Annotated in this window: 50 protein-coding genes and 2 pseudogenes (1 of these 52 running past the window's edge); 18 read left to right on the top strand and 34 right to left on the bottom strand. The window is 63.1% G+C overall.

What is annotated here, in order from left to right; translation table 11 throughout:
• The coding region (locus CQ14_RS36690; protein WP_199805712.1) for a hypothetical protein at positions 1-279 on the bottom strand (279 nt) is incomplete at its 3' end.
• 234 nt (positions 280-513) lie between these two features.
• Here CQ14_RS36690 and CQ14_RS36695 point away from each other — a divergent pair.
• Positions 514-699: a hypothetical protein gene (locus tag CQ14_RS36695; RefSeq protein WP_057862625.1), complete on the top strand. Its 186-nt coding sequence runs from the start codon at positions 514-516 to the stop codon at positions 697-699.
• Between the two features lie 166 nt (positions 700-865).
• Complete coding sequence (locus tag CQ14_RS36700) at positions 866-1,636, top strand: SDR family NAD(P)-dependent oxidoreductase (RefSeq protein ID WP_057862626.1); 771 nt, start codon at positions 866-868, stop codon at positions 1,634-1,636.
• Between the two features lie 92 nt (positions 1,637-1,728).
• Here the strand turns inward: CQ14_RS36700 and CQ14_RS36705 are convergent, their stop codons facing one another.
• Positions 1,729-2,493, bottom strand: coding sequence for an outer membrane protein (locus tag CQ14_RS36705; RefSeq protein WP_057862627.1), 765 nt, complete (start codon positions 2,491-2,493; stop codon positions 1,729-1,731).
• A gap of 606 nt (positions 2,494-3,099) precedes the next feature.
• On the opposite strand from CQ14_RS36705, the gene CQ14_RS36710 reads away from it, so the two are divergent.
• Positions 3,100-3,828: an outer membrane protein gene (locus CQ14_RS36710; RefSeq protein WP_057862628.1), complete on the top strand. Its 729-nt coding sequence runs from the start codon at positions 3,100-3,102 to the stop codon at positions 3,826-3,828.
• A gap of 77 nt (positions 3,829-3,905) precedes the next feature.
• Here the strand turns inward: CQ14_RS36710 and CQ14_RS36715 are convergent, their stop codons facing one another.
• The 9 genes from CQ14_RS36715 to CQ14_RS36755 form a co-directional block, all read right to left on the bottom strand.
• Positions 3,906-5,114 (bottom strand): FAD-dependent oxidoreductase, encoded by a 1,209-nt coding sequence (locus CQ14_RS36715; RefSeq protein WP_082650194.1) that lies wholly within the window; start codon positions 5,112-5,114, stop codon positions 3,906-3,908.
• A 140-nt stretch (positions 5,115-5,254) separates the two neighbouring features.
• A complete protein-coding gene (locus tag CQ14_RS36720; RefSeq protein ID WP_347337182.1) occupies positions 5,255-6,031 on the bottom strand; it encodes an outer membrane protein in 777 nt (258 codons plus the stop codon).
• A gap of 238 nt (positions 6,032-6,269) precedes the next feature.
• Positions 6,270-7,142, bottom strand: a complete 873-nt coding sequence (locus CQ14_RS36725; RefSeq protein WP_057862630.1) for an ABC transporter permease — start codon at positions 7,140-7,142, stop codon at positions 6,270-6,272.
• On the bottom strand, positions 7,139-7,972 hold the full coding sequence (locus tag CQ14_RS36730) for an ABC transporter ATP-binding protein (RefSeq protein WP_057862631.1): 834 nt from the start codon (positions 7,970-7,972) through the stop codon (positions 7,139-7,141). The genes CQ14_RS36725 and CQ14_RS36730 overlap by 4 nt, the downstream gene beginning before the upstream one ends.
• Positions 7,969-9,015: an ABC transporter substrate-binding protein gene (locus tag CQ14_RS36735; protein WP_057862632.1), complete on the bottom strand. Its 1,047-nt coding sequence runs from the start codon at positions 9,013-9,015 to the stop codon at positions 7,969-7,971. The genes CQ14_RS36730 and CQ14_RS36735 overlap by 4 nt, the downstream gene beginning before the upstream one ends.
• On the bottom strand, positions 9,015-10,154 hold the full coding sequence (gene leuB, locus CQ14_RS36740; protein WP_057862633.1) for a 3-isopropylmalate dehydrogenase: 1,140 nt from the start codon (positions 10,152-10,154) through the stop codon (positions 9,015-9,017). Before leuB ends, CQ14_RS36735 begins: the two co-directional genes overlap by 1 nt.
• Complete coding sequence (gene leuD / locus CQ14_RS36745; protein ID WP_057862634.1) at positions 10,151-10,798, bottom strand: 3-isopropylmalate dehydratase small subunit; 648 nt, start codon at positions 10,796-10,798, stop codon at positions 10,151-10,153. Before leuD ends, leuB begins: the two co-directional genes overlap by 4 nt.
• A 1-nt stretch (position 10,799) precedes the next feature.
• Positions 10,800-12,209, bottom strand: a complete 1,410-nt coding sequence (leuC, locus tag CQ14_RS36750) for a 3-isopropylmalate dehydratase large subunit (RefSeq protein WP_057862635.1) — start codon at positions 12,207-12,209, stop codon at positions 10,800-10,802.
• Positions 12,210-12,603: 394 nt separating this feature from the next.
• Positions 12,604-14,139, bottom strand: coding sequence for a bifunctional AfsR/SARP family transcriptional regulator/alpha/beta hydrolase (locus CQ14_RS36755; RefSeq protein WP_057862636.1), 1,536 nt, complete (start codon positions 14,137-14,139; stop codon positions 12,604-12,606).
• Positions 14,140-14,236: 97 nt separating this feature from the next.
• Between CQ14_RS36755 and mddA the strand changes: the two genes are divergently transcribed.
• Together mddA and CQ14_RS36765 are read left to right on the top strand one after the other, a co-directional pair.
• Positions 14,237-15,001, top strand: a complete 765-nt coding sequence (mddA, locus tag CQ14_RS36760) for a methanethiol S-methyltransferase (protein ID WP_057862637.1) — start codon at positions 14,237-14,239, stop codon at positions 14,999-15,001.
• A gap of 1 nt (position 15,002) precedes the next feature.
• Complete coding sequence (locus CQ14_RS36765; protein WP_057862638.1) at positions 15,003-16,016, top strand: NADPH:quinone oxidoreductase family protein; 1,014 nt, start codon at positions 15,003-15,005, stop codon at positions 16,014-16,016.
• Here CQ14_RS36765 and CQ14_RS36770 read toward each other — a convergent pair.
• Together CQ14_RS36770 and CQ14_RS36775 are read right to left on the bottom strand one after the other, a co-directional pair.
• Entirely contained in the window at positions 16,013-17,296 is a 1,284-nt protein-coding gene (locus tag CQ14_RS36770; RefSeq protein ID WP_063800472.1) for an O-antigen ligase family protein, read from the bottom strand. The genes CQ14_RS36765 and CQ14_RS36770 overlap by 4 nt on opposite strands.
• A gap of 415 nt (positions 17,297-17,711) precedes the next feature.
• Positions 17,712-19,211, bottom strand: coding sequence for a caspase family protein (locus CQ14_RS36775; protein WP_057862640.1), 1,500 nt, complete (start codon positions 19,209-19,211; stop codon positions 17,712-17,714).
• 383 nt (positions 19,212-19,594) lie between these two features.
• Between CQ14_RS36775 and CQ14_RS36780 the strand changes: the two genes are divergently transcribed.
• Both CQ14_RS36780 and CQ14_RS36785 read left to right on the top strand, forming a co-directional pair.
• Positions 19,595-21,079 carry a DEAD/DEAH box helicase gene (locus CQ14_RS36780; protein ID WP_057862641.1) on the top strand — a complete coding sequence of 495 codons (1,485 nt, stop codon included), beginning with the start codon at positions 19,595-19,597 and terminating at the stop codon, positions 21,077-21,079.
• 128 nt (positions 21,080-21,207) lie between these two features.
• Entirely contained in the window at positions 21,208-22,275 is a 1,068-nt protein-coding gene (locus CQ14_RS36785; protein WP_057862642.1) for a GGDEF domain-containing protein, read from the top strand.
• 35 nt (positions 22,276-22,310) lie between these two features.
• Here CQ14_RS36785 and CQ14_RS36790 read toward each other — a convergent pair whose 3' ends face one another.
• From CQ14_RS36790 to CQ14_RS36835, 10 genes are all read right to left on the bottom strand, one after another.
• Positions 22,311-22,778: a TfoX/Sxy family protein gene (locus CQ14_RS36790; RefSeq protein WP_057862643.1), complete on the bottom strand. Its 468-nt coding sequence runs from the start codon at positions 22,776-22,778 to the stop codon at positions 22,311-22,313.
• 27 nt (positions 22,779-22,805) lie between these two features.
• Positions 22,806-23,192 (bottom strand): HesB/IscA family protein, encoded by a 387-nt coding sequence (locus CQ14_RS36795; RefSeq protein WP_057862670.1) that lies wholly within the window; start codon positions 23,190-23,192, stop codon positions 22,806-22,808.
• 123 nt (positions 23,193-23,315) lie between these two features.
• A complete protein-coding gene (locus CQ14_RS36800; protein ID WP_057862644.1) occupies positions 23,316-23,729 on the bottom strand; it encodes a VOC family protein in 414 nt (137 codons plus the stop codon).
• 9 nt (positions 23,730-23,738) lie between these two features.
• Complete coding sequence (locus tag CQ14_RS36805) at positions 23,739-24,110, bottom strand: SUF system Fe-S cluster assembly protein (protein WP_057862645.1); 372 nt, start codon at positions 24,108-24,110, stop codon at positions 23,739-23,741.
• Positions 24,107-25,354 (bottom strand): cysteine desulfurase, encoded by a 1,248-nt coding sequence (locus CQ14_RS36810; RefSeq protein ID WP_057862646.1) that lies wholly within the window; start codon positions 25,352-25,354, stop codon positions 24,107-24,109. Before CQ14_RS36810 ends, CQ14_RS36805 begins: the two co-directional genes overlap by 4 nt.
• Entirely contained in the window at positions 25,351-26,676 is a 1,326-nt protein-coding gene (gene sufD, locus CQ14_RS36815; RefSeq protein WP_057862647.1) for a Fe-S cluster assembly protein SufD, read from the bottom strand. The genes CQ14_RS36810 and sufD overlap by 4 nt, the downstream gene beginning before the upstream one ends.
• Before the next feature lie 17 nt (positions 26,677-26,693).
• Positions 26,694-27,449 carry a Fe-S cluster assembly ATPase SufC gene (sufC, locus tag CQ14_RS36820; RefSeq protein WP_057862648.1) on the bottom strand — a complete coding sequence of 252 codons (756 nt, stop codon included), beginning with the start codon at positions 27,447-27,449 and terminating at the stop codon, positions 26,694-26,696.
• Between the two features lie 16 nt (positions 27,450-27,465).
• Positions 27,466-27,669, bottom strand: coding sequence for a hypothetical protein (locus CQ14_RS36825; protein ID WP_057835498.1), 204 nt, complete (start codon positions 27,667-27,669; stop codon positions 27,466-27,468).
• Between the two features lie 5 nt (positions 27,670-27,674).
• Positions 27,675-29,171, bottom strand: coding sequence for a Fe-S cluster assembly protein SufB (gene sufB, locus CQ14_RS36830; RefSeq protein ID WP_057862649.1), 1,497 nt, complete (start codon positions 29,169-29,171; stop codon positions 27,675-27,677).
• 84 nt (positions 29,172-29,255) lie between these two features.
• Positions 29,256-30,410 (bottom strand): cysteine desulfurase family protein, encoded by a 1,155-nt coding sequence (locus CQ14_RS36835; protein WP_057862650.1) that lies wholly within the window; start codon positions 30,408-30,410, stop codon positions 29,256-29,258.
• 264 nt (positions 30,411-30,674) lie between these two features.
• On the opposite strand from CQ14_RS36835, the gene CQ14_RS36840 reads away from it, so the two are divergent.
• Positions 30,675-31,322 (top strand): alpha/beta hydrolase, encoded by a 648-nt coding sequence (locus tag CQ14_RS36840; RefSeq protein WP_025589847.1) that lies wholly within the window; start codon positions 30,675-30,677, stop codon positions 31,320-31,322.
• Between the two features lie 368 nt (positions 31,323-31,690).
• Here CQ14_RS36840 and CQ14_RS36845 read toward each other — a convergent pair whose 3' ends face one another.
• The 3 genes from CQ14_RS36845 to CQ14_RS36855 all read right to left on the bottom strand — a co-directional run bounded on the left by CQ14_RS36845 (position 31,691) and on the right by CQ14_RS36855 (position 33,927).
• Complete coding sequence (locus tag CQ14_RS36845; RefSeq protein ID WP_057862651.1) at positions 31,691-32,020, bottom strand: DMT family transporter; 330 nt, start codon at positions 32,018-32,020, stop codon at positions 31,691-31,693.
• A gap of 7 nt (positions 32,021-32,027) precedes the next feature.
• Positions 32,028-32,708 carry a glutathione S-transferase family protein gene (locus CQ14_RS36850; RefSeq protein WP_057862652.1) on the bottom strand — a complete coding sequence of 227 codons (681 nt, stop codon included), beginning with the start codon at positions 32,706-32,708 and terminating at the stop codon, positions 32,028-32,030.
• Positions 32,709-32,826: 118 nt separating this feature from the next.
• Positions 32,827-33,927 carry an anhydro-N-acetylmuramic acid kinase gene (locus tag CQ14_RS36855; RefSeq protein ID WP_057862653.1) on the bottom strand — a complete coding sequence of 367 codons (1,101 nt, stop codon included), beginning with the start codon at positions 33,925-33,927 and terminating at the stop codon, positions 32,827-32,829.
• Between the two features lie 177 nt (positions 33,928-34,104).
• Here CQ14_RS36855 and tyrS point away from each other — a divergent pair, with 177 nt between their 5' ends.
• From tyrS to CQ14_RS47310, 3 genes and pseudogenes are all read left to right on the top strand, one after another.
• Positions 34,105-35,358 carry a tyrosine--tRNA ligase gene (tyrS, locus tag CQ14_RS36860; protein ID WP_057862654.1) on the top strand — a complete coding sequence of 418 codons (1,254 nt, stop codon included), beginning with the start codon at positions 34,105-34,107 and terminating at the stop codon, positions 35,356-35,358.
• 72 nt (positions 35,359-35,430) lie between these two features.
• Positions 35,431-36,454, top strand: a pseudogene (locus CQ14_RS36865) (MFS transporter); the annotation flags it as partial.
• Between the two features lies 1 nt (position 36,455).
• Positions 36,456-36,671: pseudogene (locus tag CQ14_RS47310) on the top strand (MFS transporter); the annotation flags it as partial.
• On the opposite strand, the gene CQ14_RS36870 reads toward CQ14_RS47310, so the two are convergent.
• Positions 36,661-37,587, bottom strand: coding sequence for a LysR family transcriptional regulator (locus CQ14_RS36870; protein ID WP_057862655.1), 927 nt, complete (start codon positions 37,585-37,587; stop codon positions 36,661-36,663). The pseudogene CQ14_RS47310 and the gene CQ14_RS36870 sit on opposite strands and share 11 nt — an antisense overlap.
• 101 nt (positions 37,588-37,688) lie before the next feature.
• Here CQ14_RS36870 and bla point away from each other — a divergent pair, with 101 nt between their 5' ends.
• Positions 37,689-38,582 (top strand): class A beta-lactamase, encoded by an 894-nt coding sequence (gene bla / locus CQ14_RS36875; RefSeq protein ID WP_057862656.1) that lies wholly within the window; start codon positions 37,689-37,691, stop codon positions 38,580-38,582.
• Positions 38,583-38,665: 83 nt separating this feature from the next.
• Here bla and CQ14_RS36880 read toward each other — a convergent pair whose 3' ends face one another.
• Positions 38,666-42,331 (bottom strand): YhdP family protein, encoded by a 3,666-nt coding sequence (locus CQ14_RS36880; RefSeq protein WP_057862657.1) that lies wholly within the window; start codon positions 42,329-42,331, stop codon positions 38,666-38,668.
• A 216-nt stretch (positions 42,332-42,547) separates the two neighbouring features.
• On the opposite strand from CQ14_RS36880, the gene CQ14_RS42955 reads away from it, so the two are divergent.
• The 3 genes from CQ14_RS42955 to CQ14_RS36900 all read left to right on the top strand — a co-directional run bounded on the left by CQ14_RS42955 (position 42,548) and on the right by CQ14_RS36900 (position 45,448).
• A complete protein-coding gene (locus CQ14_RS42955; RefSeq protein ID WP_082650196.1) occupies positions 42,548-43,309 on the top strand; it encodes a peroxiredoxin in 762 nt (253 codons plus the stop codon).
• Between the two features lie 102 nt (positions 43,310-43,411).
• The gene (locus CQ14_RS36895) at positions 43,412-44,767 is read left to right on the top strand and encodes a M23 family metallopeptidase (RefSeq protein ID WP_199805714.1); all 1,356 of its coding nucleotides are present in this window, start codon (positions 43,412-43,414) and stop codon (positions 44,765-44,767) included.
• A 231-nt stretch (positions 44,768-44,998) separates the two neighbouring features.
• Complete coding sequence (locus CQ14_RS36900) at positions 44,999-45,448, top strand: SRPBCC family protein (protein WP_057862661.1); 450 nt, start codon at positions 44,999-45,001, stop codon at positions 45,446-45,448.
• Between the two features lie 58 nt (positions 45,449-45,506).
• Here CQ14_RS36900 and CQ14_RS36905 read toward each other — a convergent pair whose 3' ends face one another.
• Complete coding sequence (locus CQ14_RS36905) at positions 45,507-46,730, bottom strand: ABC transporter substrate-binding protein (protein ID WP_057862662.1); 1,224 nt, start codon at positions 46,728-46,730, stop codon at positions 45,507-45,509.
• Positions 46,731-47,006: 276 nt separating this feature from the next.
• On the opposite strand from CQ14_RS36905, the gene CQ14_RS36910 reads away from it, so the two are divergent.
• The 3 genes from CQ14_RS36910 to CQ14_RS36920 form a co-directional block, all read left to right on the top strand.
• A partial coding sequence (locus CQ14_RS36910) for a carbamoyltransferase N-terminal domain-containing protein (protein ID WP_245320807.1) occupies positions 47,007-48,720 on the top strand: 1,714 nt, incomplete at its 3' end.
• Between the two features lie 79 nt (positions 48,721-48,799).
• Positions 48,800-49,093 carry a carbamoyltransferase C-terminal domain-containing protein gene (locus CQ14_RS45045; protein ID WP_057862664.1) on the top strand — a complete coding sequence of 98 codons (294 nt, stop codon included), beginning with the start codon at positions 48,800-48,802 and terminating at the stop codon, positions 49,091-49,093.
• 174 nt (positions 49,094-49,267) lie between these two features.
• Positions 49,268-50,299, top strand: a complete 1,032-nt coding sequence (locus tag CQ14_RS36920; RefSeq protein ID WP_057862665.1) for a methyltransferase — start codon at positions 49,268-49,270, stop codon at positions 50,297-50,299.
• 34 nt (positions 50,300-50,333) lie between these two features.
• Here CQ14_RS36920 and CQ14_RS36925 read toward each other — a convergent pair whose 3' ends face one another.
• The 5 genes from CQ14_RS36925 to CQ14_RS36945 all read right to left on the bottom strand — a co-directional run.
• Positions 50,334-51,239, bottom strand: coding sequence for a DMT family transporter (locus CQ14_RS36925; RefSeq protein ID WP_057862666.1), 906 nt, complete (start codon positions 51,237-51,239; stop codon positions 50,334-50,336).
• Between the two features lie 76 nt (positions 51,240-51,315).
• Positions 51,316-52,185, bottom strand: a complete 870-nt coding sequence (locus tag CQ14_RS36930; RefSeq protein ID WP_057862667.1) for an NAD(P)-dependent oxidoreductase — start codon at positions 52,183-52,185, stop codon at positions 51,316-51,318.
• Between the two features lie 3 nt (positions 52,186-52,188).
• A protein-coding gene (gene prfB / locus CQ14_RS36935) for a peptide chain release factor 2 (RefSeq protein WP_156435816.1) occupies positions 52,189-53,320 on the bottom strand; the annotation gives its coding sequence in 2 pieces (ribosomal slippage) (positions 52,189-53,250 and positions 53,252-53,320; 1,131 coding nt in all).
• Positions 53,321-53,409: 89 nt separating this feature from the next.
• A partial coding sequence (locus CQ14_RS36940) for a penicillin-binding protein 1A (RefSeq protein ID WP_245320802.1) occupies positions 53,410-55,834 on the bottom strand: 2,425 nt, incomplete at its 5' end.
• A 347-nt stretch (positions 55,835-56,181) separates the two neighbouring features.
• Positions 56,182-57,671, bottom strand: part of the annotated coding region (locus tag CQ14_RS36945) for a penicillin-binding protein 1A (RefSeq protein WP_245320805.1) (this coding region is incomplete at its 5' end). 899 nt of the annotated region lie beyond the right edge of the window; 1,490 of its 2,389 annotated nt are in view.

Genomic DNA, 57,671 nt, shown 5'->3' on the forward strand with positions numbered 1-57,671 from the left:
CGGCAGCGCGGCGTTGGCCGCCGCGCGGGAGCGCGTCGGCTGAAACGCTTTCGCGGCCCGTGCCGCGCCCCAGGCGATCCGTACGCTGTCGAGCGGCGCGAAGCCGAACTGCGTTCGCGACAGCTCGTAGAGATCGTAGAACAGCGCGCCACAGCGCTTCTGGTAATAGTCGCGCCACATCGCCGTCTCCAGCCGGGCGATCTCAGCCGGCTCGAAGCGGCGCAGATCCGCGTTCCTCGGCCACAACGCATAGACGCCCAGGACCAATGCTGGGGGCAAGCGCGAGCGTGAGAATGACGGTTCGGCGGTTCATGATGTCCCTTGAGATCGCGCCGCGACTTCCGGCCTTGCGGAGCCGGCCGGCTTTCTATTCGATCGGAAGCTACGGCCGCCAGCGGCAACGGTTTCCTGCGGCGGTCCATGAGGATGCACGATCAGAACGTACGATAGACCTCGCGGCGCGTAGCGACCGCGACAGCAATCGTGGAGAACGGCCATTCAGGGAGAACAGTCATGGCCAGATCGCTTTCGATCATCGGCTTTCTGGCGCTTGCCATCGGCCTTCTGTGGATCGGTCAGGGCACCGGCGTGATTCCGTGGCCGGCATCGAGCTTCATGATCAATCAACTGCAATGGGCCGGCTATGGCGCGGTGCTCGGCGCCGTCGGCCTGCTCCTGATCTGGCAAGGCAACCGCTAGATTTGGTGCCGCATGTGTGCTTCTCGCCGTCATGGCCGGGCTTGTCCCGGCCATCCACGTCTTTAAACATCGGCGGCAAGGAAGACGTGGATGCCCGGGACATAGGCAAGCGGAAGCCGTCCCCTCGGACGGCTATGCCCGGGCATGACAAGGAAGGGAGTAGGCAATGACAACAAAACTCTTCGACCTCACCGGCAAGGTAGCCATCGTCACCGGTGGCAATGGCGGCATCGGGCTCGGCATGGCCCGCGGCCTCGCACAGGCGGGCGCAGCGATCGCCATCGTCGGCCGCAACGAGGCCAAGTCGGCCGACGCGGTCGCGGAGCTGGCGCAGAGCGGCGCCAGGGCGATTGCGGTTGCAGCCGACGTCACCGACAAGGCAGCGGTCGCCGCGATGGCCGAGCGTGTCGTGCGCGAGCTCGGCCGGATCGATATCCTCGTCAACAATGCCGGCATCAACATTCGCAAGCCGCCGCATGCGCTCGACATTGCCGAGTGGAACAGCGTGATCCAAACCAACCTCACCAGCGCCTTCCTGTGCTCGCAGGCGGTCTATCCCGCGATGAAGGCGGCGGGCGGCGGCAAGATCATCAATATCGGCTCGATGATGTCGATCTTCGGCGCCAGCTTCACGCCGGCCTATGCCGCGAGCAAGGGCGGCATCGTGCAGTTCACGCGGTCCTGTGCCTGCGCCTGGGCGGCGGACAACATCCAGGCCAACGCCGTGCTGCCGGGCTGGATCGACACCGATCTCACCAAGCGTGCCCGCCAGGAGATCGACGGCCTGCACGATCGCGTGCTGGCGCGCACACCTGCGGCACGCTGGGGCGCGATCGGCGACTTTGCCGGCATCGCCGTGTTCCTCGCCTCGCCCGCCTCGGATTTCCTCACGGGCACGGCCATTCCCGTCGATGGCGGATATTCGATCATGGGATAGCCAGATAACGGAGAAAGTCAGGCTCCCTTGCCCGCATACAGAAAAGCCCCGGCTGGAAGCCGGGGCTTTTTGTCTCAATATCTGTACCTAGGTCAGTACTTGGCGACGACGGGATTGCCGAACTTGTAGCTCACGCGACCGAGCACCGACCAGTCGTCGAAGCGCGTGCTGTGATTGGAGTTGCTGGCGAGCACGGCGTTGGTCGCAAGGGATCTGTTGAATGAAAGACCCCCGCAGCAGTGGCCGAAATCATAATAGTTGCCTTCAACGCCGACGATCCAGTTGGGCGCCACCATCCATTCGACACCGCCACCGACGGTCCAGCCAGTTTTGCTTTCGCTGCGCTCATTGTAGTCAGCCAGATCCTGGATGCGGGTGCGGAGCTCCGTGAATGCCACGCCGCCCTTGACGTAGAACAGCCACGCACCGCTGGTGACGCCGAGCCTCGGCGTGACGGTCGCGATCCATTCCTGCTTGGTACGGAAAGTATCGCTGGCCGGGAAGAACGGGCTGATCGCCCTGCCCGTCAGATCGGTGTACGAGATCGACCCTTCGAGACCGAATACGAAGTTGCTGGCTTGCCAGTTGTAGCCGGCGTGGCCGCCACCCATGAAGCCATTGGCGTTGAAGCCGAAGCTGTCTCCTACCGCGTTATTGTAGTGACCGATGGTTGCAAAATCGAAACGGGGATCGCTCGAGGCGTAGCCGGCATGAAGACCGACATAAAACCCGCTCCAGTCATAGGCCACCACGGCCGGTGCCGGCGCCTTGGTGTAGGGCCGCGCGGCGAGATCGGCGGCAGACGCGCTCATGGCGCTGGCGGCAAGAATGGAAGCCGCGAGTACAAGCTTCTTCATGTTTTCTTCCTCTAACGAACTTACCAGTGACATCGAAAGTCTGAAAAGCTGACCAGTTCTAATCGGGTTCCTGCCCTTTGGCTGTCACCCGATCACCACAAGCCGCGCGCAATGCACGGCGTTCGACATATGGAAGAAGACTCTTGAATGTCTCTGTGGCCGGATGACCACGTTGCCGAGCTACTGGGTTCGAAAAGAAAAAAGCCCCGGCGAGCAGACGGGGCTTCCTCGTCCCGATTCGTCGGCAGGCACGGCTATGGACGAGGGGCCGGCCCCAAGCACACAGGGTGTTTCCTCGCTCACCGCGTTGACGACCGGTAACATGCTATGGCAAGCGTCTCGGCCCATTAGAGTTATTTAAGCATCACTCGTAATCAGCTTGGATGAGGATCGCCCTCCACGCGTCGTCCGGGCGGGAAAATCATCGAAATTCCGGCGTTTTGCCCCCTTCTCAACCGAATATCGGCCGCCATTCGGCGATGGCTTGGTACCAACGTGTCGAAGGTCTGCGACTGTGGCGTGCAGGTGACAGCCTTGGTGCCACTCCTGAGATATGTACGACAGCATACGTTGGTTCACGTTACTTGTCTGGAACTGGGGAAAATTATGAAAAAATTCGCTATCGCTGCTGCTGCCTTGGTCGTCGGCACTGTCAGCGCCTCGGCCGCGGATCTGGCCGCCCGTCCGTACACCAAGGCTCCGGTGCCCGTTGCGGCCGTCTACAACTGGACCGGCTTCTACATCGGTGGACAGGTCGGTTACGCCTGGGGCGACAACCGCACCACCGAGTTCGTCACCGCAACGGGCCTGCCCACCGGCTTCACCCGGGGCTTCAACGCTGATGGCTTCGTTGGCGGCGCTCACATCGGCTACAACTGGCAGTTCGGTCAGTTCGTCTTCGGTCTCGAAGGCGACGTTGAAGGCGCCGACATCAAGGGCGGTTATCGCCTGGCAAACCTCAACGGCACGGACTTCCGGATCGATACCCAAGCCTCGATCCGCGGCCGCCTCGGTGTGGCCTTCAACAACTCGCTGCTCTACGTGACCGGTGGTGCGGCCTGGGCGGATATGGACCACACCTACGTGTTCGCGAACACCCTGTTTGAAACCGTCTCCACCACCCGCACCGGCTGGACCGTGGGCGCAGGCTGGGAATACGGCTTCACTCCGAACTGGTCGGCCCGCCTCGAGTATCGCTACACCGATTTCGGCAGCTTCCGGAACGCCTCCACCTTCTCGTTCCCGGGCTTCACGTATGAACACGATCCGGTGTTCCACACGGTGCGTGGCGGTATCAGCTATCGCTTCGGCGGTCCGGTCGTCGCCAAGTACTGATCCGGCGACCTGATACCCTTCAACAGCTCAAAGCCCCGGCATCGTCCGGGGCTTTTTGTTGCTTGATCGGACGCCAACTAGCCGCCCGGCGACTGCACATGCTCGGGCCGCACCCCCAGGCCCACAAACCGCGCCGTGATGCCCTGCAACCAGGGCAGCGCGGTGACCAGCCGCATCACGAAGGGAACCTTCAGCAGCTGGTTCCCCGGCTTCAGCGCCGCGTTGACGATGTTGTTCTGCACGACCACCTGCATGCGCTGCGTCATCCGCACCGGAAACGCGCGGCGCCGGCGCACCGCGTCGAGTTCCTCCTCCGATGGACAGCCGCTCACCAGCTTCGATGCCAGCAGGTTGGCGGTCGCGACCGCATCCTGCACCGCGAGGTTGACGCCGACGCCGCCGATCGGCGACATCGCGTGCGCAGCGTCGCCGATGCACAACAGCCCTGGCCGCGTCCAGCGCGGCAACCGGTTGACCGCGACGGTCAGCAGCTTCACGTCATCCCAGCTCTTCACCTCGGCAAGCCCGGATTTGAGGATCGGCGCCATCCGCCCGACCTCGTCGAGCAGCGCGGGCAGTCCCCTCGCCTTCACCGCATCATGCTGCCCCTTGGGAATGACGAACGCGCATTGCCAATAGTCGCCGCGGTCGAAGGTCACCATCATCTTGCCGGGCTCGACCCGCGCGAACAGGTTCTCGCTTTCGTTCTCGCGCTTGCCGGCGCGAAACCACAACACGTCCATCGGCGCGCCGATTTCCTCGACCGCAAGGCCCGCGCGCTCACGCAGCAGTGAATGGCGGCCGTCGCAGGCAATGGTGAGATCCGCCTCGATATCGATCACGCCATCCGGCGTCCTCGCCCTGACGCCCGTGATGCGCTCGCCGTCACGAAGCAGATCGACCGCTTCGGCCGACATCATCACCTTGAGCGACGCGAACCGCTTGCCGCTCTCGCGCAGGAAGTTGAGAAAGTCCCACTGCGGCATGAAGGCGATGAAAGGATATTTGACGTGGAGCCGGCTCAGATCGGCGATCCGCACCTGCTCTCCTCCGAACATGCCTTCCATCTTCTGCAGGCGCTGATGCGGCAGCTTCAGGAAGCCGTCGATCAGCCCAAGCTCGTCCATCAGCTGCAGTGTAGATGGATGCACGGTGTCGCCGCGAAAATCGCGGAAGAAGTCGGCATGCTTTTCCAGCACCACCACATCGATGCCGGCGCGTCCGAGCAAATAGCCAAGCATCATGCCCGCGGGCCCACCACCGACGATGCAGCAACGTACTTTCATCGAGCGCCCTCACCGTGTCAGAATCATCCTAGCGGATTTGGGCGGCATCGTGCAGTTCACGCGCTCCTGCGCCTGCGCGTGGGCCGGCAAACGAAAAAGCCCCGGCCGAAGCCGGGGCTTTTGAATATCGGTATTCCGAGTCAGTACGTCGGGAACGGCGGAGCGCCGAATTTGTAGCTCACGCGGGCAACCGCGGACTGAATATCGCGGGGCCTTGCATCGAACGAATAGACGAGCGGGGCTGCCGCTCCGGCGAGCTGATAGCTCTTGGTCTGGAACGCCGAATAGTCATATTCGAGGCCGACAATCCAGTTCTGGGTAAGTCCGTATTCCCAGCCCGCACCGACGGTCCAGCCGTCGTGCCACCGGGTCGCAGAACCCGAACCCACAACTGCCGGAACGGTATCAGACACCGCCAGGCGATTGTTGACGCCGGCATAGCCGGCCTTCACGTAGAACAAATTATTCGTCACGGCGTAGCCGAACCGTCCGGTAATGGTCGCCATCCAGTTGATCCGCCAGCTGAACACATCGTCCCTGGCCCCGAACACGGTGTTGGCAAGGGTACCGCTGTTGGCCAAGCCGGAAGCCGTGCCTTCGAGGCCGAACACGTAGTTGCCGGCCTGCCAGTTGTAACCCATCTGGCCACCGCCAAAAACGCCGGATCCGCGCTGGCCGAAACCCTGGCCTGGAATGAGATCGCCGAAACCGCTGTTGTTCGCAGTATTCGTCCAATTCTGGTTGGTCCAGGACCCGCCCAAATGGCCGCCGACATAAAAGCCGCTCCAGTTGTAAATGGAAGCGACGTAGGCCGGCGCCTTGGCAAAGGGCAGCGTCCCAAAGTCGGCAGCAGAAGCCGCGCCGGCTCCCAACGCCGAAGTGAATGCCAATGCGGCCATGAATTTTGAGTCGAACACGATTGCACCCCCGAATTTTCCCCGGAAGCACAACAGCACGAGAATGTTCACCAACCCGTCAAGGAACATGATTGACGAAATGCTTACCACCCATTCATTGCAGAGCGGCAGACACTCAATCGCATCCGCCGCTTCAAGAATCCGGCGTGGCAGGCGTGGGCAGTTGCTCGCCCGGCCCACCGCCGACGATGCAGCAGCGCACCTTCATCGTTCACCCTCGCATCGGCAGATGCCAAGCTTACTCGACCATATTGTGTTGCTGCCAGCGCAGCAGATGCGCCTGCAACCGCCAGATCACGGCCGAAAGCGCCACCCCCACCAGCATCAACACGATCACCGCGACCATCATCCCCGAGGCTTCCGCCCGTGCCTCGGACTCGATGATGAGCCGGCCGATCCCGCGCTCCGCGCCGATGAATTCGCCAACGATGACGCCGATCAATGCAAAGGAGATCGCCGGCGAGAGCGAGGCAAATACCCAGGCCATGGTCGAGGGGATCACGACGGTGCGGGTGATCTGCCATTCGCTCGCTCCCAGCAGCCGCGCAGCGTTGATAAAGCCTTCGTCGATCGAACGGGCGCCCTCGAACGTATTGAAGAACACCAGGAACACCACCACGATCCACGAGGTCACGATCTTGGAGGTGTCGCCGATCCCGAACGCCAGCACGATGATCGGCGCCAGCGCGATCCGGGGTATCGAATTCACCGCCGTAATGAAAGGCTGGAAGATCGCGCTGAGCCGGTCCGAACGCCCGAGAATAAGCCCTGCGACGAAGCCGCTCGACACCCCCGTGACAAAGCCGAAGAACGTGTTCTTCAGCGTGATCGCGGTCGCGATCCAGAGGTTGTTCTCGTTGCGCACCATGCACTTGGCAAAGTCGCCGTTGAACCAGCCGTTGAACACGCCGGCCTTGGATTTGAGGCAGCTCAGGATCAGGAAGTGCTCAAAGATCTGCGAGGGCTTCGACACGAAATAGGGATCGAGCAGATCGGGGACCAGCCACGGGACGACGGCATGGAGGTCATATCCCCATTGCCAGATCGCCAGCACGGCTGCGCAGATAAAAATCTGCCAGGCCAGTGTATTGCCGATGCGACGTGTCCTCATGGGTTGCGTCCCTTGACGAACTCCTCGCCGAGCGAGTGCCAGATGTGCTGGAACAGCTCGGCATAGCGCGGCGTCTCACGCACCTTGACCGCATCGCGCGGCCGCGCAAAGTCTACCTCGAACATGTCCTTGATCCGGCCGGGGCGCGCCGAGAACAGGATGATACGGTCGGCCAGCGTGAGGGCCTCGCCGAGGTCGTGCGTCACGAACAGAACGGTTTGCTGCTCGCGCTCCCAGATCCTGAGCAGCACCTCATGCATGTCGATCTTGGTGTGGGTATCGAGCGCGCCGAACGGCTCATCCATCAGCAGGATCTGCGGCTCCACCACCAGCGTCCGCATCAGCGCCGCCCGCTGGCGCATGCCGCCCGATAGCGCCGACGGAAAAGCGTGTTCGAAGCCCTGCAGGCCCGCCTGCGCCACGCAGGCCGCGATGCGCTCCTTGCGCTCCGCCTCGGGAATGCCCGCCAGCTCCAGGCCGTAACCGATATTGTCGGCAACCGTGCGCCAGGGAAACAGCGTATCGCGCTGGAAGATGTAACCGACATTGGGCGTCGCCTTGCCCGCGACGACCGGTACGCCGTCAATCAGGATCTGGCCGCTGGTCGGCTTGATCAATGTCGCGATCATGTTGAGAACGGTGCTCTTGCCGGAGCCGGACGGCCCCAGAAGTGCTACGAACTCGCCGCGGCGGACACCGAAGGAAACATCCCGCACCGCCTCGATCGCGGTCCCGGCGAGCTGAAACGTTTTGCTTAGTCCCCTGACGTCGATGCGCCGGACACTGGATTGTCCATCCGACAGATCAGCGGAAAGGCTCTGGACGTTCAAGCCGGATACGCCTTTCGCGCCGCCTCGATAAAGCTCGGGCTGACCAGGCCGGCCGGCGTCAGCGGCTTGATGCCGGTCATTTCCCGGAACCAGACCTTCTCGCCGCGGGCGAAAGCCGCAGCATCGATCGACGCATCATAGTCGGTGACCTTCTGCAACGCGGTGATCTCGAGGATGTTGGCCGCACGCGAGGTGCTGCCGACATAGGGCTCGATCGTGTCGTGGATTTCGTCGGGCGAGTGCGTCTTGATCCATTGCGTCGCGCGCCAGATCGCGGTGACGAAGGCCTGCATCTTGGCCGGGTCCTTGTCGATGGTCGCCTGCAGCGTGAAATGCGCCGTCACCGGCACCTTGCCGCCGATATACTTGTTCCAGATCGTCTCGTCGGTGCCGTCGAACAACAGCGTGCCCCAGCCCTGCTCCTTCGAGTCGTTGAGTAGCGACAGCGAACTGACGAGGACGTCGACCTGTTTGGTCTTCAGCGAACCCAGCATGGTGTCGACATTGCCGGTGCCGATCCACGTGACTTTCTGGTCGAGCCCCATCGTCTCCATGTAGTAGGACGACCAGACGTGGTTGGTGCCGCCCAGCGACGACACCGAGACGATCGGCTTGCGCCCATCGGGCCGTTTCCACTCCGTCAATTTCTCCAGCGTGGTGATGCCCTGATCCCATAGATCCCTACGGATGATGAACATGACAGATGAGGAGCGGGTATCGACCGGCATCAGCACGCGTCCATTGCGGCCGCGGTTGGAGAGCTGCATCGGATGCGTGATATCGCCGATGCCGATGTCGCCCTGTGCGGAGGCGATGATTTCGCGCGTCTTGACGCCGCTGCCGCCCTGGATCAGCTTGCAGTCGAGGCCAGCCTCCTTGAAGTATCCCAACCTGTCGGCGACGAATTGCGTCTGATAGACCGGCACCGCGACGGGATAGATCACGCGGCCGGTCTTGTCCTGGGCCCACGCCCTGCCAGAGGCGATCGCGGCGCCGCCGGCCGCCACGATCTTCAGCGCCGAACGTCTGGTGAAATATGCCATCACGCGCGCTCCTTTTCCCTGGCCGCGACGTTATCCAGCGCGTTCAGCACCGCGTCGCCCATTTCCTGCGTTGAAAGTCGCTTTGCTCCCGCTTCCGCAATGTCGGCGGTTCGCGCGCCGCCGGACAAGGCACTGGCCACGGCCTTTTCCAGCAGGTCCGCATCCTCAGGCCGGTTCATCGTCATGCGGAGCATCATGGCGACGCTGAGGATCGAGCCCAGCGGGTTGGCAATGCCCCTGCCTGCAATATCGGGCGCGCTGCCATGCACCGGCTCGTAAAGCGCCTTGCGCCGGCCGAACCTGTCGACCGGACCCAACGAGGCCGACGGCAGCATGCCGAGCGAGCCGGACGCCATCGCCGCGCAATCGGACAGGATGTCGCCGAAGATATTGCCGGTGACCATCACGTCGAATTGCCTGGGCTCCCGCACGATCTGCATCGCGGCATTGTCGACATACATATGCGTGAGCTCGACATCGGAAAATTCCGCGGCGTGCAGGGCAATGACCTCTTCGCGCCACACCACGCTGGTCTCGAGCACGTTGGCCTTGTCGACCGAACAGACCTTGTTCCTCCGCGTCCGCGCCAGCTCGAAAGCGGCACGCACGACGCGGCGAATCTGATCGGTCGTGTATTGCTCGGTGTTGAAGCCACGGCGCTGGCCGTCGGCGAGCGTCTCGATGCCGCGCGGCTCGCCGAAGTAGATGCCGCTGGTCAGTTCGCGGATGATGACGAAATCGACGCCCGTGAGCACGCTGGCCTTGAGCGGCGCCGAATCCGAAAGCGCCGGATGGGCGACGATCGGCCTGAGATTGGCGTAGAGATCGTACTTGCTGCGCAGGCCGAGCAGGCTACCCGCCTTGCGCGCCGCTGCGGGGACTTCCTTGGTCTCGGGGCCGCCGGTCGCGCCCCACAAGATCGCATCGGCCTCCTCCATCGCCTCCACGGTGTCAGGCGGCATCACCTTGCCGGTCGCGAGATAGGGAATGATGCCGTATTGCGCTTCGCGCAAGGTCATGGGGACGCCGCGCTTGACGGCAAACCAATTCAGCACCCGCTGCGACTGCGCGGTTACTTCAGGACCAATCCCCTCGCCGCCGACCACGGCGACCTTCATCATATTGGACAGATTGTTCATGCGTGATTGCCTACCGCTTTTTTTGCCAAATGAATCCAGGGCCGCTCGGCCCGGTCGGCCGCCTGAAAGGCGCGGATCTCGTCATCGCGCTGCAATGTCAGCGCGACTTCGTCGAGACCTTCCAGCAGCCCGGCGCGCCGGCGTGGATCGATTGCAAATTCGTGTCGCTGTCCCGACGGCGAGATGATCGTCTGCTGCTGCAGGTCAATGCTGATACGTCCGGCCCCCTGCGTCTGCTGCACCTCGGCGGCCAGGCCATCGACGATCTCCTTGTCGACGACAACAGGCAGGATGCCGTTCTGGAAGCAATTGGCAAAGAAGATGTCGCCAAAGCTCGAGCCGATGACGGCGCGGATGCCCATCTCCTGCAACGACCACACCGCGCCTTCACGCGAGGAGCCGCAGCCGAAATTCGGGCCGGTAATGAGGATTTCGGCCTGCCGATAGGGCTCACGGTTCAGGATGAACTCCGGGTTTTCCGAGCCGTCAGGCAGATAGCGAAGCGCGCCGAACGCCCACTTGCCGAGCGTTCCGCGAATGGAGTTTCCGACCAGCCGCTCGATGCGGATGATAACGTCGGTATCGATATTGCCGCGCATGATGGGCGCGGCAATCGCCGTCAGGGTGTTGAATGGTTTCGGCATGTCAGCTCCCCATCGTTCGCACGTCGGCGATGGCGCCTGCGATGGCGGCGGCAGCCGCGCTCGCGGGGCTTGCCAGATGAGTGCGCGCCCGCGGGCCCTGGCGGCCGACAAAGTTGCGGTTCGAGGTGGAGACCGAACGCTGACCGGGCGCGACGACTTCACCGTTGGCGGCAAGACACATCGAGCATCCCGGCTCGCGCCATTCGAAGCCGGCATCGGTAAAGACCTTGTCCAGCCCTTCGGCAACCGCATCGCGCTTGACGGTCTCCGAACCCGGCACGACCCAGGCACGGACGCCAGCGGCGACCTTGCGGCCGCGCGCGATCTCGGCCGCCGCCCGCAGATCGCTGAGCCGGCTGTTGGTGCAGGAACCGATGAAGACCCAATCGACCGGTGTGCCGGCAATCGGCGCGCCCGGTATCAGCCCCATATAGTCGAGCGCCGTTTCGATCGCGGCGCGCCGCGCGTGGTCAGTGACCTCGCTCGGATCGGGCACGCGGCCATCGACGCCGATGACATGTTCCGGACTGATGCCCCAGGTGACCTGCGGAATGATTTTTTCGACATCGATGACGACTTCGCGGTCGAACAGCGCATCGGGATCGCTCGGCAGTTGTCGCCAGGCAGCAACCGCCTGCTCCCACATCTCGCCCTCCGGCGCATAGGGCCGCCCGCGCAGATATTCGAAAGTTTTCTCGTCGGGTGCGATCAGGCCCATTTTGGCGCCGAGTTCGATCGACAGATTGCAGATGGTGAGCCGCCCCTCGATCGGGAGATCGCGAATGGCGCTCCCGGCATACTCAACCGCGTAGCCGGTGCCGGCGGCGGCGCCGATATGCCCGATCAAAGCGAGGATGAGATCCTTGGCCGTGACGCCAACCGGCAGCCGGCCTTCGAACCGCACCCGCATTGTTTTTGGCCGCCGCTGAATCAGCGCCTGCGTCGCGAGCACATGGGTCAACTCGCTGGAGCCGATGCCGAACGCCAGCGCCCCCAGCCCGCCATGGGTGCAGGTGTGGCTGTCGCCGCAGACGATCAGGCAGCCGGGAAGGCTGAGGCCAAGTTCGGGCCCGATGACATGGACGATGCCCTGCCCCGGCTCATCGACATCGAACATCCGGATGCCGGTCGCCGACGTCTCCGTCCGCAGGCCCGCCAGAAGCTCCTGCCCGACCTTGCTGGTGCCGGCCCGGCCGCGCGCCGTCGAAATCGCGTGGTCCGGCGTGGCGAACGTCAGTTCCGGATTGTGCACCGGCAGATTGCGATTCCTGAGATCGAGCAGGCCGCGCGAGCCGCCCAGATCGTGCAGCAGATGACGGTCCACGTGCAGCAGATCGGTGTCGTCGCTGATGCGCGCGATAACGTGCTGGTCCCAGATCTTGGCCAGCAGGGTTCGGGCGGGCGTTTGCACTGCCGTAACCTCCCGTTTTTCTTCTTCTATGGCAGGTTGTTGCACCGCCACCGCCGTTTTGCACGGCTTGCTATTCAGGTCTTTGCCCGAACTCGCTTCCGACGATCAAAACACATTGGAGCCATTGGGCCAATGTCTGATTTGGCTCGGGCGCCATGCCGTTAGGTCGAGAGCTGTCTTCAGTGGAACGTCTCAACGGCTCGCGCCGGCGCGTTAATCGATGATGCGAGTGGTCGCCTATTGTCGCTTACCTTTCGATGGGCTGATGCCCACTTTGATCTGGGTAACCTTCAGAAAGCCCCCACGGCTGACCTCGTCCGATTGGAGTGATTTGAATATGGTCCTTAACCGCGCCGAAGGTCGGCTATCCCTGATGCTGGTAGCCATCAGCCCATCAGCCCGTGAGACCGCCGACGAACTGCCTGATGCTATCAAGCACCGCTTGCCGATCGCCGGCGAAGGCCCAGTGATCGGCGCCGTCGAGTTCGATGAATCGCGCCTGCGGGATGTGGTCGGCGAGATGTCTCCCGGCGCCGATGCGGACGGCGCGGTCGCCGCGGCGGTGGAGCACCAGCGTCGGAACGGCAATCCGCCCCAGAAGATGCCGTACATCCGTATCGCGCAAGGCCTCCAGCACGCCCCTGATCGCGCCGGGGCTTGAGGCCGCACGAAGCAGGCCGGCCCACCAGGCTCTCGCTTTGGCATCGCCGGCGAGACTCGGCGCGAACGTCTCGATTCCGGCAGGTCCGCCCCAGGCTGAAACGAGCTGCTGCAGCCACGAGGCATACTGACCGGCGTGCAACGCATGCGGATAGTCGGGTGCAGAACTTCCCTTCGCGAGTGAAGCGAACAGGATCAGCCCGGCAACGCGGTCGGGATGATCAGCTGCGAACCTGATGCAGGCCGGTCCGCCTTCGGATGCGCCGAACAGCACCACCCGGCGCGAGTCTGCGGCATCAAGCACGGTGCGGATGTCCTGCGCAGTTGCCTCCACGCTGGGGCTGAACCCGACCCGATCGGACAGACCGACGCCACGGCGATCGAGCAGGATGAGACGACCAATCGCTGCAAGCGAGGAAAGGAAGGCCCGGCACCTTGCGTCCTCCCAGACCCGTTCAACATGGGACACGAAGCCGGGCAGCATCAGAATGTCGGTCTTACCTCTGCCGTAGGTCTGGAACGCGAGATGCACGCTGCCGCCGCTGACATATTGCGTCGGCGGCGGCTCCGCGGAGTCGGCCTCGAGCAGCGCGTTCGTCTCGGCTTCGGGCGCCACATCGAGATCGTCGCGCAAACGCTGTGTCAGCGCTTCGAGCTGGCGCTCGGCCCCGGCCCGATCACCGCCCAGGATGAGATTGCGGATGAGGTGGCGTGCGTAGATTTCGCTGAGCGGATCGAGCGCAACCAGACGGCCGGCATGCGCGGCGGCTGACGCATGGTCGCCAGCCGCCTGCTTCTCCTGCACCACCCGCTCGAGCGCCTGGATCGCGCGGCCGCGCAAGGCCTCCTTGCGAAAGAACGCCCACTCGTCGAATTGCGGACAGTCGCCAGGCGAGAAGCCGTCGAGGAAGTCAGCTTGATAGAGACGACAGGCGCGCTCGAACTCGCCGCGGTCGCAAGCCTCTTCAAACCTATGTGAATCGATCTCCAGATCGATCGCCGCCGACAACCGGACCGTGGATCTGTCGGATGCGAGGATATCGCCGAGCGCAAGCTGAAGGCGATGCAGCAGCCGACGCAGCCGTGCCTTTACCACCTCCGCAGGGCTTTCCGGCCACAGCATGGTCGCAATCGCATCGCGCCCGACCGGGCCCCCCGCTTCAGCCAGATAGACCAGCAGCGCAAGGCCCTTGCGCAGCGCCAACGGGCACGGGCGGTCATCACAACGAACCTCCGGAAATCCGAGTGTCCGGACGCTGAACGAAGCCATGGCGGTGCGATCTTCGATGATGGCGTCCGGGGACGCTCAGGGGACGCTGCGATGATAGCACCGGCGGCGTTGCACCGTCACCTCTTGGAGAAACGCAATGACCGGACGCGCTGCCGCCCTCATCTATGGCCTCGCGAGCTATCTTATCTTCTCTCTTTCATTTGCCTACACGCCGGCCTTCCTCGGCAATTTTCTTGTCCCGAAAACGATCGACGTCGGACCGGAAAGCGGGCGGGCGCAAGCGGTCCTGATCGACGTGATTTTGCTCTGCCTATTCGCGATCCAGCACAGCGTCATGGCGCGTCCAGCCTTCAAGCGCTGGTGGACGCGCATTATCCCGACGTCCTGTGAGCGCAGCACCTATGTGCTGATCTCGAGCCTGCTGCTTATCCTGATCTTCTGGCAATGGCGCCCGATCGCCCCGACAATCTGGCGTGTCGAGGGTTGGCCGGCAGCAACGCTCACGGCGATCTTCTGGATGGGCTGGCTGACCGCGCTGGCTTCGACGTTCCAGATCGACCATTTCGAGCTGTTCGGATTGCGTCAGGTCGTCGACGCGCTGCGCGGAGCAGCCGATCGTGCGCAAGCGTTCAAGACGCCGCTCCTGTATCGCCTGGTGCGTCACCCGCTGATGCTGGGTCTCCTGCTCGCCTTCTGGGCGACGCCACACATGACGGCCGGGCATCTGCTGTTCGCCGTGATGAATACCGCCTACATCCTTGCCGGCGTCAGGCTCGAGGAAAGAGACCTGGTTGCGGAGTTCGGCGCGAGCTACGAGCATTATCGCCGACGCGTTCCGATGCTGATACCGCGTCTCTTCGGCAGTGGCGCCATCGCTCCAGAGACACGCCGCGGAGGCTGAGATGCGCGCCATTCTTTGCAAGGCCTTCAAAGGTACCGACGCGCTTGAATTCACCGAGGTCGACGAACCGTGCCCGGCAGCAAACGAGGTTCTCGTCGATGTCCATGCCGCGTCCGTCAGCTACATGGACTTTCTAATGAGCTGCGGCGGCTATCAGATGCGGCCGGCCCTTCCCTACGTGCCGGGAACGGACGCCGCCGGTATCGTGCGGGCCTGTGGCGATCGGGTCACGCGCTTCCGGCCCGGCGATCGGGTCGGTTGCGGAAACTGGTTCGGTGCATTTGCGGAGCGCATGGTCGCCAGGGAGAGCAGCGTCGCGCTGCTGCCGGTCAATGTTGATTTTATCGCGGGGTCAACCATCTTGAACACCTATCTCACGGCTTGGTACGCGCTGATTGAGCGGGCGCGGCTGCGGGCCGGCGAGACGCTGCTTGTGACGGGCGCCGCCGGCGGGGTTGGCCTCGCCTGCGTCGAGATCGCGCATTTGATTGGCGCGCGCGTCATTGCCGTCGTGGGCAGTGCTGCGAAGGCGGCCATGGTCCGCACGCATGGCGCCGCCGAGGTCGTCGACCATTCGTGCGAAGACGTAGGTGCACGCGTGAAGGCGCTTGCAGGGGACAAAGGCCTCGACGTTTGCGTTGACAATGTCGGCGGCACGCTCTTCGCCACCCTGGCGAGGCTCATGGGCTGGAACGGGCGACTGCTCCCAATCGGTTTCACCAGCGGGGAGATTCCGTCGCTCGCCATGAATCTGCCTTTGCTCAAGAACTATTCAGTCGTCGGCGTTTTCGTCGGCGCCTGGATGGAGCGCGATCCGGACGAAGCTGTCCGAGCGACAGAGGCCATCATGGCATGGGTCGGCGAAGGCAAGCTCCGCCCGCAGGTTGACCGGGTGCTTCCGCTCCAGCGTGCCGGTGAGGCGATGAGCCTCGTTGCCAACCGGAGCGCGATGGGACGAATTGTGCTGCAGGTCAGGCACGACCTTTGGCGGCAACCGGTGAAGCGCGCCGGCTAGGGCGCGCTCTGCAAGCGTTGCGCCCGCGCTACCATGCCGCCCACGACCCCGACGCCGAGAACGTAGATCCAGCCTTCGTGGAAATCGAACAAATGGGAATTGAACAGCGAGCTGATGAAGTTCTGGACCACGATCACCAGCCCGACCCACGCCGCAAACGTCGATCCCCGAAACAGCTGCAGGTGAAAGTACCACATCGCATACAGGACGAGGCAGCCGAGCATCCCCCACTGGATGGCGGCGTAAAGCGTCTGGTTGTGCGGGTTGCGAATGGACCAGCCCCACTCGCCGGTCTTGCCTTCGGCTTCGCGTTCAAACAGCTGCTTGGTCGATCCGGTGCCGTGTCCGAAAACCGGGGCCTCCGAAATCGATTTGATGGACGTGCGCCAATAGGCCAGCCGCAGGCCGTTCGAGGTCGCGGCCGGAGTTGCGGCATTGGAATCCACAGTCACCTGGGAGTCCTGCACCGTGCGCTCGACGCGGTCGCGCAGATAAGGCGACGTGAACAGAACGGTGCCTTCGACGATCGCCGCAAATACGAGCAGGTAGATCGCGTGCCGCCGGTTCAGATATTTGAAGGCAAAAAGGACCAACAGCACGGGGAAGCAGACCAGCGTGGTGCGTGACGTCGCGACAAACCGCATGTCGCAGTAGAAGCCCAGCATGACGGCTGCGAGCGCGATGGCCCAGGCGCGATGGCCGTTTGCCGCAAATGACAGCAGCAGCGGCGCGACGGCAAACAGGCACAATGCGAGTTCGTGGCTTTGGTCGATGTAGTTTCTGACGGGGACTCCGGCCATGCCGTTCGGCGAAGGCTTCCAGTCCGCGAAATATGTCGCCCATGACACGCCCATGAGAAGGACGCAGGAAGCCAGGAAGGCGATCAGCAGCCAATGCCCGCGCTCGGAGCGCTCGAAGTGATAGATGAGAAGCGGAATGGCCAACAGCTTTACGACGGGACTGAGCCCCAGCAATTTTACCGCAGCGGTATCGCTGGCCCAGAGAACGCCAAGCAGCGCCAGCGCAAAGAAGGCGAGCGGCAAGGACCGCGCCGGCGCACGCAAGGACTCGAAGAACGAAGGCCAGTGAATCGTGGGCAGCACGATGGCCAACCATACCGCCGTAAATACCGAGACCGCTGTCGTCGACCATGGCAGCGCGGCTGCGGCCAGTGCCGGGTAAACATCAACGGAAAGAAGCCAGAAGCGGGACTGCGGCCAGGCGGCGACGAAGCCTGGAATTCCCGGTCTCAATACTGGAGCGGCGGTTAACTCTGACATACGCAACACAACTCAAAAGAGATTTTACAAACGAAGCTGCAATTGCAGCGCTCCCGGACGTCCGAAGTAATCGTTTCTTCGAGGCGTCGGCTAATCCACTTGGATGCAAGGACATGATGGCCAAATGAGGAGCCATTTCGGCCGGCGGTATGGTGAACATCCGGCCTTTTATCGCGCCGCTGTTTCGCTGCTCTGCACTCGCTCGCTCCGTGCCGAGCAGATGCCCTGCTCTGCACTCATCGGTTGATTTCGAGGGATGACGTTTTGGGCAACCTCGGGCGCGGTGCGTCGGGAGAAGTCGTCATCACCCGCTTTCGCGAATGCGGGTGATCCAGTATCCTGGAGACAGCAGTGATAGAATCGAGAGCCGCGGCGTACTGATACTCGCATGCGCGCTACGACCGCAGTGAAAACCCTACCGCCGAAAACTCTTGATCTCCGACACGCTGCCGTCGCGATAGGTCAATTCCACCGACACTGACCTGGTCTGCGGCGCAAGCTTCAGATAAGGCGTCGCATCATGTGGAATGACGCTGGGATCGCGGGGATCGCAGGGCGGCATTTTCAGCACCTTGTCCGGCACCGCCGAGTCGATGCCGACCCGCACCTCGCGGATCGCGCAGCGATACGACATCAGGTGCGTGTAATAGACCAGCAGGCCGTTGAAGTCGCGGAACGACAGCCAGCTCGTCGCCGTCATGTCGAGGATCTTGCGCTGGTCGCGGATCAGCGCGGCTTCAGGATCGAACCGGATCGGGAATGGCCCCTGCAACTCGCCATTGGTGTCGACATAGCGCACCTGGATCACCGCGGCCGGAGCATCGGCCGGCAGCTCGATCGACGGGTTGGGCATCCGCTTGCGGGTGCGCGGATCGAGCGTGTCCATGAAACCGGTCTCGCGGAAATTGCCGCTTTCGCCGATCCGCCAGGAAATGCCGAGCGTCGGATCGGCGATCGAGAACACCACGGTCCAGCCGCCATTGTGGCGCGAGAACATCGCGATCGGCGCGTTGATGGAATCGTTCTGCGGCTTGAGTTGCTGCACCGGCGGCAACGCCGCAAGCTTTTGCAGCGGCTCGGCGGATTGCGCTGCAGCCTCGGGCTGCGCCTTCGCAAGACCGTTGAGAAAAACGTCGTCGACCATCTGGTCGAAATAGACCGGGATCTGCTTGTGGCGGACGGTCTCCGCGAGTTCGCTGACCGCGCGCCGCGTGCGCTGCGCGACCTGAACGAGGTTCGCGCCCGGCTGCGTCAGCTCCTTGGCGAAGGTGCGCGTGAACACCGAATTGGGATTGGTGTCGTCGTTGGAGAGCCGGTCGAGCGCGGTCTGCCGTGGCCCTGCCGAGAAGATCGAGAACACGCCTTCCGGCAATTGCGTCATCGGCGCAAGACCGCCGCCGCCGGCAACCGCGCGGGTGCCGGGACGCTCGAACGGATTGTTGCGGCAGGCATCGAACACCAGGATGGCGGTGCGCACCTTGCGGTTCTGCATCCGCTCGATGATGCGGTCGGCGAGGATCGAGGCGTCGCGCACCAGCTCTTCCTGCCCTTCGGTTGCCGCCGGCACGTCGGTCGGCAGCAGGAAATTCTGCCCCGCAATTTCAAAGCCATGACCGGCATAGAAGAAGAACGCGGTGTCGCCGGCATCGACCGCCTTGTCGAACGCCAGCAACGTCTGGCTGAACGCCTGCCGGTTCTGGTTCTCCGCCACCATCACCGTGAAGCCGAGCTGCTTGAGCGTATCGCCCATGGTGCGGGCGTCGTTGACGGCCTTCTGAAGCCTGGGCACGTTCCGGTAGTCGTTGTTGCCAACCACCAGCGCCACGCGCTTTTCCGCCTGCGCGGGCGCGGCGAAGGCCGCGATGCACGTTGCGAGGCTCGTCACCGCGAGCAGTCTGGAAAGCCAACCCTTCATGGAATTCCCCATCCGCACGATTGGTCCTTTGGGCCGTGCGATACCGCTTCATGCCATAGTCGGCGGCCCGTTGCCCACGGTTCAACAGCTTCTCTTGATTGGAATGGGATGGCCGGATTTGACGGCCAAATGACGGTTTTTGCCGTTATTTGTGCGAAAACATTAAGCTTTTTGGGCTTCAATGGGGGTTCCTAGATTGACTTTGGCCATTTCGACCCTATGTTCGCGCTCAACGCGGCCTTGGATCGAAACGCGATTCCTTAGGTTAGCCGCTCGTCTGCGTAAGTCAGAGCCCCCAGCTTTTCAAAAGCGCGCCGTTTCGGGGCAAAACGCGACAGCCTTTTTACCCTCGATTCCGAACGGCGGTGTCGACTAGAGGCTCAATGTCTTTTTCCAATCTCGGCCTTTCCGATAAGGTCCTCGCCGCAGTTGCGGCCACCGGGTACACCACCCCTACTCCCATCCAGGAACAGGCAATCCCGCACGTTCTGGCCCGCCGCGACGTCCTCGGCATCGCCCAGACCGGCACCGGCAAGACCGCCGCCTTCGTCCTGCCCATGCTCACGCTTCTGGAAAAGGGCCGCGCCCGGGCACGAATGCCCCGCACCCTGATCCTCGAACCGACCCGCGAACTCGCAGCTCAGGTCAAAGAGAACTTCGACAAATACGGCGCCGGCCAGAAACTCAACGTTGCGCTCCTGATCGGCGGCGTCTCGTTCGGCGACCAGGATAGTAAGCTGACCCGCGGCGTCGACGTCCTGATCGCAACCCCCGGCCGCCTGCTCGACCACACCGAGCGCGGCGGTCTCCTGCTCACCGGCGTCGAACTGCTTGTGATCGACGAAGCCGACCGCATGCTGGACATGGGCTTCATCCCCGACATCGAACGCATCTGCAAGCTGGTGCCGTTCACACGCCAGACGCTGTTCTTCACCGCGACGATGCCGCCGGAAATCAGCCGCATCAGCGAAACCTTCCTGCACAATCCCGAGCGCATCGAAGTCTCCAAGCCCGCCACGACCGCGACAGGCGTATCGCAGTTTCAGGTCGGTTGCGGCCGCGAGCCGCACGAGAAGCGCGAAATCCTTCGCCGCCTGTTGCGCGACGCCAAGGACCTCAACAACGCGATCATCTTCTGCAATCGCAAGCGCGAAGTCGCCGTCGTTTTCAAATCGCTGCAGAAGCACGGCTTCAGCGTCGGCGCCTTGCATGGCGACATGGACCAGTCGGCGCGCACCGCCGCGCTCGATCAATTCCGCAAGGGCGAGATCCCGTTGCTGGTTGCCTCCGACGTCGCCGCCCGCGGCCTCGACATTCCCGCCGTCAGCCACGTCTTCAATTTCGATGTGCCGCATCACGCCGACGACTACGTGCATCGCATCGGCCGTACCGGTCGCGCCGGACGCGCCGGCACCGCGATTTCGATCGTCACCTCGCTCGACAACAAATCGATCGCTGCGATCGAACGACTGATCGGGAAAAACATTCCCCCTGCCGAAGGCGACTACAGCGTGCACTCGGAGACGTCCGAGGAGAGCGATCAGCCGCGCGAACATCGCTCGCGGGAAGGATCGCGCGGCGGCCGCAAGCCGCGGCGCGAACGCGAGCCGCGAAACGCCAGGGATTCTGATAAGCGCAGCGACAAGAACGCCGAGCGCGAACCGCGGTCCGCCAAAGGCACGGGCCGCAGCGCCCGACCGCAGCCGGAAGCCGGGGCCTTTACGCCGCCCGCCGCTGCGCAGCCTTCGCGCGTGCCCTCGATCGGACGGCCTGAACCGCGGCGCGCCCATCGCGAGATCGAATCGGAGCCCGCCGATCACTCGCATCTTCCCGCATTTCTTTTGCGGCCTGTTCGCGCCCGCGTCTGATCAACGCCGATCCTGACGGCCGGAAGCATTTACCGGCCGTTCATCCTCCTCCGTTAACTTGCCAGCGATAATTTATTCATTGCTGCCGCCCGGCAACGACCGGCGCTGGCGTTATTGGGGACGGATCAGTGGTCAAGCTGCTGGACGAACACGAACGCACGATGGCGTTTGCCGAAGTCGCGTTGGGCCAGATCAAATCCCTCCGGCAGACCGCCGTCCCCCGCAACTATGAAATCTGGTACGTCTACGCGACCGGATACAACGCCCCCCTCAACAAAATCATCAACGAGACACTGGCGCGCAACGGCAAGCTCAGCGAAGCCGATCTCGAACAGATCTACGAGACCTATCTCTCCCACATCAAGGCATCCGATCGCATCGACAAGGTCGGCGCGCGCGTGATCGGCGAGATCGACGACGTGATGACACTCATCACCGAAGCGCTCGGCATGTCGCAGAGCTACGATTCCAGGCTGAGCGGCGCGACCGAGAAACTCAAGGCAGCCAAGAGCCGCGATCAGATCAAGGCGGTGGTCGACGGCCTGATGAAATCGACCCGAGAGATGCAGGAGACCAATAAGGCGCTGGAAAGCCGGCTGGCGTTGTCGAGGACCGAGATCAGCAATCTTCAGCACAGCCTGGAGGCGATCCGCGCCGAAAGCCTGACCGACCCGCTGACCGGATTGGGTAACCGCAAATATTTCGACCGCTCGATCGACATGGCCGTGCGCACCGCGCTGGCGAACGGCGAACCGCTGTCGCTCATGATGTTCGATATCGACCACTTCAAGTCGTTCAACGATTCCTACGGCCATCTCACCGGCGATCAGGTGCTGCGGCTGGTTGCGATGTCGCTGAAGCAGACCATCAAGGGCCAGGACATCACCGCCCGTTACGGCGGCGAGGAGTTCGCGGTCGTGCTGCCGAATACCGGGCTGCGCCAGGCGCTGACGGTTGCCGACCACATCCGCCGCGCGGTGATGGCAAAGGAATTGAAGAAGAAATCCACTGGCGAGATTCTCGGCCGCGTCACCATCTCGGTCGGCGTTTCCATGCTCAAGCCGGACGACGACACGGATTCACTGATCGAGCGCGCCGACGGCTGTCTCTATGCCGCCAAACGCAATGGCCGCAACCGGGTGATCTGCGAAGTCGACCCCGAATTCGCCGACGAGACCCGCAGCCAGGTCGCCTGACTTCAAGTCGCCTGACGCCGAGTCGCCTGAAGCATCTATTTGCGCGGCGCCTTCCGCTTCCGCGCTGCCTTCCTCACCCCTGTCGCCTTCCGCTTCGCAGCCGGCTTCCGCGCAGCCTTCCCTGACACCTTCGCCTTCGAAGCCTTGCGCGCCTTGGAAGCCTTGCGCGCCTTCGGCCGCTTGCGTACGGCCGCGCGCTGCGCCGCGGCCAGTGCCGCCCTCGCCCACTCGGCCAGTTCCTCGGAATCGTCGAACAGCCGCGCCGGCAACTGCCAGTACGAGTTCACGGTGACCGTCTTGGCCCGCGTCTGATACTGAAACGGCTGCGAGCCTTCCGCCTCGAATTGCGGAATGGTTTGGTCATCGGCGCGGAAATACAGGCCGGCGCGCAGCGAGAGCGCAAAATTGGTGCCGTCCGCGGAAATGCCGTAGCCGGAAAACATGCGGCGGATGGTGACAGGGCCGAAATCGGCAAACAGGTCGATCAGGAATTCGCGATCCATTTGCTCACCGCCCCGGCGATGCGATCGCTACACCTTCGCCGGCGTCAGTTGCACCGATTCGCCGCAGCCGCAGGCGGAGACCTGGTTCGGATTGTTGAAGATGAACTGGGCCTGCATCTTGTCGGCCTTGTAGTCCATCTCGGTGCCGAGCAGGAACAGCACCGCCTTGGGATCGACCAGGATCTTCACGCCCTTGTCCTCGACGACTTCGTCGGTCGGACGGACCTCGTGGGCGTATTCCACCGTATAGGACTGGCCGGCGCAGCCGCCGTTCTTGATGCCGACGCGCAGGCCGACGATCTCCGAATCGGCGCGCTTGGTCAGCTCCGTGATCCGCGCAGCCGCCGCCTCGGTCAGTTTCATGACCTGCGGGCGCGGCCTGGGCTTCGGCTTGGCCTGGACGGTGGTATCCATTGCGTCGATCTCCGGCGTCGCCATCGCGACGAGCTATCATGGCATTAAAATAACAACGAAATTCCCGCTGTGAAGGCCTCTCGTTATCAACTCGATCAGAAGCCGTCGAAACCGACAGCAATTCTAGTAAATCGCCCAAATTCCCGGCGTCGCCAGCTCCAGCAGGTGATTGTCGGGATCGCGGAAATAGATGCTCTTGCCGCCACGCGGCCAGTCCGTCCTGCCCTCGATCGCGACTTGGTGCTCGCCTAGCGACTTTTCCCAGACCGGCAGTTCGGCCGCCGCAATGGCAAAGGCCATGTGGATCGGGCCACTACCATCATGCGGCGGAATGGTCCCGCCCGGTAACTGGATCGTCTCGGGCGTCGAGCCGCGGAGAAACAGCAGCAACACGCTCCGGCCACCAACGTCATAGGCAAGAAAGCGCGAATCGGCCGTCAGCGGCACAAGCCCGAGCACCTTCTCGTAAAACGCGCGGGCGCGATCGAGGTCGTCAACGTAGAGCGCGGTTTCGAGGACACCGGACAGCTGCGGCAACGGATCCCTTCACCACATGTTGAGGACGAGGCGCGCCTCGTCGGACATGCGATCCGGCGTCCAGGCCGGATCCCACACCAGATTGACATTCACGACACCGACGCCGGGCACGCTGGCGATGGCGTTCTCCACCATGGTCGGCAGCTCGCCGGCCGCCGGGCAGTTCGGCGTGGTCAGCGTCATCGTCACGTCGACGGCGCGGTCGTCCTTGAGGTCGACCTTGTAAATCAGGCCGAGCTCATAAATGTCGGCCGGAATTTCCGGGTCGAACACCGTCTTCAGCGCGGCAACGATTTCGGTGCCGAGACGCTCGGTCTCCTCCGGCGGCAGCGCCGACTGGGTTTCCATATTGGCTGACTTGACTTCGGCCGTATCACTCATGCGAACAAATCCCGCGCCTTGATCAGCGCCTGTGCCAGATGGTCGACTTCTTCACGGGTATTATACATGCCGAACGATGCCCGGCAGGTGGCTGTGACATTGAACCGCTCTAAAAGCGGCATCACGCAATGGGTGCCGGCACGCACCGCAATGCCCTGCCGGTCGATCACGGTCGCAACGTCGTGGGCATGCGCCCCCTTCATCTCGAAGGAGATCACCGGGCCCTTGCCACGCGCGGTGCCGATCAGGCGCAGCGAGTTGATTTCGCGCAGCCGCTCCTGGGCATAGGTCAAAAGATCGTGCTCGTGGGCGGCGATGCGCTCCTTGCCGATCGAGGTGACGTAATCGATCGCGGCTCCGAGCCCGATCGATTCCACGATTGCCGGCGTGCCGGCCTCGAATTTGTGCGGGGGATCGCCATAGGTGATCCAGTCGCGGGCGACTTCGCGGATCATCTCGCCGCCGCCGTTGTAGGGGCGCATGGCGACGAGGTGCTCATGCTTGGCATAGAGCACGCCGATGCCGGTCGGCCCGTACAGCTTGTGGCCGGTGAAGACGTAGAAGTCGGCGTCGATATCCTGCACGTCGACCGCCAGATGCACGGCGGCCTGGCTACCGTCGATCAGCACCGGAATGCCGCGGGCGTGTGCCAGCTTCACCACGTCCTTGACCGGCACGAGCGTGCCGAGCGCGTTCGACATCTGGGTGATCGCGACAATCTTGGTGCGATCGGTCAGGAGCTTTTCGAACTCCTCGATCAGGAAATTGCCTTCGTCGTCGACCGGCGCCCATTTGATCACGGCGCCATGGCGCTCCCGGAGGAAATGCCAGGGCACGATGTTGGAGTGATGCTCCATGATGGAGATCACGATCTCGTCGCCGGCCTTGATGTTGGGCTCGCCCCAGGACGACGCCACGAGGTTGATTGCCTCGGTGGCGTTACGGGTGAAGATAATCTCTTCGGTGCGGGCAGCGTTCAAGAACTTCGCCACCTTGGCGCGGCCGCCCTCATAGGCTTCGGTGGCAGCATTGGCGAGGTAATGCAGGCCGCGATGCACGTTGGCGTATTCGCTCTTGTAGGCTTCCGTCATGCGGTCGAGCACGGCGGTCGGCTTCTGCGCGGAGGCGGCGTTGTCGAGATAGACCAGCGGCTTGCCATAGACCTTCATCGCCAGCGCGGGGAAATCCTCCCGCACGCGGTGAACGTCATAGGCGCCATTTTTGACCGCTGGATGCTGACTCATGAACGCGCCTCCAGCCAACGCTGCGCGGCAGCGATCGCAAGTTCGCGCAGATCATCATTGACGATGGATTCAATGGCCTCGCCCACGAAAGCCTGGATCAGAAGCGCCTGCGCTTCCTTTTCGGACAGTCCGCGGGCGCGCAGGTAGAACAACAGGCTCTCGTCGAGCGCGCCGGTGGTCGCGCCATGGCCGCAGGTGACGTCGTCGGCGAAGATTTCCAGCTCCGGCTTGTTGTCGGCCTCGGCCTCGTCGGACAGCAGCAGCGCCCGCGTCATCATCTTGGCGTCGGTCTTCTGCGCGTCGGGGCGCACGATGATGCGACCCTGGAACACCGAATGGGCGCGGTCGTCAGCGACGGCGCGGAACACTTCGCGGCTGGCGCAATGCGGCACCGCGTGATCCATGAACAGCGTGGTGTCGGCGTGCTGGCGGCCGTTGAGCAGATTGACGCCGTTGGTCTCGACGCGGGAATGCTCGCCGGCAAACGCAATGGTGGCCTGATAGCGACTCACGGCCGCGCCCGAGGTCATGCCGAACGTGTTGAAGTGCGCGTGCGCGCCCAGCGTCAGCACGGCGGAGGAAATGTTGACGGCCTCTCGGGCGTCCTCGACCAGGCGGACGTGGTCGAGCCGGGAATTGTCCCCGATCGACACGATCAGCGAGTCGTGAGCCTGATAGGATTTCGCGCCATCGGCCGCGATGTAGCTCTCGACCAGCGTCACGCCGGCATCCTTGCCGAGTCGCAGCAGCGAGCGGGTGAACATCGCCGCTGGCGTGGCGCCGGTCGCGACGTGAATGACCTGCAGCGGCTGCTTCAGCACGACGCCATCGGCGATCTCGATCACCACGCCGTCAGTCATCATCGCGCTGTTGAGCGCGACCATCGGGTTGGCGGTGTCGGGGGTGAACAGTTGGGTTTGCAGCGCGGCGTCGCCGGCTTCCAGCACTTCCCGCAAGGTGCGGATGGCGAGACCCTTTTCCAGCCCGTCCAGTTCGGAAAGCTTCGGCGCGAACACGCCGTCGACCAGCACCAGCCGGCGCGCGCCCTTGATGGCCTGCAGCTTCACCGCGGCCGCGGCCTGCTTGAGTGCAGCCGCATCCGGTGCGGGCGCCAGCGGCAGCACTTCGCGCATGAGCGCGCGCAGATCGGTGTATTTCCAGTCCTCGATACGCCGGTGCGGCAGACCAACACGGTCATAGGCGTCGAACGCGGCGCTTCGCGCCTCGGCGACCTTGCCCGTGCCCGGCAGCCGGTCACGCGCGACGGCAAAGCTGTCGCTCAGCGCGCGTCCGGTCTCGTTCTTTGCCAAAGCCAAATTCATCACAAATCCGTTTCGCGTCAGGCTGCGTCTTCGAACTGGGCGTAGCCGGAAGCCTCGAGCTCCAGCGCCAGATCCTTGCCGCCGCTTTTTACCACCCGGCCCTTCGACATCACGTGCACGAAGTCGGGCACGATGTAGTTGAGCAGGCGCTGATAGTGGGTGATGACGACCATGGCGCGCTCCGGCGAACGCAGCGCATTGACGCCGTCGGCGGCGACGCGCAGCGCGTCGATGTCGAGGCCGGAATCCATTTCATCGAGAATGCAGACGGCCGGCTCGAACAGCGCCATCTGCAGGATCTCGTTGCGCTTCTTTTCGCCGCCGGAGAAGCCGACATTGACGCCGCGCTTGAGCATGTCCTGCGGGATGTTGAGCGACTTTGCGACCGCGCGGACCTTCTTGAGGAACTCCGGAGACGAAAGCTGGCTCTCGCCGCGCGCCTTGCGCTGGGCGTTCAATGCGGTGTGCAGGAAATTCCAGGTGGTCACGCCGGGGATTTCGACCGGGTACTGGAACGCCAGGAACACGCCTTTGGCGGCGCGCTCGTCCGGCTCCATCTCCAGCAGATCCTCGCCCCTGAACAGGATCTGGCCGTCGGTGACCTCATAGCCCGGCTTGCCCGCGATGACGTGGCTGAGCGTCGATTTGCCGGAGCCGTTCGGCCCCATGATCGCATGCACCTCACCCGGATTTACGGTGAGCGTCAGCCCGTGGAGAATTTCGTTATCCTCGACGCGGACCTTCAGATCTTTCACTTCAAGCAACGCAGTCATCTTGTTTCCTTGTGGCCTACAACGCCCGAATCAAAGCCGGAAGACAAAGCCAGGCAAAGAAACCCAGCGCTCCACCACCGGCAGCCAATTTGCCGAATTCGGTAACATCACTCCATCCCGCCAAGCCGCCGATCAGGGCAGCGAACGCGCCAACGATTGCAATGAACAAAAAGATCGCAAATGGCGCAAACCGGACGAAAGCGATGACGTTACCGATCATCTGACCTACCCGACGCTTCCCTCCAGCGAGATCGAGATCAGCTTCTGCGCCTCAACTGCGAACTCCATCGGCAGTTGCTGCAGCACGTCCTTCACGAAGCCGTTGACGACGAGGCCGACGGCTTCCTCCTGGCTGAGGCCGCGCTGGATGCAATAGAACAGCACGTCCTCGGAAATCTTCGACGTCGTCGCTTCGTGCTCGAAGGTCGCCGACGAGTTCTTGGCCTCGACGTAAGGAACGGTGTGCGCGCCGCACTTGTCGCCGATCAGGAGCGAGTCGCAGGCCGTAAAGTTACGCGCGCCGGTCGCCTTGCGATGAGCGGTGACGAGGCCGCGATAGGTGTTTTGCGAGACGCCCGCCGCGATGCCCTTGGAGATGATCCGGCTGGTCGTGTTCTTGCCAAGATGGATCATCTTGGTGCCGCTATCGACCTGCTGGTGACCGTTCGAGATCGCGATCGAGTAGAACTCGCCGCGCGAATTGTCGCCGCGCAGGATGCAGCTCGGATATTTCCAGGTGATCGCCGATCCCGTTTCGACCTGGGTCCAGGAAATCTTCGAATGGTTGCCGCGGCAGTCGCCACGCTTGGTGACGAAATTGTAGATGCCGCCGACACCTTCGGAATTGCCGGGATACCAGTTCTGCACCGTCGAATATTTGATCTCGGCATCATCGAGCGCGACGAGTTCAACGACGGCGGCGTGAAGCTGGTTCTCGTCGCGCTGCGGTGCGGTGCAGCCTTCGAGATAGCTGACGTAGGAGCCCTTGTCGGCGATGATCAGCGTGCGCTCGAACTGGCCGGTGTTACGCTCGTTGATGCGGAAATAGGTCGACAGCTCCATCGGGCAGCGCACGCCCGGCGGCACGTAGACGAACGAGCCGTCGGAAAACACCGCCGAGTTCAGCGTCGCAAAGTAATTGTCCGAGGTCGGCACCACCGTGCCGAGATACTGCTTCACCAGTTCGGGGTGTTCGCGGATCGCCTCCGAGATCGGCATGAAGATCACGCCGGCTGCCTTCAGCTCCTTCTGGAACGTGGTCGCCACCGAAACCGAATCGAAGACGGCGTCGACCGCAATCTTGCGGTTGGGCGACGGCTCGCTACCGGGCGGCGGCTCGACGCCCTCGAGAATGGCGACTTCGCGCAAGGGGATGCCGAGCTTCTCGTAGGTCTTGAGAATCTCAGGATCGATCTCGTCGATCGAGGACAGCGTCTTCTTCGGCTTCGGCGCCGCGTAGTAGTGAATGTCCTGGTAGTCGATCTTCGGATAGTTGACGCGCGCCCAGGTCGGCTCCGTCATGGTCAGCCAGCGGCGATAGGCCTCCAGGCGCCATTCCAGCATCCAGGCCGGTTCGTTCTTTTTTGCAGAGATGAAGCGGACGGTGTCTTCCGAGAGACCCTTGGGGGCCTTCTCCGACTCGATAAGTGTCTCAAACCCATATCGATACTGGTCGACGTCGATACGCTTCACGCGCTCGACCGTCTCTTGTACGGCTGGCATTCCATCCTCCGCTCGCGGTTTCAAGGACCGCGGTGGAACAAAATCTGTGACGAAGCTTGTCCGGCGAAACGCGCTTAGAACGGTTCAAGCCGTGTTTCGTCGCCCTCTAAGTAAGGCATCGGCAAGCTTTCGCCAAGCCTCCAGGGCCAAATCAACGTCTGTCTCCGAGGTAGACCAGCCCAGACTGAGCCGCACCGCTCCCTGGGCCAGATCCTTGCCAAATCCCATCGCGGCCAGGACATGCGACGGCTGCACCTTGCCGGAGGAACAGGCCGAGCCCGAGGATACCGCAATACCGGCAAGATCGAAGCCAATCACCGCCGTTTCGGCCTTCAGCCCGGGAACCGTGAACAGGGTGGTATTCGGCAACCGCGGCACATCTTCGGAAAACACAATGATATCAGCGGCTTGCTTGAGCCCTTTCTCAAAGCGCTCGCGCAGGGCCTGAAGTCGGTCGGCATTATCGGCCAGTTGAGCTGCCGCGGCTGCGGCCGCCACGCCAAAGGCTGCGATGCCGGCCACATTCTCGGTGCCCGCCCGGCGTCCGAGTTCCTGCCCGCCACCGCGCAACAGCGGCTCGATTGCCTGCACGCCCTCGGCCAGAACCAGCGCACCAACGCCCTTGGGGCCACCGATCTTGTGCGCAGACAGCGTCAGCAAATCGGCCTGCATCACCTTGATATCGATCGGTATTTTACCCAGTGCCTGGATCGCATCGACATGCAGCAGCCCGCCCGCTTCATGCACGATCTCGGCGGCTTCGGCGATCGGTTGAATGGCGCCGGTCTCGTTATTGGCTGCCATCACCGACACCAGCGCCGGCGACCCATCCGCCAGCAAGGCACGCAGATGGTCGAGGTCCACCACGCCGGCGGATGAGATGTTGATGGATGCGATTGCGTCTGCGGAAAACCGCCCCCCTGACAGCACCGATGGATGCTCGATGGCCGAGACCACCAGACGCTGGACCGGCCAGCCCGAGCCCCGGCGCAATCCCGGCGTCAGCGCCATTGCATTGGCTTCGGTACCGCCGGAGCAAAACACCACGTCCTGCGGCCGGGCCGAAACGGCGGCCGCCACAGCGGCCCGCGCGTCCTCGACCAGCCGGCGTGCCTGCCGGCCTTCGGCGTGAACCGAGGACGGATTACCGGCCATGTCCCAGGCAGCCGCCAATGCTTGTCGCGCCTCAGGGCGAAGCGGCGTGGTTGCATTCCAGTCGAGGTAGACCCGATCAGGCATCGCTGTATTATATTACCTATATTGGCGAATATCTTTCGCCCGCGTGCGCCAGACGCCTTATTGCAATTGGCGATCGCGCCGTCTGCAGGCAATCGCAAACTAGCACCTTGAACCGCCTTCTAGACGTTCAAGATGCTTGCTTTTTGCCCCTCGCCTCATGTTAGAACGCCGCCACCAGTTCACGGGAGCGTCGTTCGCGCATCGCCCAGCGACGCCTGATCACATTCTCTCCGCCGGATCACATCCGTTGCCCAGGGATCATCAATGCCTGAAGTAATTTTCACCGGCCCCGCAGGCCGCCTCGAAGGCCGTTATCACCCGGCCAAGCAGAAGAACGCGCCGATCGCGATGATCCTGCATCCGCATCCGCAGTTTCACGGCACGATGAATCACCAGATCGTCTACCAGTGCTACTACGCGTTTGCGCATCGCGGCTTCTCGGTTTTGCGCTTCAATTTCCGCGGCGTCGGCCGCAGCCAGGGCTCGTTCGATCACGGCACCGGTGAGCTCTCCGACGCGGCGTCCGCGCTCGACTGGGCGCAGACCATCAATCCCGAGGCGCGCGCCTGCTGGGTCGCCGGCTTTTCGTTCGGCGCCTGGATCGGCATGCAGCTTCTGATGCGCCGGCCTGAGGTCGAAGGTTTTATTTCGATCGCGCCGCCTGCCAATCTCTACGACTTCTCCTTCCTCGCGCCCTGCCCGTCCTCGGGCCTGATCGTGCATGGCGAGAAGGACGCAGTGGTGCCGCCGAAGGACGTCAACACGCTGGTCGAAAAGCTGAAGACCCAGAAGGGCATCGTGATCGATCAGCAGATCATCCCGGGCGCCAACCACTTCTTCGACGGCAAGCTCGAGCCGCTGATGGAGACCGTGACCGGTTATCTCGACATGCGCCTCGCCAACGTGCGCTGATGTCATTTGGGAGACGTGTAGCCCGGATGGAGCGCCGCGAAATCCGGGCCACTGCCCATGAATAAGTTTACCTATGGCAGCCCCGTATTGGTCAGGAAGGACGCACCCGATCATCTGCGTCCTGGGCAGAAAGCTTCTGTATTCGGAGTTTTCCTTCCACAGGATCGGAAGGGATCACATTTCGACCAGTTTACACCTGGCGTTGTGTATTCCATCGAATACAGAGATGGCGCCGCTGCGAACGTTCATGAGGATTTTCTCGAGAATCTATAGTCTTCTGCCAGCAGCCTGCAGGATGGGTAGAGCGCAGCGAAACCCATCAGCCCCGGCGCGGATGGGTATCGCTTCGCTCCACCCATCCTACGATTTTAAGCCGGCGCGAACTTCAGCGCCGCGATCCCTATCAGCACGAGCACGATGCCTGCGATCTTCGTCGGACTGAGCGCCTCGCCGAACAGTAAGACGCCCATGATCAGTGTGCCGGCCGCACCGATACCGGTCCAGACCGTGTAGGCCACACCGATCTCCAGCACCTGCAGCGCCCGCCCGAGTAGAAAGACGAACGCTGCCTGCAGCACCAGCGAGGCGATGCTCCAGCCGAGGCGGGTATAGCCTTCGGCATATTTCATCGAGATCGCCCAGCCAACATCAAGCAGTCCGGCGGTAACGAGTGCGATCCAGGCGACCTGCGGGGACATGTCCGTCTCACGCCGCCAGCTTCAGCATGTGCGCGTTATGGCGCACCAGGAACGCGTGCAGCAATTGCGGATAGTCGGGCCCGACGGCCGTGCGCACGCTCGGCCGCTTTGCCAATTCCTCTCGCCAGGCGCGGACCTTCGGCGTATCGGCAAAGATCGAGAGATCGATCAACTGATCGAACACGTCGAAATAGCGGAAGATCGGCGCGAACACCGCGTCGACCAGGCTGAAACGTTCGCCGGCGAAGAACGGCCCCCTGCCCAGCGCCTCCTCGACGCGGGCAAATTTTGCGGCAACCGCCTGCCGCTTGCTTTCAAACACCGCGGGATCGCCCGTCGTCTCCAGGCCCCAGAGCTCGCCCAGAATGGTGGATCCGAATTCCATCCAGGCCCGGTGCTGCGCGCGCTGCAGCGCATCCAGCGGATGCAGTTTGGCACCGCTCTGCGTCTCCTCGATGTATTCGCAAATCACGTTGCTCTCGAACAGCGCGACCTCGTTGCCGTCGTCGCCGGTCACGACGAGCACTGGCACCTTGCCGAGCGGGGATAGCTTCAAGAACCAGTCCGGCTTGTTGGCGAGATCGATGTCGACCCGCTCGAACGGAACGCCCTTTTCGTTCAGCGCGATCACGGCGCGCTGCACGTAGGGGCAAAGCTTGTGGCTGATCAAAGTGAGCTTTTGCGCCATGACGACCTCCCAAGGCGAAGGCCATCCGCCCTCGCTCCATGCATCTGCATCCAAATTAGATGCATATGCATGCAGTCGTCAAGGTCGATGCAACTGCATCAACATATCTTGAACCACGTCACGGCCGCGCGATGATGCCGCCGGTCATCGGGATCGGCACCCCTGTGGTGGCGGGGTAGCTCAGCGGCAGGCCTTTCAGGCCCCGCGCCGCCAGAAATCCAAACGCCTGCGCCTCGATGGCGTCGGAAGCCCAGCCCAGCGTGTCCGCCGCCTGGACCTGCGCCGGCGCCAGGCATTCGCGCAGCATCCGCAGCATGGTCAGGTTGCGGGCGCCGCCGCCGGCCACGATCCAGCTCTTTGGCTCCTTCGGCAGCAACGGCACCACCCGGGCGATCGCGGCCACCGTAAACGCGGTCAGCGTCGCCGCGCCGTCCTCGGGCGGCATATCGCCAAGTTTCAGCCCCGCAAAATCATTGCGATCGAGCGATTTCGGCGGAGGCAGCGCAAAGAACGGCATCGCCAGCGCGCGATTGATCCAGGCTGCATCGATCTTGCCCAGCGCCGCAGTACGACCCTCGGTATCGAAGCGCTGGTTCATGCGACGGAGCATGTGATCGTCGAGCAGCGCATTGCCCGGGCCGGTATCGCAGGCGATCAGCGTGTCGCCTTCGATATAGGTGATGTTGGCGACCCCGCCGATATTGACCACGACGGTCGGCCCCTCCCGCTCCAGCGATTGGGCCAGCGCGCGGTGATAGACCGGCACAAAGGGTGCGCCCTGCCCGCCGGCTTCGACGTCGGCAGCGCGGAAATCGTACATGACAGGGACGTGAATCGTCTTGGCGAGCAGCTGCGCGTCGCCGATCTGGACCGTCAGCTTTTTCTCGGGCCGGTGCAGCACGGTCTGGCCATGGAAGCCGACAATGTCGATGTCGTCGAAGCGCATCCGGTGTTGGGCGGTAAAAGCGGCCACCGCCTCGGCATGGGCCGCGGTCACGACCCGCTCGGCCTCACGCAGGCAACCGGGCCGCGCCATACGATCCGGCAGGTCGGCGGCCTCGTACAGCGCCTGGCGCAGCAGGCCGCGCTCCGCATCCGTATAGGGCCGGTATCCGGACGGTCCGAGCGCATTCACCCGGCGGCCGTCGGTTTCGATCAACGCGACATCGACCCCGTCGAGCGAGGTGCCGCTCATCAAACCTAATGCCGTCAACATCATAGCAGATTGTGCCTTTGAAACGCCCTGCTCGATACGTCCCGCCGACGACGATCAGCTTGTGCCAAACACGCACATCTTATAATGCCACAGCGCCCGGGCTTGCGGCAGCCTGTTCCGCCATGGTTCCGCAACTCGTTACAATTACAGTGAAAATAGAATGATCAAAGAAGCCCGCCCATGACCGCATTTAAATCAGATTTCCTGAACATTTTACAAGAACGCGGTTTCATCCACCAATGTTCCGATTTCGAGGGCCTCGACGCGCTGGCGGCGAAGGGCCAGGCGATCGCCTATGTCGGCTACGACTGCACGGCGCCCTCGCTCCATATCGGCAATTACCTCACCATGATGATGCTGCACTGGCTGCAGCAGAGCGGCAACAAGCCGATCACCCTGATGGGCGGCGGCACCACCATGGTCGGCGACCCCTCCGGCAAGGATGAATCGCGCGCGATCCGCTCGATTGCGGAAATCGAGGCCAACAAGGCCTCGATCCGTGGTGTGTTCTCCAAGGTATTGCGCTACGGCAACGGCGCCTCCGACGCGATCATGCTGGATAACGCGGAGTGGCTGACCAAGCTGAACTGGATCGAGATGCTGCGCGATATCGGCCGGCATTTCTCCGTCAACCGCATGCTGACGATGGACTCGGTCAGGCTCCGCCTCGAGCGCGAGCAGGAGATGAGCTTCATCGAGTTCAACTACATGGTCTGCCAGGCCTACGACTTCGTCGAACTGGCGCGGCGCACCGGCTGCCGGCTGCAGATGGGCGGCTCCGACCAATGGGGCAACATCGTCAACGGCGTCGATCTCGGCCGCCGCATGGGCACGGAGCAATTATTCGCGCTGACCACGCCGCTGCTGACGACGGCTTCCGGCGCCAAGATGGGCAAGACCGCGCAGGGTGCGGTGTGGCTCAATGCCGACCAGTTCTCGCCCTACGACTTCTGGCAATACTGGCGTAATGCCGAGGACGCCGACGTCGTCAAGTTTCTAAAGCTGTTCACGACCCTGCCGATGGGCGAGATCCAAAAGCTTGCGGCGCTGCAGGGCGGCGAGATCAACGAAGCCAAGAAGGTGCTGGCGACGGAGGCAACCGCGCTGCTGCACGGCCGCGAGGCCGCCGACACCGCCGCCGAAACCGCGCGCCAGACGTTCGAGGAAGGCGCGATCGCGGAGAGCCTGCCCACCGTGGAAGTCTCGCGCGGCGAACTCGAAGCCGGCATCGGCGTGCTGGGCGCCTTCGTCAAGGCCGGTCTCGTCACCTCGAACGGCGAGGCACGGCGCCAGATCAAGGGCGGGGGCTTGCGCGTCAACGATGCCGCCGTGACCGACGAAAAGATGGTGCTGACGCCATCCAACCTGACGCCGGAAGGCGTCATCAAACTTTCCATGGGGAAGAAAAAGCACGTTCTGCTCAAGCCGGCCTGACCCCTGCCTGCATAGGCGTATTCCCTTTTTTATGCTTGCGGGCCTTGGCGAAAACGCGCTCCCCTGCGTGCCATGGATGACAAGACGCTAGGGGGAGACGCGTTGGCGCGGCCGCTCAAGCCGGAGCGGGTTGCGCTCAACGTGCTGGCGCTGTGCTTTGCGCTGGCGCTGCTCGGCCGCGGGCTTGGCGAGAGCTTCACGGTCTTCCTGAAACCGATTGCGGAGAATTTCGGCTGGGACCGCGCGGAAGTGGTCTCGGTCTATTCGCTGACATGGCTGGCCGGCGGGCTGATGGCCCCCGTGATCGGCCGGCTGTTCGACCGCTATGGCCCGCGCGCCGTCTATTCGATCGGGCTGTTGCTGCTCGGCGGCGCGTTCCTGGTCGCCTCCCACGCGCAGGCACTTTGGCAATTGCAGTTGAGCACCGGGCTCGCCGTCGGGATCGGCATCGCCTTCATCGGCAACGTGCCGAACTCGATCCTGCTCGGCCGCTGGTTCGGCCCGCGGCTGCCCACCGCAATGGCGATCGTCTATTCCGGAACCGGCGCCGGCGTTCTGGTGCTGCTGCCGGCCTCACAGCTCCTGATCGATTACGTCGGCTGGCGCGGCGCCCACCAGATCTTCGGCATCATCGCACTGTGCCTGCTGGTGCCGTTGCTGTTGTTGCCATGGCGGCTGTTCGCCACGGGCTCACCGCACATCACCAGGAAAGCCGATCCCGACTTCGTCGATGGCGGCTGGACGCTCTCAAGCGCTATGCGCCACCACGCCTTCTGGGCGCTGTTCTCGACCTTCTTCTTCACCGCCGTCGGCATGTACGCGATCTCGGCGCAGATCGTCGCCTATCTGATCGATGCCGGCTTCCCGCCGCTGCAGGCCGCGACCGCCTGGGGCTTTTCCGGCGTCGTACTGCTGTTCGGCATGCTGGGAGTGACCCAGCTCGACAGCATCATCGGGCGCCGACCATCGGTATTGCTGAGCTATGCCATCTCGATTCTTGGCATCATCCTGCTCTGGCTGTTGCAGTACTATCCGAACTTCTGGCTGCTCGGCGCCTTCGTCGTGACCTTTGGCAGCATGATCGGCTCCCCCCGGCNACGGCGACCGCGATGAAGATTTTTCGCGGCGAGCGCGTCGGCACCATCTACGGCACGATCTCGATCGGCAGCGGCCTCGGCTCGGGATTGGGCGCCTGGGCCGGCGGCCTGATCCATGACTGGACCCACAGCTACAACCCCGTGATGGCGTTCGCGCTGATCGCGGTGGTGCTGGGGATGATCCCGTTTCTGGTCGTCCCGGCGCTCAGACGGTAGCCAGGCCTCGGCTCGCTTGCCGGGGGCTGTTCTTTTTTGCTGCGATCGTTTCAAGCAGCCAGTTCTTGAATGAGAGCATCGCTGGTGTCGGGTGCCGGGAGTGCAGCGACGTAATCCAGTAGTCGCCGAGCGCTACTTCGATCTGAAAAGGGCGCACCAGCCGCCGTCGACGAATCTCGTCCTGAAACAGCGCCGCTGGCAGCAGCGCAACGCCGAAGCCGCGCGCGGCTGCGCCGGCGATCGTGATGGATGAATCGAACACCATTCCCTTGAGGACCGGACTTTGCAGTCCCGCCGCGGCAAACCATCGCGGCCATTCCTCCTGCCGGTACGAACGCAGCAGCACTTCTCGCTTGAGATCGGCCGGCCGGCTCAGCCTGCGCGCCAGCGAAGGCGCGCAGAGCGGGGTAAATGGCGCTCCCATCAGGTGGGTCGCATCGGTACCGTGCCAAAGGCCATCGCCAAACCTGATCGCGTAATCGAGGCCCTCACCCGCGATGTCGATACGGTTGTTGTTGGTGAACAGGCGCAGATCGATCCGCGGATGGGCCTTCCTGAATGCGTCGAGCCGCGGCAGCAGCCATCCCGAAGCGAAGGTGCCGACGACGCCGACAGCGATGACATCCTGGTAGTGGCCGTCTTCAAAACGATTGAGCGTTTCGGTGAGCCGGCCGAAGGCCTCGACGATGCTCGGCAGCAGCAACTGCCCTTCGTCGGTGAGTGCGACGCCGCGGGGCAGCCGGCGAAACAACTGCACGCCAAGTCGATCCTCCAGCACCTTCACATGCTGGCTGACAGCCGCCTGCGTGACCCGAAGTTCCAGGCCGGCGCGGGTGAAACTGAGGTGGCGCGCGGTCGCTTCGAAGGCCCGCAGCGCATTGAGCGGAAGGTGCGAAAGCTTCGTCCGGCGCCGCATTGCTTGTCCCTAGTTTTTCTTATGCCTGCCCGCAGAACTGATCGTTTGTCAAGATTGCGGCCTGTCGGCACCTTCCCGCTCGCAGCAAGGAGAGATTCACGATGATTACGAGAAGACAGTTCCAGCTTGGATGCGGCGCGGCGCTGATAACGACTGCCTTGAGCGGCCGGCTGAAAACGGTACAAGCATCGACCCCAAATCAACGACTGATCGACGAGATCAAGCGTCTGGAGAGCGAGAGCGGCGGCCGGCTCGGTGTGTGTGTCCTGGACACGGCGACGGACACTCGTCACGTCCACCGCGGCGACGAACGCTTTCCGATGTGCAGCACCTTCAAGGCGCTGGCAGCCGCCGCGATCCTGGCGCGGGTCGATGCCGGCAAGGAACAGTTGACGCGGCGCATAACGTACGACGCGTCCGCGCTCGTCACCTACTCGCCTGTCACTGAAAAGCACGTCGGCGACGGGATGACACTCGCTGAAATCTGCGAGGCGGCGGTGACGCTGAGCGACAACACGGCCGGCAACCTGCTGCTCGCTGCTCTCAGCGGACCTCCAGGGCTGACGGCCTTCGCACGGAGTCTCGGCGACCAGGTCACGCGGCTGGACCGTAACGAGCCCTCGCTCAACGAGGCTTTGCCCGACGATCCCCGCGATACCACGACACCGAGCGCGATGGCTTCCAGTTTGCAGGCCCTCGTCGTTGGAACAGCGGCGCTGTCGGCTCCATCGCGCGAGCAACTGACGGCATGGCTGGTCGCCAACAAGACCGGCGACACCAGACTGCGTGCAGGCCTTCCGAAGGACTGGCGCGTCGGCGACAAGACCGGCACTGGTGCGCGAGGCACGAATAATGACGTCGCCGTGATCTGGCCCCCCGGCAAGGCACCCATCGTGATCACCGGCTATCTGACCGGCGCCACCGTTCCTGCCGCGCAGCAAAACGCCATTTGGGCTTCGGTCGCGCGGGCGGTCTCGGCCATGGCATCCGGCTAGATGCAGATCAGAGCAGTGATTTCCGCCGCAGGTAGCTTCCCATCCAGAAGCTTCGATCATCTACCGCCTGCGGCGGCGCCTGACTAATTATTCGGCGGGAGCTCGATCGGGGTGTTCTGCTTGCCGGTGTTGAATTCCATGATCTTTCGCGTCACGCCCGGAAACATCGCCGAAATCGGATTGACGCGCAGCACCGGCTGGCCGGGCGTGCCGACCACTTCGTAGGTTACGCCGATCAGGCCCTCGTTGCTGCCGCCACCGAGAATCACGCCCAGCACGGGAAGCTGGCCGAACATGTTGTTCAATCCATACATCGGAATGAAGGTGCCGCTCATGCGTACCTGATTGGCCACGGTATCGATGCTGCCTTCGATGGTCGCACCGATCATCGGTCCTTTCACGACGCCATCGCGGATCGATAGTTGTCCATTCTGTCGGGTGAACTCGGCTCGCAATGCGGTAAAGGAAACGCCGCTTTGAGTGCCGGTCGAGTTACCCGCGGCCACACGGTCGAGCGAAGCCTCACCTCTGATGGAGAAGTCGCGGACGTTGATCAGACCTTCCTTTGCGCTGGGCTCGACCGTCGGCGGCTCCAAGGCAAGCGACAATTGTCCGCCGACCACCTTGGAATACATGTCGGTGAAGCGGAAGAACGCGCCGGCGTCGTTGGTTTGCAGCACGATGATGTCGCGTCCCTGCCCCGCTCCGCGGCCACGCAGATCGGCCGTCACGGGCGTGTCGCGTCCGACCTTGCCGGAGAGCGTGAAGTTTTTGACGATGCCGTTGCGGCGGGAGAACTTGCTGTCGACGCTGCGTAGCGCCTCGCCGTTGAAGCCCGCGACCGCGCCGAGCTTGACGTCGATGTCGAGGTCGATGTTCCTCGACTTGTTTTTGGGATCGGCGTCCCTGCCCGAGATTGCCGATTTGAGGAAGCCGCGGCCGTCGAATACGTCGCCGCGCATCATGACCTTCACGACGCCATCGGCGCCGCGCTCGGCCTTCAACGAGGTCTTGTCGCCGTCCGACGGCGCATAGGTTGGAAAATTCGCGCTCATCAAGTCGCCGTTCTGGTCGACTTCGAGCGATCCCTTGATCGACACGCCGCCGCCTTCGACCACGATGTCCTGGAACAGCGTCGACTGTTCCTTCTTCACCACGTTGAACGTCGCCTTGCCCGACTTGCCGGGCGACTTGACCCAGCCCGGCAGGATGTTGTCGAGCCGCAGCGAGGTCAGATCGGCCTCGATGCCGACGCGGCTGTCATTCTCGCCGATCTTGCCGACCACCTTGATCGGGATCGAGCCGCTCACGGCAGGTCCGAGATCGATCCCGAGACGGGCGCGGCTGGCATCATCCAGCGTCGCCTGCAGCCTGATATCAGCATCGCCCTCGCTCGGCTTGCGATAGTCCAGCGAAGCCGCCTGCCCGTTGATCTTGACGTCGCCCTTGACCTGATAACCCGCATTGTTGGCCAGCACCTTCAGCGCGTTGGCCTCGAGCTTCTGGTTCATGACGAGCTTGTCGGCAGCAAATCCGCTGAGGTCGCCAATCACCGTGTAGGTGGTGTCGGCCTTGGTCATCGAGCCCTTGACCGGCATGCCGAGCGTGATGGTGGCGGCAACGTTCCCCTTGCTGGCGTTCGGATCGATCAGCGTACCGGAGAGATCGCTGATGCGGTCGGAAGCCAGAATCTCGGCCGCGGCCGGCACCGGACAATCCACCCTGAATTTCACCCGCGACGGCGACGGTTTCGGCGCCATGTCCGGCACCTCGAAGATGAAATCGGAAATGTTGATCTTGCGGCCGGCGGCGGTATCGGCAATTCCCTGCCCGATCGTCACCGTTGCCGTCCGACCGGTAACCCGCGCTTTCAAGTCCGCATCACGAACCGCCGGCATGTCGTCGACCGGGCGCGCCGTCACTCCCGAAGCAACGATGTTGACGGCCAGGCCATCGTCCGGAATCGGCGGTCCCTTGCGCGACAGGTTGCGCACCGGCGAATTGACGCCGACCTCGATGCGCTGGAGCGTGCCGCGCTCGATCCGCTCGATCACCCATTCGCGCACTTCAGGCACGATCAGGATCGGCCACATCCGCTTCAGTGCGGACGCCGACATCGGCGTGCCCGCAAAGCCAAGCTGCAGGCGGGCCTCGTTCGCATAATCGATACTGCCGGTACCCGCGATGCCGATCTCGCCGTTGCTGATGTCGGCCTGGGTGAGGAGCACGCGCTTGCGGTCGGTGTCGAACTTCATCCCGATCGAGATGCGGTTGAAGATCAACGGCGGTTCATTGTCGGTGCCGGCTAGCAGGATCGTGCCGCCGCTAAGGCCGGCCTGCCACTCGGTGGTGGCGCCGTTCGGCGGCTCGAGATGGCCAAGCAGCGTGATCCGGTTTGCGCCGGAAACGACCTTGAAGGGCGCGACCAGCACGCGCCGTCCGGCATCCCATTCCACGCTCATCTCCGCCGAATCGATCGGCATCGGATAGTCAGGCGTGTCACTGTCGATGAGATGTCCGGCGCCCGCCGTCACCTTGCCGCGGAAGTAAGTCGGCAGGCCATCGCGGCCCAATTCGCCTTTCAGCTCGCCGGAAAGCGGCAGGTCTGCGCCGTAGGTGAGATCCTTGACCCGCATCGCCAGCAGGATGTTGGCGGCCGGCACCTTGTCGGCGCGAAGATCGACCGAGCGCACGCCGTTCTGCGGCGGGCCGACCACCACCTTCAGCGACCATGGACGCGCGCCTTCCTCGCCAAGGCTCACCGCAACCCCGCCGCTGCTCGGGCGGCGCATGCTGAGGCTGATATTGTCGAACGTCCACTTGTTGCCGCGCTGCTGGTCGTCGACGACGAGATTGCCGTTCTTGAGGCCGATCTCGTTCAGATTCTGCCCGTCGAGTCCGGTCAGGCTGAGGCTGTCGAGCCAGTCGAGGCCGGCCAGCAATCCGTTCTGCGTCGGATCGGGAGTCGTCGCCGGCGCACCCTGGACAGGCGCAGGCGCCGCACGGGGGAATGTCGGCGCCATGCCGGCATCGCGCTTGGAGGCAACACCCGTCGCCAGCGGCTTGGCGGTGTCGCCGGCAGATACCGTCACCTGACCGTCCGGCGTGATTCGTACCGCGAGTTCGGCGTCGACCAGATTGAGACTTTCGGCGCGCAGCCGCCCCATCAAGAGCGCCGTGCCTGACAGTTTCACCTCGGCCTTCGGCGCAGTGGCGACAACGACCTGATCGCGATCGCGCACCACGATATCGCGGATGCGCACCGCGATTCGAATCCGTCCGGCCCGCTCGATCTGCGTACCGCCGACTGCAACCGTATTGCCGTGGCCGATATTTTCCTCGATCGCGGCCGCGAGCCAGGGCGTCGCGACATCGAGATTGATGGGCCCGGCGCCGAGCCGCCACCACAGCCCGCCGAAGCAGCCGATGAAAATCACCGCCAGCACGGCGATCACGATCGCCAGGCGCTTGAACCAGCGTTCGCCGCTCATCCAGCGCCGCAGCGCGGAGAACCTGTCGCCGGCACGGTGAAATCCGGAATCGGAACGCGACAACAGGCGCCGCGCGCGGTAGCCGGCAGCCTCGTCCTGTTCCCAGCCAGCCGCATCATCCCATTGCTGGGTCTCGGCACGCGGATTCGACCCCTTTGGCGAAGTATTCCTAGCCATTGCCTCTCGGTGTCGGAGCTGAGGTTGATCGCCGCCAAGGGCACGCTCATCGATCTGCATCGAGCGCTCCTGTGCCGGCATCGCTGCCAATCCTCGATTAATACTGTTACTCGTGGTCGGACCCAAGGACTGATTAGGCGGCCCCATCGACGAGCGGACGGGTGTAGCGTCGAATTCCTTGTAACCATACTCCGGGGTCATCAAAGTTGCCCCGCCGCCGGAGCGAATCCGACGGTCAAAGGCGAGACCCGCAATACCCTAATGGTTGATCTGCGGAAAGCGACGAAAGGAAGGCGTATGTCCAAGAAAACGCGCATGAAATCCTCCAAGCCATCCTCCCAAAGCCGCAAGACGCCCGCTCGAAAACCATCCGCAACCAAGGCCGCCCGTAAGACCGCCCACCCCGCCACCGCGGCGTCAGCCAAAAAGCCTGCCGCCAAGGTAGGCCTTAAGGCTGCCAAACCCGCCGCCAAGGAAACTGTCAAAAAACCGGCCAAGGCCGCTAAAATCGCATCAGCAAAATCGTCGCATAAGCCGACACCTAAAAAGTTAATAAAATCCGACCTATCGGATACGCCCAAGCCGGCTGCCGGAACCGGGCTGGCCGAAGGCATCATGGCACCCTCCTTTAGTCTGCCGCGGGATGGCGGCAGCAACGCGTCGCTGGCCGACTATGCGGGCAAGAAACTGGTGCTGTTTTTCTATCCCCGGGCCGACACCCCCGGCTGCACCCGGGAAGCGATCGACTTCACCCGGCTCCGCAGCGCGTTCTCGGAAGCGGGGGCTGAGGTGCTCGGCATCTCCGCCGACACCGTAAAGGCCCAGGAATCCTTCCGCGACAAACACCAGCTATCGGTTCCTCTGATCTCGGATGAGCAGCATCAGATGCTGGAGGCCTATGGCGCCTGGGGCGAAAAATCGATGTATGGCAGGACCTTCATGGGAATCATTCGCACCACGGTTCTGATCGACGCCGATGGGCGGATCGCCAGGATCTGGCGCAATGTCCGGGTCGACGGCCATGCCGACGAGGTGCTCGCCGCGGCGCAGGCCATCTGATTTGACCAGTTCCCATTTTCCAAAAATTAACCATGAGAGGGTCAAATCGGCCGCGCAAATTGAGCCGTACGGAACTTGTCTCCGACCGGCGCGGGAGTGCCGATGTCGTACCGTTCCGGTCATTATTCCGATCACCACCATCCTCATGATCATGGCCGGACGCCGCCGCGCCGGCCTGCGCCCCAGGCGGCAAGGGCCGCGGCAGCAAGCGACGGCAACGGCTATGCCATCGTCCATGCCGGCAAGCAGGTCCGCTTCGGGCCGGTGGTATTCTGGATCGTGGTCGGCACGATCGTGCTGCTCGGCATGTGGTCGGCGGCGACCGCTACTTACTTTGCGTTTCGCGACGACGTCCTGACCCGACTGATCGCCCGTCAGGCCGAGATGCAATACGCCTATGAAGACCGCATCGCGGAGCTGCGCGCCAAGGTCGACCGCACCACCAGCCGCCAATTGCTCGATCAGGAACAGTTCGACCAGAAACTCGACCAGATCATGCGCCGCCAGACCGCGCTCGAATCGCGCGCCACCGCGCTCGGCGCAATGCCGGATGCGGCTGCCACCGGTTCGATTCGGCCCGCGGCCCGCGGCGCGACCGTGGAGACGCCCCCGTCCGGCACCCTGAAGCCCTCCCCGATCAGCGACACCGTGATCTTCGTCGCGCCGCCGGATCGCGAAGCGCGGCTGGAATCGCGCACGCCCATCGTGACCAAGCCGCAGTCAAATCAGTTCGCCAAGGTGCAGGGCGTCGACAACGTGCTGGTGCGCCTGCAGACTTCGCTCGATTCCGTCGAGCGGCGCCAGATGGCGGCGCTGAGCGCGGTCGAGGACAGCATGGAATCGCGCGTCCGCCGCATGCGCGGCGTGTTCACCGATCTCGGCCTCGACATGGCGCAGCTCGAGGCGGCAACGCCGCGCTCGGCGATGGGCGGCCCGTTCGTACCGGTGAAGCTGTCGGCCGATGCCGGCGCCTTCGAGCGCCAGCTCTATCGCATCAACGTCACGCGCACCCAGATGCAGCGCCTCAACGCGACGCTGGCGCTGGTGCCCTACCGCAAGCCCGTTGTCGGCGAAGTCGAATTCACCTCGGGCTTCGGCGTGCGCAGCGATCCCTTCCTCGGGCGCCCGGCCATGCATACCGGGTTAGATTTCCGCGCCGCCACCGGCGATCCCGTGCGCGTCACCGCGAACGGCAAGGTCGTATCATCGGGATGGATGGGCGGCTACGGCCGCATGGTGGAGGTCGATCACGGCAACGGCTTGTCGACCCGTTACGGTCATCTGTCGGAAATTCACGTCAGGGTCGGCGATGTCGTCAAGATCGGCCAGGTGATCGGCGCTGTCGGCTCGACCGGCCGCTCCACCGGTCCGCATCTGCATTATGAAACGCGGATCGACGGCGATGCCGTCGACCCGCAGAAGTTTTTGCGCGCCGGCGTCAGGCTGAGCGCGGGATAGAGGGTTCCGCCGTCAGCGGCGTCCGCCTATTGATTACGTGCGGAGCATTTCCTCTATTCTACGCCACCGCTTTCACCGTCGCCCAAATAGAACCGGCATGCGGTCGCGTCGGTGATTTTTTTGGACCTGATGTCGGCTCACATGGAGTTCAGTCGTCCTTGTGGCAGAGACTGAGCTAACCTGACCAAATCCCTCTGAGAAACCCCGCTCAGTACCGGAGAATATAACGTCATGTCCCAAGGCAATACCGTTCGTTTGCATCGTGTCTTCGCCACCAAGCCGGAGAAGGTTTTTCGCGCCTTCCTCGATGCGGAAGCCCTGGCCAAGTGGCTGCCGCCCTACGGCTTCACCTGCAAGGTCCATCACCTTGAAGGGAAAGTTGGCGGCACATTCAAAATGTCGTTCAACAATTTCACCACGAACACGGGCCATTCGTTCGGCGGAGAATATCTGGAGATCGTGCCCAACGAGCGCATCCGGTACACCGATCGTTTCGACGACCCCAACCTGCCTGGTGTCATTGAGGTCACCGTGACCCTGAAGGAGGTTTCGGTCGGAACCGAAGTCAATATCGAGCAGGCAAACCTGCCGACGGTGATTCCGGTCGAGGCCTGCTATCTCGGCTGGCAACAGTCGCTCGCCCAGCTCGCGCTGGTCGTGGAGCCGAATATTCCGGGATAGTGACGGGTTGAGAAGAGGCACCACGCCGTGGTGCCTCTTTTCTCTTGTGCCCGATCCTCTAGTGCCCGACCTCGCCGGTGATGATGTCGCCGAATACTTCCCACGCCTCGCCGTTGAACTTCATCAACCGCATCTGCTCGATCGGAAAGAAGTCGTTGGCCGACGTGTTGATCTTGATGCCGGGCAGCAGCACCTCGCTGGTGACGTCCTTGAGGCTCGCGGCCTGTTTCATCACATTCTCGCGGGTGAGGTTGTCGCCGCACTGCTTCAGCACCTGGACCATGGTCTGCGCCGTGGCATAGCCGTAGATATTATTGGCGTTGGTCTTGTCGCCGTCGGGGAAATATTTGTCCATGAAGGCGAGCCAGGCCTTGATGCCCGGATCATCCTTCCACAGCGGATCGGTCGGATCCTTCAGATAGGCGGTCGAAATGATGCCCTTCGAATTGTCGAGGCCGGCAGGCTTGAGCACCGCCGCGACCGAGGTCGAGACGTTACCGAGGAAATAGACCGGCTTCCAGCCGAGTTCCGCGACCTTGCGGATCGCCTGCGCCGCCCCCTTCGGCGCCGCCCAGGTCATCATGATGTCGGCGCCGGAATCCTTCAGCGCGACGATCTGCGAATCGATGGTGGGATCCGAAACCTCATAGGACTTGTCGGCGATGATCATGTTGGCCTTGGCCCCCAGGCCGTCGCGCAAACCTTTCATCTGGTCCTTGCCGGCATCGTCATTCTGCCAGAGGGCGGCGATCTTTCCGTTCGGATAGTTCTTCAGGATGTAGGCGGCGTAGATGCGGCCTTCGCTCTGGTAATTCGGCTGCCAGCCCATCGTCCACGGAAAGTTCTGCGGATCACCCCATTTGGTCGCGCCGGTCGCGACAAAGAGCTGCGGCACCTTCTTCGCATTCATGTATTTCTGAATAGCGGAATTCGACTGCGTGCCGAGCGGCTGGAAGATCAAAAGCACTTCGTCGCTTTCGACCAGCTTGCGCGCCTGCTCGACCGCCTTCGGCGGACTGAAAGCGTCGTCGTAACTGATGAAATTGATCTTGCGGCCGTTGATGCCGCCCTCGGCGTTGATCTTGTTGAAATAGGCGGCCTGCGCCTTGCCGATCGTGCCATAGGCCGACGCCGGGCCGCTGTACGGCATGATGTTCCCGATCTTGATTTCGGTATCGCTGGCGCCGGGATCGTATTTCTTCTGTGCTTGCGCCGTGGCGGCGATCATGGCTGCGGCGGCGAACGCCGTCAGGGTAACAAGATTTCGTACACGAACCGGCATCGTTTTCTCCCCGTCGTTTCTTGTTCTGATCAGGTCTTATTTTGACGAAGTCTCGCAAGCTGCTTCAACGCTTGCAAGCTTGTGCTTATTCCGCATGGCGAAACGGGATTGTTGGCGAGCGCCAATTGTGGTTGATGCACCCTGGCGCCATCGCTTGGCGTGATTGCGAGGCCCGGAAGGTTGGACAGGTTGAAACCGAACGTACGAATTGGACCGCGGCATCCAAAACTCGCGGCCGGCGGCTTCCGCTTCGCGCGCTGGCTGGCGGCGAGAACTATGGGCGCTGCCGGATTTCACCAGCTCGGCTCTGATTTCGCCGATGCGCGGATTGCGCATGTTCGCGAAAAACTTGCACGGGGCGAAACCGTCTATCTCGCAGGCCTCGGCGCGCCCGGCACGCATAATTCAGGGTTGGCGCTGGTCGAGGTGACACAGGCTGACGGGCCGCGCCTGATCGTCAACAACGAGGAAGAGCGTTTTTCCGGCAACAAGCATACGACCGAATATCCAAGACTGTCGATCGACGCCGTTGTAGCGACGCTGCGGAACATGGGCCGCGACATCGGCGACATCGATGCCTGGCTTACAAGCTGGGATTATCCGACGCTCGCCGGCACGCTCGCGCGCTCGGTGCTCGAGGAATTGCCGCAGAGCATAAAACTCGTGCGCACCACCGAAGCTGCCGGCTTCGACGGCCGCCACCTCGACCAGATGACGCGAACGCCAAAGATCCTCGCCCGCCAGCTCGGGCTTGCCGAGCGCGTGCCGCTGATCTGCCTGCCGCATCACGACAACCATGCCTGGTTCTCCTACGCCGCCTCGCCGTTCGCTGACGACGGCAAGCCGACCGCGATCGCAGTGCTCGACGGCACCGGCGATCAGGGCTCGATCTCGCTTTACGTCGTGGAGAATGGCGCGATGCGCCGGCTCTATTGCAACGACAGCATGTTCGATTCACTCGGCGCATTCTACAGCGTGATCTCGTCGACCCAGGGCGGCTGGACCTGGTTGTCCTGCGAGGGCCGCTACATGGGCGCTGCCGCCTGGGGCGATATGGACCGCGCCAGCAATCCGTATTACGCGCGCTTGCGCGATGTTCTGCATTTCGGTGCGAATGGCGAGGTCCAACTCAATCGCGCGCTGGCGAACTGGTACTGCGACCCCTTCGATCATCCCTACAAGCAAGCCCTCACCGAGATCCTCGGCGCGCCGCTCAGGCCCGACCAACTCTGGAATCCCGACGCGGTGCTGCGCGTCGAGGATATCCACCACCGTCCCGATACCAAGGACCGCCTCGACAAGGCGGCCGCGACGCAACTGGTGTTCGAGGACGCCATGATCCATGTCGTCGATCATCTGCTAAGCGCAACAGGCGCCGACCGGCTGGTGCTGACCGGCGGCGTCGCGCTGAATGCGGTCGGCAATATGCGGCTGCTCGAACATTTCAATGAGGCGTGGTTCACGCGCGCGCAGCAGCGCAACGCGCGGCTGCATCTGTGGGTGCCGCCGGTGCCCGGCGATCCCGGCGTCACCATCGGCGCCGCCTGGCTGTTCGCGCATCTGGCGGGCGCCCCGCGGGGGGCGCCGATGACGCATGCTTTCTATTGCGGCACGCCGCCTTCGCGCGAAGACATTGCCGGCGCCATCGAAGCCGACGACGTCGCCTCGCAACAAATCGGCAATATCTCGACGCCCGAAGGCCGCGACGCGATCGCGGACCTGATGGCGTTCATGGTCGCGCAGAACGGGGTGATTGCGCTGTATCAGGGCGCGGCCGAAACCGGCCCCCGCGCGCTCGGCCATCGCTCGATCCTCGCCAACCCCTGCGCCCCAGACGCGCGAGAGCGGCTGAACGAGCGCGTCAAGTACCGCGAGGCCATTCGGCCGCTGGCGCCGATGGCGACGCTGGAGGCGGCGCAGGAATATTTCGAGCTGCTGCCCGGCGCCTCGGACGCCGCTTACAATGCCTATAATTACATGGTGCTCACGGNCGCATTCGAAGCCGCATGCGCGCGAAAAAATCCCTGCTGTCATTCACGCCGANNNNCGGCTCCGGCCGCATCCAGATCGTGCGCGCGGACGACGATCCCCTCACCTACGCCTACCTGAAGGCGCTCGGCCGCCATATCGGCGTCGAGCTCTCCGTCAACACGTCCTTCAATGTCGCAGGTCCCATCGCCCAGACCCCGCAGCAGGCAATCGATACGCTGCGACGTTCCAAAGGGCTCGACGTCGTCATTATGGTCGCCGGTGACGGCACCGTGCATGCGGCGTGGCACGGCGGCGAGCGCGACAGTGGCCGTTTCACCGGCTGGTACGCGGATTGGAAATCCAAACGCGGCCAGGACCGGATGCTGAAATGAGCAGGTTTGGACGAGGAGCAACGATGGTAACAATCTCCTACCAAATTTCCTGAGATCGTCCTAAGCTTCAAAGATCTCGAAAATGCCCTCGGGCCGCGATTAACCGCACGCCAATTGTAGTTGCACAGCGCAAAACAGGTATCCGGTCAAAGCCATCCGACGAGAGGCGATGACATGTCGAGCGAGCATCAATCGAGTCCGCAATCTCCTCCTTCTCATGTCCGCCTGATGCAGATGGGCAGCTTCGCCGTGCCCAGGGTCCTCTACATTGCAGCCGAACTCGGATTGGCCGACGAACTTCAGTCGGGCGCCAAAAGTGCCGCCGAGCTGGCCGGTCCAATGAAGCTTCATTCACCATCCCTGCATCGCCTCATGCGGACATTGGCAAGTCTAGGTATTCTTGCTGAGCGCGAGACGCAACGGTTTCAGCTGACACCGTTGGGCGAAGCCCTCAAAACGGAGGCTCCTCACTCGGCAAGGTCAGCGCTTCGGGCCTTTGGTAGGCTTCACGTCCAGCGTGCCTGGGATCATTTCGCATATTCCCTGCAGACCGGCAGGACGGGCATGGAAAGGGAGTGGGGCGTTCCCTTGTTTGACTACCTCGCTCAACGTCCCGACGAGGCGAGCCTTTTCAGCGAGGCTATGGTCAGCTTTCACGGCAATGAGCCGCCGGCCGTTGCGCGCGCTTACGATTTTTCGATATTCAAGACTATCGTTGATGTCGGCGGAGCAACCGGCAATTTGCTTGCAACGATATTGTTCCAGCATGACAGACCGCGCGGCGTGTTGTTCGATTTGCCGCACGTGGTGCGTGATGCTCTCGCTATCCTCAGGGCGCACGGCGTTGATGAGCGCGTTACCATTCAAGCTGGCGATTTTTTTCAGACCGTGCCCGCGGGTGGCGACGCTTACCTGTTGTCTCATGTTCTCCACGATTGGAGTGAGGAACAGTGCCTTACCATCCTTGGTCATTGTCGCAAGGCAATCGGCCCCGATGGTCGTCTGCTTATCATCGAGATGGTGCTCCCCGCCGGCGATGTACCGCATCCGGGAAAAATATTGGATATGGGAATGCTTGTGATCATGGGAGGCCGGGAACGCACCGAGGCCGAATACGGGCACCTGCTTGACCGAGCAAACTTCCGCTTGGTCAAGGTCGTGCCTACCGAGGCTCCAGCGAGCATTGTGGAAGCTGCTCCGGTATAGCTACGCGGCGACAAGCTACGGGTACGCGGCCTGCTCAGCGCGGAAAGAACTTCAGCACGCGACCGTCGATCAGCAGCAGCGCGCTGCCGATCACCAGTGCGCCCGCGATTTCACGCGACGAAATTTGCTCGCCGAGCACGAGCGAGCCGAGCAGGATGGCCGTAACCGGCACAAGCAGCGTCACCAGCATGACATTGGTGGCGCCGGAGCGCCGCAGGATCTGGAAGAAGACGATATAGGCAAGCGCGGTCGACAACGCGGCAAGGCCGAGTACCGCGAGCCATGTCACGGTATCAGGCATCGGCAACTGCCAGGGACGCTCGAAAACGCCGGCGACGACAATCATCATCAGGCTCGATGCCATCAATTGAAACGTGGCAGTGGCTAGCGGCGGCGAATCTGATAGCGCGCGACGCGCGATCAGCGCGGAGATGCCGTAGCTGAGCGCCGCCGCGAGACATAGCGAGACGCCGAGCCCCTGCCCGCTGGCAAAACCCAGTCCGCCGCCGCGAAGGATCACGACGCCGACGAGGCCGACGATCACACCGGCCACGCGCCTGACGATGAGCTTCTCCTCGCCCGCCAGTGCCATCACCGCCACCGTGAACAGCGGCGTGGTGGCATTGAGGATCGAAGCCAGCCCGCTCGGGATGTACATCTGCCCGGTGACGATCAGCGAGAACGGCAGCACATTGTTGAACAAGGCGACGAGGAAGAGCGGCCTCCAGCCCATCCATCCCTTCGGGAACGGCAGTCGCTGCGCGCAAAGCACCGGCAGCAGGATCATGGCGGCCAGCAGCACGCGCAACAGCACGAGCGTGAAAGGCGGCAATTCGCGCAGCACCACGCCGTTGAAGAAGAACGAGCCGCCCCAGAGCACCGACAATGCGGCGAGCAATGCCCAATCGCGCGTATCGATCCGGCCGTCGCTGGCTGTCATTTCGCAAGAAACCTGGTGAAATCGCGTAAACCACCTAGGACCGGATGCACGTCGCCGTCCACCCGATTTCCGGAGGCTATTTCGGCCGCGACACGATCTCGATCATCTGGCCTTCGTCGTCATCGGGCGCGTTTGCCTTGGCCTTCTCATAGGCGGCAAGTGCAGCGCGGCTGACGGGCACGCCGGGCAACAGCGTTTCGGCCAGCTTCACCGCATAGGCCGCATCCTTGTGGCGCAGCGCCGCCGTAAACGACGCGCCGGAGAAATCGCGCGCCACCATGCGCTTTGAATGCCGGATCACCTGTGGGCTAGCCACTGCGCCGGTCGAGAGCGCTTCCGCGACCAGGTTCATGTCGAGCCCGGCCTGTTCGGCCATCGCGACGCCTTCGGCAAGGCTTGCAATCTGCACCGCACCCATCAGGTTGTTGATCAGCTTGAAGACGGTGCCAGTGCCGACGGCGCCAAAGTGCCTGATCACGTCGCCGATCGGGGCGAGATAGGGTTTTGCGCGATCCAGATCGGCTGCATCAGCGCCGACGAGCAAGGTCAGTTTCCCGCTGGCCGCGGCTTGCGGCAGGCCGGTGACGGGACAATCGATATAGGTCAGGCTGCGTCCGCGCAGCTCGCGCGCCATGTCGAGCGCGTGCTGATGCGAAACGGTCGAACACTCGATGGCGAGGCTGCCCGCCTTCATCTTCGCTGCAGCGCCATTCTCGCCGAGCCAGACGGCGCGCGATGCCTCGTCGTCGGCGACCATGGTCACGACGGCATCTGCGCCGTCAGCCGCTTCAGCCGGCGACGAAGCCCAGCGCGCACCTCGCGCAATCAAATCTTCCGCTTTGGCCTTGCTGCGATTCCACACCGCAACGTCAAAACCTGCATCGAGATAGCGGCCGGCCATGCCGTGGCCCATCCGGCCGAGCCCGATGAAGGCCACTTTGGTCATGGATTAATCCACATCCTCGACCGAGCCCGGCCCCGTGCCGAACGCGCGCTGCGCCAGCGTTGCCGCCATGAACTCGTCGAGGTCGCCGTCGAGCACGCCTGAGGTATCCGAGGTCTGCACGCCGGTGCGCAGGTCCTTCACCATCTGATAGGGCTGCAGCACGTAGGAGCGGATCTGGTGGCCCCAGCCGATATCGGTCTTGGCGGCCTGATCGGCGGCGGCCTGCTCCTCGCGCTTCTTCAGCTCGATCTCGTAGAGCCGCGCACGCAGCATGTCCCACGCCTGCGCGCGATTCTTGTGTTGCGAGCGGCCGGCCTGACAGACCACGGCAATGCCGGTCGGAATATGGGTTAGGCGCACCGCCGACTCGGTCTTGTTGACGTGCTGGCCGCCGGCGCCGCCGGAGCGCATGGTGTCGGTGCGGACGTCGGATTCCTTGATCTCGATCTTGATGGAGTCGTCGATGACAGGGAAAATCTGCACCGATGAGAACGAGGTGTGCCGCCGCGCGTTGGAATCGAACGGCGAAATCCGCACCAGGCGATGCACGCCGGCCTCCGTCTTCAGCCAGCCATAGGCATTGTGGCCGCTGATCTGGATGGTGGCGGATTTGATGCCAGCCTCTTCGCCCTGTGACTCCTCGAGATACTCGATCTTGAAGCCGTGGTTCTCCGCCCAGCGCGTATACATGCGCAGGAGCATCGAGGCCCAGTCCTGGCTTTCGGTGCCGCCGGCGCCGGCATGCACTTCGAGATAGGAATCGAACTTGTCGGCTTCGCCCGACAGCAGCGCTTCCAGCTCGCGGCGGGCCACTTCCTTCTTCAGGGCCTTCAGCGCGTTCTCGGCCTCGACGACGACGCCGTCATCGTTCTCGGCCTCGCCGAGCGCGATCATCTCGACATTGTCGTCGAGCTCGCGCTCGACCTTGCCGATGCCCTCGAGCGCGTCCACCAAAGAGGTGCGCTCCTGCATCAGCTTCTGGGCTTTCTGGGGATCGTTCCAGAGATTGGGATCTTCGGCGAGACTGTTCAGCTCGGCGAGCCGGGCCGTGGATTTCTCGACGTCAAAGATGCCTCCTCAGCAGCCCGACTGACTGCTTGATCTCTTCTACGAGGCGTTCGACTTCCGCGCGCATGATCTCTTCTGTCTGCGGCGTGCGCCGCGATTGAATAATGCCGCAAGGGATGTAGCGGCGGACGCCGCAAAGCGCAACCTGCTGGCGCCCTAGTAAAGTCGGCCGGTTCCGGGACGCATGATCGAGTCGGTCTCGGGCCGATACCCTTGGGGATATCCCTGCGCCTGGGGATATCCCTGTGCTTGGGGATATGCCTGCGCCTGGGGATACCCCTGCTGCACCCGTCCTTCTTCCCCCTCAGCGACCCCGACCACGGCGGAGTAGCTGTCCGACGGCGCGGTGCCTGGCTTGAACGCTTCCAGGATGGTGCGGCCGCCCTCGCCCGGGTTGGGCCGCATGCCGCTCTTGGCATCGATGCGCACCAGCCTGATGCCGGGAGGCACCTTGAACGGGGTCGCCGGCTTGTCCGCGAGCGCGAGCTTCATGAAATCCTTGGCGACCGGCGCGGCGATGCGGCCGCCCTGTGCGGCCCTGCCCAGCGTGCGAGGCTTGTCATAGCCAAGATAGAGGCCGACGACGAGATCGGGCGAAAAGCCGACGAACCAGACGTCTTTTGCGTCGCTGGTGGTGCCCGTCTTGCCGGCGATTGGCTTGCCGACCTCGCGCAGGATCGTCGCCGTGCCACCCTGCACCACACTCTCGAGCATCGACGTGATCTGGTAGGCGGTCAACGTATCGAGCACCTGCTCGCGGCGGTCGACGAGCTGGGGCTCGGGTTGATTCTTCCAGCCCTCCGGCGCATCGCAGCCGCGGCACTCGCGCTGGTCATGCTTGAAGATCGTGCGTCCGTAGCGATCCTGGATCCGGTCGATCAGCGTCGGCTTCACCCGCCGACCACCATTGGCGAACATCGAATACGCCGTCACCATCCGCATGACCGTCGTTTCGCCGGCGCCCAGCGAATAGGAAAGATAGTTCGGCAATTCCTCATAAACGCCGAAGCGTTTGGCATATTCGCCGATCAGGGGCATGCCGACATCCTGCGCCAACCGCACCGTGACCGTGTTGAGCGACTGTTTCAGGGCATCGCGCAGCGTGATGGGACCCTTATAGCTGCCCACCGAAAAATTGTCCGGCCGCCAAACGCCGTTGCCCTGCCCCTGATCGATCTCGATGGGACCGTCGATCATGATCGACGCCGGCGTGTAGCCATTGTCAATCGCCGCCGAATAGACCAGCGGCTTGAACGTCGAGCCGGGCTGCCGATAGGCCTGTGTCGCGCGATTGAACTGGCTCTGGTCGAACGAGAAGCCGCCCACCATCGCGACCACGCGGCCGGTCAACGGGTCCATCGCGACCATCGCGCCGGACACTTCCGGCAATTGCCGCAGGCGATACTGGCCCTCGACCTGTTTGCCTTCCTTGTCGAACAGCAAATCGGCGTAGATCACGTCGCCCGGCGACAGGATTTGCGAGACCGAAGCCATCGCCGGCTTGCCGCGCGCCGCGGCAGCGACCGGCTTGGCCCATCGCACACCGTCCAGCGTGATGAGACCGGTTTGCCGCTCCTTGGAGATGGCGCCGCCGAGTTCGCGGCCGGGCTGGAAGCCGATCCGCGCCGACTGGTCGGACGTCTCCAGCACCACCGCCATGCGCCACGGCGAGATGTCGCTGAGCGACTTGATTTCGGCGAGCTTGACGCCCCAGTCACCGGAAATATCGAGCTTGCTCATGGCGCCACGCCAGCCTTGCGCCTCGTCGAAATTCACGAGGCCGGCGGCCATGGCCTTGCGCGCGATCACCTGCAGCTTCGGATCGAGCGTGGTGCGGATCGACAATCCGCCTTCGTAGAGTTTCTTTTCGCCGTAGCGCTCGAAGATATCGCGTCGCACTTCCTCGGCAAAATACTCGCCGGCAAAGGTATGTGCGCCCGTGCCGCGGCTGGCCACGACCAGCGGTTCCTTGCGGGCCTTGTCGGCTTCGGCCTGTTTGATCCAGCCGTTTTCCAAGAGACGGTCGATCACATAGTTGCGCCGCTCGGTCGAGCGCTCGCGGTTGCGCACCGGATGCAGCGTGCCCGGTGCTTTCGGAAGTGCTGCAAGATACGCGGCTTCCGCAACCGTCAGCTCGTTTACCGATTTGTCGAAATAGACCAGCGAGGCCGCGGCGATGCCGTAGGCGCCGAGGCCGAGATAGATTTCATTCAGATAGAGTTCGAGGATGCGATCCTTGGAATAGGCGCGCTCGATGCGCATCGCCAGCAGGGCTTCCTTGATCTTGCGCGCGAACGAGACCTCATTGGTCAGCAAAAAGTTCTTCGCGACCTGCTGGGTGATCGTCGAGGCGCCCTGCGGACGGCGGTTGGAGCCGAGATTTTGCACGTAGACGGAGGCGGCGCGCGCCAGGCCGGTGAAATCGAGGCCGCCGTGCTCGTAGAAATTCTTGTCCTCGGCCGCCAGGAACGCGTTGGTGACGAGTTTTGGCATCGCCTGGATCGGCAGATAGAGGCGGCGCTCCTTGGAGTATTCGCCGAGCAGCGCGCCGTCGGAGGCGTGCACGCGCGTCATCACCGGCNATAATTCTGAAGCTGCGAATAATCCGGCAGATCCCTGGAGAAATGCCAGATACCGGCTGCGACGCCGGCCACGCCCACCAGGAACACCACGCTTCCGGCTGCGAACAAGAAGCCGAAAAACCGCAACAGAAAGCGCATTATCAAAGTTTCATTCCAACTGTTACGTCGCGATTCCCGACGTTCATTCCTGCACAAACCCTGAACCCGAGGATTCGCTGTCTGACGCTATCCCATGCTCACATGGTCGAAATCGGGCAATGCGCCTTCCCGCGATACGACCCGGCGTGCCGGGTCGATATCAGCTGACATCGCAAGTATAGCTTGCGATTGCGGTGAGGCTCCCGGATTAGTAAAGGCCGCCGGTCCCCGGACGCATGATGTTGCCGGCGTCGGGCTGTTGATATCCTTGCTGGTACCCCTGCTGATACCCTGGCGGGTATCCCTGCGGCGCCCGGCCGTCCATGTCGGCGACGCCGATGACGGAATAGTTATCCGGCGGCGCGGTGCCCGGCTTGAACGCTTCCAGGATGGTGCGGCCACCCTCGCCCGGGCCGGCGCGCATGCCGCTCTTGGCATCGACACGAACCAGCTTGATGCCGGCGGGCACCTTGAAGGGGATCGCCGGCTTGTCGGCGAGCGCAAGTTTCAGGAAATCCTTGGCGATCGGCGCGGCGAGATGACCGCCGGTCATGCCGCGACCGAGATTGCGCGGCTTGTCGAAGCCGACATAGATGCCGACCACGAGGTCCGGCGAGAAGCCGATGAACCACGCGTCCTTTTCGTCATTGGTGGTGCCGGTCTTGCCGGCGATCGGCTTTCCGACCTCCTTGACCACCGTCGCGGTGCCGGCCTGCACCACATATTCCATCATCGAGGTGATCTGATAGGCCGTCATCGGGTCGAGCACCTGCTCGCGGCGGTCGACCAGTTGAGGCTCGGTCTGGTTCTTCCAGCCGGTGGGCGCGTCACAGCCGCGGCACTCGCGCGCGTCATGCTTGAAGATGGTGTGGCCGTAACGGTCCTGGATGCGGTCGATCAGGGTCGGCTTCACCCGGCGGCCGCCATTGGCGAACATCGAATAGGCCGTCACCATGCGCATAACAGTGGTTTCACCGGCGCCGAGGGCATAGGACAGGTAATTCGGCAATTCGTCATAGACGCCGAATCGCTTCGAGTATTCGCCGATCAGGGGCATGCCGATGTCCTGCGCCAGCCGCACCGTCACCGTGTTCAGCGATTGCCGGAGCGCGTTGCGCAGCGTGGTCGGGCCGCCATATTTGCCGGACGAATAGTTTTCCGGACGCCAGACGCCGGCGCCCTGCCCCTGGTCGATTTCGATGGGCGCGTCGACCACGACGGTCGACGGCGTATAGCCGTTGTCCATCGCCGCCGAATAGACCAGCGGCTTGAACGACGAGCCCGGCTGCCGATAGGCCTGCGTCGCGCGGTTGAACTGGCTCTGGTCGAAGGAGAAGCCGCCGACCATCGCGAGCACACGGCCGGTCCACGGATCCATCGCGACCATCGCGCCGGATACTTCAGGCAATTGCCGCAGCCGGTACTGGCCCTCGACCTGTTTGCCGTCCTTGTCGAACAGCGGATCGGCATAGATCACGTCGCCTGGCGACAGCACCTGCGCCACCGAGGTCGGCGTCCTGCCCTTGGCGGGTCCGGAAGCAGCCTTGGCCCAGCGCACCCCATCGAGCGTGATGATGCCGGTCTGCCGCTGCTTGCTGACGGCGCCGCCGAGTTCGCGGCCCGGCTGGAAACCGATCCGCGCCGACTGGTCCGATGTCTCCAGCACCACGGCCATCCGCCACGGCGAGATGTCGCCGA

The organism is Bradyrhizobium lablabi, assembly GCF_001440475.1.
GTDB classification, from domain to species: domain Bacteria; phylum Pseudomonadota; class Alphaproteobacteria; order Rhizobiales; family Xanthobacteraceae; genus Bradyrhizobium; species Bradyrhizobium lablabi.

Coding starts and splice junctions, on each gene's coding strand:
- CQ14_RS36695 (WP_057862625.1), top strand. CDS start 514: ATGGCCAGATCGCTTTCGATCATCGGCTTTCTGGCGCTTGCCATCGGC.
- CQ14_RS36700 (WP_057862626.1), top strand. CDS start 866: ATGACAACAAAACTCTTCGACCTCACCGGCAAGGTAGCCATCGTCACC.
- CQ14_RS36705 (WP_057862627.1), bottom strand. CDS start 2,493: ATGAAGAAGCTTGTACTCGCGGCTTCCATTCTTGCCGCCAGCGCCATG.
- CQ14_RS36710 (WP_057862628.1), top strand. CDS start 3,100: ATGAAAAAATTCGCTATCGCTGCTGCTGCCTTGGTCGTCGGCACTGTC.
- CQ14_RS36715 (WP_082650194.1), bottom strand. CDS start 5,114: ATGAAAGTACGTTGCTGCATCGTCGGTGGTGGGCCCGCGGGCATGATG.
- CQ14_RS36725 (WP_057862630.1), bottom strand. CDS start 7,142: ATGAGGACACGTCGCATCGGCAATACACTGGCCTGGCAGATTTTTATC.
- CQ14_RS36735 (WP_057862632.1), bottom strand. CDS start 9,015: ATGGCATATTTCACCAGACGTTCGGCGCTGAAGATCGTGGCGGCCGGC.
- leuB (WP_057862633.1), bottom strand. CDS start 10,154: ATGAACAATCTGTCCAATATGATGAAGGTCGCCGTGGTCGGCGGCGAG.
- leuD (WP_057862634.1), bottom strand. CDS start 10,798: ATGCCGAAACCATTCAACACCCTGACGGCGATTGCCGCGCCCATCATG.
- CQ14_RS36755 (WP_057862636.1), bottom strand. CDS start 14,139: ATGGCTTCGTTCAGCGTCCGGACACTCGGATTTCCGGAGGTTCGTTGT.
- mddA (WP_057862637.1), top strand. CDS start 14,237: ATGACCGGACGCGCTGCCGCCCTCATCTATGGCCTCGCGAGCTATCTT.
- CQ14_RS36765 (WP_057862638.1), top strand. CDS start 15,003: ATGCGCGCCATTCTTTGCAAGGCCTTCAAAGGTACCGACGCGCTTGAA.
- CQ14_RS36770 (WP_063800472.1), bottom strand. CDS start 17,296: ATGTCAGAGTTAACCGCCGCTCCAGTATTGAGACCGGGAATTCCAGGC.
- CQ14_RS36775 (WP_057862640.1), bottom strand. CDS start 19,211: ATGAAGGGTTGGCTTTCCAGACTGCTCGCGGTGACGAGCCTCGCAACG.
- CQ14_RS36780 (WP_057862641.1), top strand. CDS start 19,595: ATGTCTTTTTCCAATCTCGGCCTTTCCGATAAGGTCCTCGCCGCAGTT.
- CQ14_RS36790 (WP_057862643.1), bottom strand. CDS start 22,778: ATGGATCGCGAATTCCTGATCGACCTGTTTGCCGATTTCGGCCCTGTC.
- CQ14_RS36795 (WP_057862670.1), bottom strand. CDS start 23,192: ATGGATACCACCGTCCAGGCCAAGCCGAAGCCCAGGCCGCGCCCGCAG.
- CQ14_RS36805 (WP_057862645.1), bottom strand. CDS start 24,110: ATGAGTGATACGGCCGAAGTCAAGTCAGCCAATATGGAAACCCAGTCG.
- CQ14_RS36810 (WP_057862646.1), bottom strand. CDS start 25,354: ATGAGTCAGCATCCAGCGGTCAAAAATGGCGCCTATGACGTTCACCGC.
- sufD (WP_057862647.1), bottom strand. CDS start 26,676: ATGAATTTGGCTTTGGCAAAGAACGAGACCGGACGCGCGCTGAGCGAC.
- sufC (WP_057862648.1), bottom strand. CDS start 27,449: ATGACTGCGTTGCTTGAAGTGAAAGATCTGAAGGTCCGCGTCGAGGAT.
- CQ14_RS36825 (WP_057835498.1), bottom strand. CDS start 27,669: ATGATCGGTAACGTCATCGCTTTCGTCCGGTTTGCGCCATTTGCGATC.
- sufB (WP_057862649.1), bottom strand. CDS start 29,171: ATGCCAGCCGTACAAGAGACGGTCGAGCGCGTGAAGCGTATCGACGTC.
- CQ14_RS36835 (WP_057862650.1), bottom strand. CDS start 30,410: ATGCCTGATCGGGTCTACCTCGACTGGAATGCAACCACGCCGCTTCGC.
- CQ14_RS36840 (WP_025589847.1), top strand. CDS start 30,675: ATGCCTGAAGTAATTTTCACCGGCCCCGCAGGCCGCCTCGAAGGCCGT.
- CQ14_RS36845 (WP_057862651.1), bottom strand. CDS start 32,020: ATGTCCCCGCAGGTCGCCTGGATCGCACTCGTTACCGCCGGACTGCTT.
- CQ14_RS36850 (WP_057862652.1), bottom strand. CDS start 32,708: ATGGCGCAAAAGCTCACTTTGATCAGCCACAAGCTTTGCCCCTACGTG.
- CQ14_RS36855 (WP_057862653.1), bottom strand. CDS start 33,927: ATGATGTTGACGGCATTAGGTTTGATGAGCGGCACCTCGCTCGACGGG.
- tyrS (WP_057862654.1), top strand. CDS start 34,105: ATGACCGCATTTAAATCAGATTTCCTGAACATTTTACAAGAACGCGGT.
- CQ14_RS36870 (WP_057862655.1), bottom strand. CDS start 37,587: ATGCGGCGCCGGACGAAGCTTTCGCACCTTCCGCTCAATGCGCTGCGG.
- bla (WP_057862656.1), top strand. CDS start 37,689: ATGATTACGAGAAGACAGTTCCAGCTTGGATGCGGCGCGGCGCTGATA.
- CQ14_RS36880 (WP_057862657.1), bottom strand. CDS start 42,331: ATGCCGGCACAGGAGCGCTCGATGCAGATCGATGAGCGTGCCCTTGGC.
- CQ14_RS42955 (WP_082650196.1), top strand. CDS start 42,548: ATGTCCAAGAAAACGCGCATGAAATCCTCCAAGCCATCCTCCCAAAGC.
- CQ14_RS36895 (WP_199805714.1), top strand. CDS start 43,412: ATGTCGTACCGTTCCGGTCATTATTCCGATCACCACCATCCTCATGAT.
- CQ14_RS36900 (WP_057862661.1), top strand. CDS start 44,999: ATGTCCCAAGGCAATACCGTTCGTTTGCATCGTGTCTTCGCCACCAAG.
- CQ14_RS36905 (WP_057862662.1), bottom strand. CDS start 46,730: ATGCCGGTTCGTGTACGAAATCTTGTTACCCTGACGGCGTTCGCCGCC.
- CQ14_RS36920 (WP_057862665.1), top strand. CDS start 49,268: ATGTCGAGCGAGCATCAATCGAGTCCGCAATCTCCTCCTTCTCATGTC.
- CQ14_RS36925 (WP_057862666.1), bottom strand. CDS start 51,239: ATGACAGCCAGCGACGGCCGGATCGATACGCGCGATTGGGCATTGCTC.
- CQ14_RS36930 (WP_057862667.1), bottom strand. CDS start 52,185: ATGACCAAAGTGGCCTTCATCGGGCTCGGCCGGATGGGCCACGGCATG.